This window comes from Sandarakinorhabdus glacialis (assembly GCF_014643455.1).
GTDB lineage: Bacteria > Pseudomonadota > Alphaproteobacteria > Sphingomonadales > Sphingomonadaceae > Sandarakinorhabdus > Sandarakinorhabdus glacialis.
On record NZ_BMJM01000003.1, the window covers coordinates 1 to 56,897 of the forward strand.

Annotated in this window: 51 protein-coding genes, 2 tRNA genes and 3 pseudogenes (1 of these 56 running past the window's edge); 16 read left to right on the top strand and 40 right to left on the bottom strand. The window is 65.6% G+C overall.

Annotation, left to right across the window (positions count from 1 at the left end):
* Window positions 1-158, top strand: a 158-nt coding sequence (locus tag IEW98_RS16895) for an IS1096 element passenger TnpR family protein (RefSeq protein ID WP_443096438.1), incomplete at its 5' end; no start/stop codon positions are given.
* A 37-nt stretch (window positions 159-195) separates the two neighbouring features.
* On the opposite strand, the pseudogene cydB reads toward IEW98_RS16895, so the two are convergent.
* The 10 genes and pseudogenes from cydB to IEW98_RS04940 all read right to left on the bottom strand — a co-directional run.
* A pseudogene (gene cydB / locus IEW98_RS04895) lies at window positions 196-618 on the bottom strand (cytochrome d ubiquinol oxidase subunit II); the annotation flags it as partial.
* Window positions 619-623: 5 nt separating this feature from the next.
* Window positions 624-2,075 (bottom strand): cytochrome ubiquinol oxidase subunit I, encoded by a 1,452-nt coding sequence (locus IEW98_RS04900; protein ID WP_188761829.1) that lies wholly within the window; start codon window positions 2,073-2,075, stop codon window positions 624-626.
* 126 nt (window positions 2,076-2,201) lie between these two features.
* Window positions 2,202-3,782, bottom strand: coding sequence for a phospholipase D family protein (locus IEW98_RS04905; RefSeq protein ID WP_207792512.1), 1,581 nt, complete (start codon window positions 3,780-3,782; stop codon window positions 2,202-2,204).
* A 10-nt stretch (window positions 3,783-3,792) separates the two neighbouring features.
* A complete protein-coding gene (locus tag IEW98_RS04910) occupies window positions 3,793-4,578 on the bottom strand; it encodes an endonuclease/exonuclease/phosphatase family protein (protein WP_308785497.1) in 786 nt (261 codons plus the stop codon).
* 60 nt (window positions 4,579-4,638) lie between these two features.
* Complete coding sequence (locus IEW98_RS04915; RefSeq protein WP_188761830.1) at window positions 4,639-6,132, bottom strand: SPOR domain-containing protein; 1,494 nt, start codon at window positions 6,130-6,132, stop codon at window positions 4,639-4,641.
* Window positions 6,114-7,349 (bottom strand): dihydroorotase, encoded by a 1,236-nt coding sequence (locus IEW98_RS04920; protein ID WP_188761831.1) that lies wholly within the window; start codon window positions 7,347-7,349, stop codon window positions 6,114-6,116. Before IEW98_RS04920 ends, IEW98_RS04915 begins: the two co-directional genes overlap by 19 nt.
* Before the next feature lie 131 nt (window positions 7,350-7,480).
* Window positions 7,481-8,443: pseudogene (locus IEW98_RS04925) on the bottom strand (aspartate carbamoyltransferase catalytic subunit); the annotation flags it as partial.
* Window positions 8,444-8,482: 39 nt separating this feature from the next.
* Window positions 8,483-9,730, bottom strand: coding sequence for an MgtC/SapB family protein (locus IEW98_RS04930; RefSeq protein ID WP_188761833.1), 1,248 nt, complete (start codon window positions 9,728-9,730; stop codon window positions 8,483-8,485).
* Between the two features lie 569 nt (window positions 9,731-10,299).
* Window positions 10,300-10,848 carry a PEPxxWA-CTERM sorting domain-containing protein gene (locus IEW98_RS04935; RefSeq protein ID WP_188761834.1) on the bottom strand — a complete coding sequence of 183 codons (549 nt, stop codon included), beginning with the start codon at window positions 10,846-10,848 and terminating at the stop codon, window positions 10,300-10,302.
* A 509-nt stretch (window positions 10,849-11,357) separates the two neighbouring features.
* A pseudogene (locus IEW98_RS04940) lies at window positions 11,358-11,557 on the bottom strand (IS630 family transposase); the annotation flags it as partial.
* A 606-nt stretch (window positions 11,558-12,163) separates the two neighbouring features.
* On the opposite strand from IEW98_RS04940, the gene IEW98_RS04945 reads away from it, so the two are divergent.
* Window positions 12,164-14,395 (top strand): autotransporter family protein, encoded by a 2,232-nt coding sequence (locus tag IEW98_RS04945; protein WP_188761835.1) that lies wholly within the window; start codon window positions 12,164-12,166, stop codon window positions 14,393-14,395.
* Between the two features lie 15 nt (window positions 14,396-14,410).
* On the top strand, window positions 14,411-14,599 hold the full coding sequence (locus IEW98_RS16900; protein WP_188761836.1) for a malonyl-CoA decarboxylase domain-containing protein: 189 nt from the start codon (window positions 14,411-14,413) through the stop codon (window positions 14,597-14,599).
* Window positions 14,600-14,773: 174 nt separating this feature from the next.
* Here the strand turns inward: IEW98_RS16900 and IEW98_RS04955 are convergent, their stop codons facing one another.
* The 9 genes from IEW98_RS04955 to IEW98_RS16905 form a co-directional block, all read right to left on the bottom strand.
* Window positions 14,774-15,196, bottom strand: a complete 423-nt coding sequence (locus IEW98_RS04955) for a hypothetical protein (RefSeq protein WP_188761837.1) — start codon at window positions 15,194-15,196, stop codon at window positions 14,774-14,776.
* 81 nt (window positions 15,197-15,277) lie between these two features.
* On the bottom strand, window positions 15,278-15,514 hold the full coding sequence (locus IEW98_RS04960) for a PC4/YdbC family ssDNA-binding protein (RefSeq protein WP_188761838.1): 237 nt from the start codon (window positions 15,512-15,514) through the stop codon (window positions 15,278-15,280).
* Window positions 15,511-15,789: a winged helix domain-containing protein gene (locus IEW98_RS04965; protein ID WP_188761839.1), complete on the bottom strand. Its 279-nt coding sequence runs from the start codon at window positions 15,787-15,789 to the stop codon at window positions 15,511-15,513. Before IEW98_RS04965 ends, IEW98_RS04960 begins: the two co-directional genes overlap by 4 nt.
* Window positions 15,786-16,001: a hypothetical protein gene (locus IEW98_RS04970; protein ID WP_188761840.1), complete on the bottom strand. Its 216-nt coding sequence runs from the start codon at window positions 15,999-16,001 to the stop codon at window positions 15,786-15,788. Before IEW98_RS04970 ends, IEW98_RS04965 begins: the two co-directional genes overlap by 4 nt.
* 2 nt (window positions 16,002-16,003) lie before the next feature.
* The gene (locus IEW98_RS04975) at window positions 16,004-16,186 is read right to left on the bottom strand and encodes a helix-turn-helix domain-containing protein (protein ID WP_188761841.1); all 183 of its coding nucleotides are present in this window, start codon (window positions 16,184-16,186) and stop codon (window positions 16,004-16,006) included.
* A 107-nt stretch (window positions 16,187-16,293) separates the two neighbouring features.
* Complete coding sequence (locus tag IEW98_RS04980) at window positions 16,294-16,998, bottom strand: hypothetical protein (RefSeq protein ID WP_188761842.1); 705 nt, start codon at window positions 16,996-16,998, stop codon at window positions 16,294-16,296.
* Window positions 16,937-18,121 (bottom strand): tyrosine-type recombinase/integrase, encoded by a 1,185-nt coding sequence (locus IEW98_RS04985; RefSeq protein WP_188761843.1) that lies wholly within the window; start codon window positions 18,119-18,121, stop codon window positions 16,937-16,939. The genes IEW98_RS04980 and IEW98_RS04985 overlap by 62 nt, the downstream gene beginning before the upstream one ends.
* Window positions 18,122-18,266: 145 nt before the next feature.
* Window positions 18,267-18,354: transfer RNA gene (locus IEW98_RS04990), tRNA-Ser, on the bottom strand.
* A gap of 96 nt (window positions 18,355-18,450) precedes the next feature.
* Window positions 18,451-20,646: a flagellin N-terminal helical domain-containing protein gene (locus IEW98_RS16905; RefSeq protein ID WP_188761844.1), complete on the bottom strand. Its 2,196-nt coding sequence runs from the start codon at window positions 20,644-20,646 to the stop codon at window positions 18,451-18,453.
* Window positions 20,647-20,750: 104 nt separating this feature from the next.
* On the opposite strand from IEW98_RS16905, the gene IEW98_RS05000 reads away from it, so the two are divergent.
* Both IEW98_RS05000 and IEW98_RS05005 read left to right on the top strand, forming a co-directional pair.
* Window positions 20,751-21,458 (top strand): RluA family pseudouridine synthase, encoded by a 708-nt coding sequence (locus IEW98_RS05000; RefSeq protein WP_371870751.1) that lies wholly within the window; start codon window positions 20,751-20,753, stop codon window positions 21,456-21,458.
* Between the two features lie 65 nt (window positions 21,459-21,523).
* A complete protein-coding gene (locus IEW98_RS05005) occupies window positions 21,524-23,248 on the top strand; it encodes an ATP-binding protein (RefSeq protein ID WP_188761845.1) in 1,725 nt (574 codons plus the stop codon).
* A gap of 79 nt (window positions 23,249-23,327) precedes the next feature.
* Here IEW98_RS05005 and IEW98_RS05010 read toward each other — a convergent pair whose 3' ends face one another.
* From IEW98_RS05010 to IEW98_RS05020, 3 genes are read right to left on the bottom strand one after another with little or no spacing between them, the layout of a single operon-like run.
* Window positions 23,328-24,152 (bottom strand): MurR/RpiR family transcriptional regulator, encoded by an 825-nt coding sequence (locus IEW98_RS05010; protein WP_188761846.1) that lies wholly within the window; start codon window positions 24,150-24,152, stop codon window positions 23,328-23,330.
* Window positions 24,153-24,196: 44 nt separating this feature from the next.
* Complete coding sequence (locus IEW98_RS05015; protein WP_188761847.1) at window positions 24,197-26,293, bottom strand: acylase; 2,097 nt, start codon at window positions 26,291-26,293, stop codon at window positions 24,197-24,199.
* The gene (locus tag IEW98_RS05020) at window positions 26,293-27,594 is read right to left on the bottom strand and encodes a Xaa-Pro dipeptidase (RefSeq protein WP_188761848.1); all 1,302 of its coding nucleotides are present in this window, start codon (window positions 27,592-27,594) and stop codon (window positions 26,293-26,295) included. Before IEW98_RS05020 ends, IEW98_RS05015 begins: the two co-directional genes overlap by 1 nt.
* Window positions 27,595-27,721: 127 nt before the next feature.
* Between IEW98_RS05020 and IEW98_RS05025 the strand changes: the two genes are divergently transcribed.
* Window positions 27,722-28,375, top strand: coding sequence for a response regulator transcription factor (locus IEW98_RS05025; RefSeq protein ID WP_188761849.1), 654 nt, complete (start codon window positions 27,722-27,724; stop codon window positions 28,373-28,375).
* A gap of 79 nt (window positions 28,376-28,454) precedes the next feature.
* Here the strand turns inward: IEW98_RS05025 and IEW98_RS05030 are convergent, their stop codons facing one another.
* From IEW98_RS05030 to otsB, 5 genes are all read right to left on the bottom strand, one after another.
* Entirely contained in the window at window positions 28,455-29,501 is a 1,047-nt protein-coding gene (locus IEW98_RS05030) for a glycosyltransferase family 4 protein (protein ID WP_188761850.1), read from the bottom strand.
* Window positions 29,501-30,406 (bottom strand): UDP-2,3-diacylglucosamine diphosphatase, encoded by a 906-nt coding sequence (locus tag IEW98_RS05035; protein WP_188761851.1) that lies wholly within the window; start codon window positions 30,404-30,406, stop codon window positions 29,501-29,503. Before IEW98_RS05035 ends, IEW98_RS05030 begins: the two co-directional genes overlap by 1 nt.
* Before the next feature lie 60 nt (window positions 30,407-30,466).
* On the bottom strand, window positions 30,467-31,855 hold the full coding sequence (locus IEW98_RS05040; RefSeq protein ID WP_188761852.1) for an alpha,alpha-trehalose-phosphate synthase (UDP-forming): 1,389 nt from the start codon (window positions 31,853-31,855) through the stop codon (window positions 30,467-30,469).
* A 25-nt stretch (window positions 31,856-31,880) separates the two neighbouring features.
* Window positions 31,881-33,650, bottom strand: coding sequence for a glycoside hydrolase family 15 protein (locus IEW98_RS05045; protein WP_243450585.1), 1,770 nt, complete (start codon window positions 33,648-33,650; stop codon window positions 31,881-31,883).
* Window positions 33,651-33,730: 80 nt separating this feature from the next.
* Window positions 33,731-34,552, bottom strand: coding sequence for a trehalose-phosphatase (gene otsB / locus IEW98_RS05050; protein ID WP_207792513.1), 822 nt, complete (start codon window positions 34,550-34,552; stop codon window positions 33,731-33,733).
* Between the two features lie 126 nt (window positions 34,553-34,678).
* Here otsB and IEW98_RS05055 point away from each other — a divergent pair, with 126 nt between their 5' ends.
* Window positions 34,679-35,812 carry a LysR family transcriptional regulator gene (locus IEW98_RS05055; RefSeq protein WP_188761854.1) on the top strand — a complete coding sequence of 378 codons (1,134 nt, stop codon included), beginning with the start codon at window positions 34,679-34,681 and terminating at the stop codon, window positions 35,810-35,812.
* Window positions 35,813-35,827: 15 nt separating this feature from the next.
* On the opposite strand, the gene IEW98_RS05060 is transcribed toward IEW98_RS05055, so the two are convergent.
* Complete coding sequence (locus IEW98_RS05060; protein ID WP_188761855.1) at window positions 35,828-36,232, bottom strand: host attachment family protein; 405 nt, start codon at window positions 36,230-36,232, stop codon at window positions 35,828-35,830.
* Between the two features lie 65 nt (window positions 36,233-36,297).
* Here IEW98_RS05060 and IEW98_RS05065 point away from each other — a divergent pair, with 65 nt between their 5' ends.
* Genes IEW98_RS05065 through IEW98_RS05075 form a run of 3 tightly spaced genes read left to right on the top strand, consistent with a single transcriptional unit; the run spans window position 36,298 to window position 38,425 of the window.
* Window positions 36,298-37,770: an FAD-binding oxidoreductase gene (locus IEW98_RS05065; RefSeq protein ID WP_243450560.1), complete on the top strand. Its 1,473-nt coding sequence runs from the start codon at window positions 36,298-36,300 to the stop codon at window positions 37,768-37,770.
* A gap of 10 nt (window positions 37,771-37,780) precedes the next feature.
* Complete coding sequence (locus tag IEW98_RS05070; RefSeq protein ID WP_188761856.1) at window positions 37,781-38,041, top strand: Lrp/AsnC family transcriptional regulator; 261 nt, start codon at window positions 37,781-37,783, stop codon at window positions 38,039-38,041.
* A 51-nt stretch (window positions 38,042-38,092) separates the two neighbouring features.
* A complete protein-coding gene (locus tag IEW98_RS05075) occupies window positions 38,093-38,425 on the top strand; it encodes a hypothetical protein (protein WP_188761857.1) in 333 nt (110 codons plus the stop codon).
* Between the two features lie 3 nt (window positions 38,426-38,428).
* Here IEW98_RS05075 and IEW98_RS05080 read toward each other — a convergent pair whose 3' ends face one another.
* The 5 genes from IEW98_RS05080 to IEW98_RS05100 are packed head-to-tail and all read right to left on the bottom strand — an operon-like array spanning window position 38,429 to window position 42,507.
* Window positions 38,429-39,790, bottom strand: coding sequence for a hypothetical protein (locus IEW98_RS05080; RefSeq protein WP_188761858.1), 1,362 nt, complete (start codon window positions 39,788-39,790; stop codon window positions 38,429-38,431).
* A complete protein-coding gene (locus IEW98_RS05085; RefSeq protein ID WP_188761859.1) occupies window positions 39,760-40,959 on the bottom strand; it encodes a caspase family protein in 1,200 nt (399 codons plus the stop codon). Before IEW98_RS05085 ends, IEW98_RS05080 begins: the two co-directional genes overlap by 31 nt.
* A complete protein-coding gene (locus IEW98_RS05090) occupies window positions 40,952-41,785 on the bottom strand; it encodes a M12 family metallopeptidase (protein WP_188761860.1) in 834 nt (277 codons plus the stop codon). Before IEW98_RS05090 ends, IEW98_RS05085 begins: the two co-directional genes overlap by 8 nt.
* Before the next feature lie 18 nt (window positions 41,786-41,803).
* The gene (locus IEW98_RS05095; protein ID WP_188761861.1) at window positions 41,804-42,241 is read right to left on the bottom strand and encodes a hypothetical protein; all 438 of its coding nucleotides are present in this window, start codon (window positions 42,239-42,241) and stop codon (window positions 41,804-41,806) included.
* Window positions 42,238-42,507 carry a hypothetical protein gene (locus IEW98_RS05100; RefSeq protein WP_188761862.1) on the bottom strand — a complete coding sequence of 90 codons (270 nt, stop codon included), beginning with the start codon at window positions 42,505-42,507 and terminating at the stop codon, window positions 42,238-42,240. Before IEW98_RS05100 ends, IEW98_RS05095 begins: the two co-directional genes overlap by 4 nt.
* 194 nt (window positions 42,508-42,701) lie before the next feature.
* On the opposite strand from IEW98_RS05100, the gene IEW98_RS05105 reads away from it, so the two are divergent.
* Together IEW98_RS05105 and IEW98_RS05110 are read left to right on the top strand one after the other, a co-directional pair.
* Window positions 42,702-44,534: a di-heme-cytochrome C peroxidase gene (locus IEW98_RS05105; RefSeq protein WP_188761863.1), complete on the top strand. Its 1,833-nt coding sequence runs from the start codon at window positions 42,702-42,704 to the stop codon at window positions 44,532-44,534.
* Window positions 44,534-45,775, top strand: coding sequence for a cytochrome P450 (locus IEW98_RS05110; protein WP_188761864.1), 1,242 nt, complete (start codon window positions 44,534-44,536; stop codon window positions 45,773-45,775). Before IEW98_RS05105 ends, IEW98_RS05110 begins: the two co-directional genes overlap by 1 nt.
* A 3-nt stretch (window positions 45,776-45,778) precedes the next feature.
* Here IEW98_RS05110 and IEW98_RS05115 read toward each other — a convergent pair whose 3' ends face one another.
* Entirely contained in the window at window positions 45,779-48,190 is a 2,412-nt protein-coding gene (locus IEW98_RS05115) for an FdhF/YdeP family oxidoreductase (RefSeq protein ID WP_188761865.1), read from the bottom strand.
* A 100-nt stretch (window positions 48,191-48,290) separates the two neighbouring features.
* Window positions 48,291-48,998 (bottom strand): cytochrome c oxidase assembly protein, encoded by a 708-nt coding sequence (locus IEW98_RS05120; protein WP_188761866.1) that lies wholly within the window; start codon window positions 48,996-48,998, stop codon window positions 48,291-48,293.
* 145 nt (window positions 48,999-49,143) lie between these two features.
* Here IEW98_RS05120 and fdhD point away from each other — a divergent pair, with 145 nt between their 5' ends.
* On the top strand, window positions 49,144-49,947 hold the full coding sequence (gene fdhD / locus IEW98_RS05125) for a formate dehydrogenase accessory sulfurtransferase FdhD (RefSeq protein WP_207792514.1): 804 nt from the start codon (window positions 49,144-49,146) through the stop codon (window positions 49,945-49,947).
* Between the two features lie 2 nt (window positions 49,948-49,949).
* Here fdhD and IEW98_RS05130 read toward each other — a convergent pair whose 3' ends face one another.
* Both IEW98_RS05130 and IEW98_RS05135 read right to left on the bottom strand, forming a co-directional pair.
* Window positions 49,950-50,744 carry a DODA-type extradiol aromatic ring-opening family dioxygenase gene (locus tag IEW98_RS05130; RefSeq protein ID WP_188761867.1) on the bottom strand — a complete coding sequence of 265 codons (795 nt, stop codon included), beginning with the start codon at window positions 50,742-50,744 and terminating at the stop codon, window positions 49,950-49,952.
* A 1-nt stretch (window position 50,745) separates the two neighbouring features.
* Window positions 50,746-51,141 (bottom strand): DoxX family protein, encoded by a 396-nt coding sequence (locus IEW98_RS05135; RefSeq protein WP_188761868.1) that lies wholly within the window; start codon window positions 51,139-51,141, stop codon window positions 50,746-50,748.
* Between the two features lie 136 nt (window positions 51,142-51,277).
* Between IEW98_RS05135 and IEW98_RS05140 the strand changes: the two genes are divergently transcribed.
* On the top strand, window positions 51,278-51,583 hold the full coding sequence (locus IEW98_RS05140) for a hypothetical protein (RefSeq protein ID WP_188761869.1): 306 nt from the start codon (window positions 51,278-51,280) through the stop codon (window positions 51,581-51,583).
* Between the two features lie 119 nt (window positions 51,584-51,702).
* A complete protein-coding gene (locus IEW98_RS05145) occupies window positions 51,703-52,257 on the top strand; it encodes a hypothetical protein (RefSeq protein WP_188761870.1) in 555 nt (184 codons plus the stop codon).
* A gap of 149 nt (window positions 52,258-52,406) precedes the next feature.
* Here IEW98_RS05145 and IEW98_RS05150 read toward each other — a convergent pair whose 3' ends face one another.
* Window positions 52,407-54,749: a TonB-dependent receptor gene (locus IEW98_RS05150; protein ID WP_188761871.1), complete on the bottom strand. Its 2,343-nt coding sequence runs from the start codon at window positions 54,747-54,749 to the stop codon at window positions 52,407-52,409.
* A 199-nt stretch (window positions 54,750-54,948) separates the two neighbouring features.
* Between IEW98_RS05150 and IEW98_RS05155 the strand changes: the two genes are divergently transcribed.
* On the top strand, window positions 54,949-56,184 hold the full coding sequence (locus IEW98_RS05155) for an acyl-CoA dehydrogenase family protein (protein WP_188761872.1): 1,236 nt from the start codon (window positions 54,949-54,951) through the stop codon (window positions 56,182-56,184).
* Between the two features lie 54 nt (window positions 56,185-56,238).
* On the opposite strand, the gene IEW98_RS05160 is transcribed toward IEW98_RS05155, so the two are convergent.
* Together IEW98_RS05160 and IEW98_RS05165 are read right to left on the bottom strand one after the other, a co-directional pair.
* Window positions 56,239-56,315 (bottom strand) — tRNA-Pro (locus IEW98_RS05160).
* Between the two features lie 50 nt (window positions 56,316-56,365).
* Window positions 56,366-56,897, bottom strand: partial view of an FAD-dependent oxidoreductase gene (locus IEW98_RS05165; RefSeq protein ID WP_243450561.1) — the 3' portion only. It continues 770 nt past the right edge of the window; 532 of the gene's 1,302 nt are visible here — the last part of the coding sequence; its start codon lies off the right edge, out of view; the stop codon is at window positions 56,366-56,368.

A 56,897-nucleotide genomic window follows, 5' to 3' on the forward strand; every position in this document is an offset into this window, starting at 1 on the left:
CCGAGTTCCTCGAAGCCGCCAACGACCCAACCCATGAGCAGCACGAAGACGTCCACCGCTGGATCGGAAAGCCGTTCGACCCGAACCTCATCGATACCGCCGCTACCGATCAAGCCCTCGAAGCCCTCGGACGTCGATGGAGCCGCCGAAAAGCCTGAACGGCGCCGCCCCATGCGGTTCTCACCGGATGCTTACGATACCCTGCAGGATTGCGCCCAGGATCACGCCTTGGGAGAACGCCGCCACGACCGAGCCGAACGCAAATGCCCGGTCCCATATCCAGGGCCGAGTCGTCCGCGCCCGATATTCAAAGGCAACGCCACGAAATACCTGGCCCAGCAGCATGATGATTATCGGCGTGTATACCGCCGGCATGATGATCGCATAGGCGAGCGGAAAGGCGGCGAACAAGCCGCCGCCGCCAAGCACCAGCCAAGTCTCATTTCAATCCCATACCGGCGCGATGGTGTTCATCGCGGTGTTGCGGTCTTCGCCTTTCTCGATCCACGGGAACAGGATGCCGATGCCGAGATCGAACCCGTCCATCACCACATAGCCGAATACGGCGATGGCAATTATGCCGGCCCATATCAGCGAAAGCGTGTCATTGGGTGCCATTGCCGCTACTCCGCCAGAATTGCATCGGGGTCGACCTGCGGCGCCGGGGTAATGCCCGCCGTACGGGTTATGCCGTCCGGGCCCTGCCCGCGCGTCGGCCCGGTTTCGCCGGGATGCGGCTCATGCCCCATCAGCTTGATGATGAACCAGGTGCCGGCCCCGAAAACTGCGAAATATACAACGATAAATGCCAACAGCGACGCCGCCACGGCCGGCGCAGCGAGCGGCGACGCGCTGTCCGCAGTTCGCAACAGGCCGAACACCGTGAACGGCTGCCGCCCAACCTCGGTCGTCACCCATCCCGCCAGGACGGCGACAAAACCCGCTGGTCCCATCACCAGTGCCAGTCGGTGCAGCCAGGGGCTGTCATGGAGCCTGCCGCGCCAGCGGGCCCATAAGCTCCAGCCGCCCATCGCCAGCATCAGGATCCCGATTCCCACCATGATCCGGAACGACCAGAACACGATCGGCACCGGCGCGCGATCTTCGGGCGCGACCTTGTCCAGTCCGTCGATCGGCGCCTTAATGTCGTTCTTGAGGATCAACGAGCCGACCAGCGGCACCTCGACCTTGTAGCGCATGACCTGCGCCTGATCATCGGGAATACCGAACAGGATCAATGGTGCGCCCCCGCCCGGCCCACCGGGATAGCTCCGGTAATGGCCTTCCATGGCAGCGATCTTGGCGGGCTGATATTCGAGCGTGTTTGCGCCGTGAGCGTGGCCGGCCAAGACCTGCAACGGCGCCACGATCGCCGCCATCCACATCGCCATCGAGAACATGATGCGCGTGCCCTCACGCGGTGCGTTGCCGGCGCGGCGGTCCTTGAGCAGGTGCCACGCCCCTGCCCCGCCAACGACCAGCGCCGTCGTCAGATATGTCGCGAGCAGGACATGGACGAGGCGATACGGCATCGACGGATTGAAGATGACTTCGATCCAGCTTGTCGTGAAGAATTGCCCGTCGGCATTAATGCCGTAGCCTTGCGGCGTGTGCATCCAGCTGTTCACCGCGATGATCCAGAACGCCGAGATTGCCGTGCCGAGTGCCACCATGCACGTTGCCGCAAAGTGTAGCTTCTTGCCGACCTTTTCGAGCCCGAACAGCATGACGCCCAGGAAGCCGGCTTCAAGAAAGAACGCTGTGAGCACTTCATAGGCCATCAGCGGACCGATGACGGGACCGGCCTTGTCCGAAAACACCGCCCAGTTGGTGCCGAACTGGTAAGCCATGACGATGCCCGAAACGACGCCCATGCCGAAGGTGATGGCAAAGATCTTCAGCCAATATTTGAACAGGTTGAGATAGACATCACGGCCGGATCGCAGCCACAAACCCTCAAGAACCATCAGGTAGCTGGCGAGCCCGATGGTGAACGCCGGGAAGATGAAATGGAACGATATCGTGAACGCAAACTGCATCCTCGCCAGTGTCAGTGCAGAAATGGTGTCGAACAATTACAGATACCCTGCCGCCCTGATCATTTCGGGTATAACAGGTATCTGGTAAATTTCGCGCGAAGCATTGTCGCGGTCGTCGGCGCGGATGCCCCTAGGAGCATCACCGGGCGGAACTGATCTCCCTCACAGCAGCCAACGGATCGGCAGCCGCGACAGGCCCGCAAGAATCAGGCGCTGCAACGGGCCAGTGCCTGGTTCATGGGCATGAATGACGGTGCCGGTGGCGGTCTGCTCGATCCAGATCAGCTGCCCGTCGCTCCCGAGCCGTACTTCATAGGCAATGTCCGGCAAGGTGCCGACGAACAGGTCCTGCAGCCAGGCAGCAAGTGCCGGGCTATCGATGACGAAACCAAGCTCGGTGTTCAGGCGCAGCGACCGCGGATCGAAGTTGAACGAACCGACGAACATACGGTCGCGATCGATGGTAAAGGCCTTGGCATGCAGTGCCGATCCGCTGACCCGAAAGGCTGCGCCGCGGCGCCTGAGGCCACCGCCGACGCTACCGCGGAAGCGCAGCCTCGCACGGGCGGCAGGATCGGCGCCCTTGAGCTCCCACAGCCTCACACCCGCCTTCAGCAGAGGTATCCGGCATGGTGCATAGCCAGCATGGACGACGGCGACGTCGTTGGCCTTCAGCGCATTGGTAAGGATGTCGACCTCTACGCCGCGCGCGGCCAGCGCGGCGAAGCTGTCGATACCGGCGGCCGTCGGCACGAAATAGGCCGAAATCAAGCCGAGTTCGCGCTCGGGGGCTGAGACGATGGATGCAAGCCGGGTTGCAAACAGTTCTTTTCGCCGGACATAATGGAGACCCTTGGCGGGGTCGTCGCTGACCATGGTGACCATGGCCCAGTCGAACGGGATCGAGCCGGACAACAGGCCTTCGAGGAAATTGTCCCGAACCGCATCGGCATAGTTCCTGGCGAAACCGGTCTTGCTGGCGCGCGCCACGGCCTTGGCGAAATTGCCGGCTGAACGGGCATCGGCGAGAGGCAGGATTCGCTCGGCGAGATAGGCGGAGTCGCACGCCCAGTAGCGGTCGAAATCGGCCGAGACGTCGGGGACGACGGCGCCGATTGCCAGCACGTCGAAGTCGTCGAACAGGTTGAGATCGCTGGAGGCGAGATATTCGTCGCCGATATTGCGGCCCCCGGCGATGGTCAAAAGATTGTCGGCGGTCAGGCTCTTGTTGTGCATTCGGCGGTTGAGTCGGTGGAAATCGAGCAGATAATTTAGTGTCTTGGGCCAGCGAATCACGAACGGATTGAACAGCCTCACTTCGATCAGGGGGTGGCTGTCGACCATTGCCATCATGGTATCGAGCCCGCCGGTGCCGTTGTCATCTAGCAGCAGGCGGACCCGCACGCCGCGGTCGGCGGCTTCGCGGATGGCCTGGATCAACAGTGTCCCTGCGACATCCGGGTGCCAGATATAATACTGGATATCGAGGCTGTATTCGGCGCCGCGGATGAGGAGCATCCGGGCGGCAAAAGCCTCGCGGGGGTCTTCGAGGGTGTAGATCCCGGTTTGCCCGGGGCGTTGCGCGGTAAGGAGCGCGAGCCGGCGCGCGAACATGGTTTCCGTAGTATTCGCAAGGGTTTGCGTGTGTGGTCGCGGATCGAGCAAGCGTGCCGGCTTGGCATAGTGGCGCAGCGTTACCCAGCCTCGCCTCGCCAGAAGCAGCATCACCGCAAGGACGGCCAACAGCGCCAGGCTAGTCAATGTTCAAGCCAAGCCTGACCCATATTGGCAGATGATCAGAGGCGACTACGGAGCGTACGCTGTGGTGGACGCCGGCACCCTCCAGGGCCAGGTCGCCGGAGACGAATATCCGGTCGAGCGCGGCGATGGGCATGCGCGCGTGGAAGCTGGGACCTGTCGGTATTACGCTGTAATTCCTCGAGAAATCGGCGATGGCGCCGGCCGAGACGCGCCATTCGTTGAGGTCGCCCATCAACAGGGTCGGTGGGTTGCCGGGCTGGGCGGCGACGTGGGCGATGATGGCGCGGGCCTGACGGCGGCGCCACAGGCCCGACAGGTCGAGGTGCATGCCGACGACCCTGAGCAGGGCGCCGTCCACTCGCAGGTCGGCGAGGACGGCGCCGCGGGGTTCGAGCGCGGGAATGCGCAGGACCGCATGGCGGACGACCTCGACCCGACTCGAGACCAGGATCGCGTTTCCGTGCCAACCTATTGATGCGGCCCGGGTTTCGAACTGCACCGGGTGCCAGTGATGCGCGGCCAGCAAGGGTAGCGGCAGCGCGCTGAGCCGCGAGCCGAAGCGGCGGTCGGCTTCCTGCAGGACGATGATATCGGCGCCGATCTCGTCGATCACCGCCAGCGTGCGGGTCGGCATCCGGCGCATGTCGGTGCCGATGGCTTTCTGGATGTTGTAGCTGGCGATTCCGACCGAAACGGCCCGGTTGGCGGGCAGCTGGGCGAAAGACGGTTTTTCGGGGTGTGCCAGCGGTCGGTTCCGGGTCGGTTGCAGGACAGTCACGGGACTGTCGACGGGTGGTTTACGCCCGAAAACGGGGATCGGGGGGTATGCCGCGGGAAATCAGCCTTCGGTGACGAAACACGCGCGGCCGGAAAAGGCGATCCGGGCGCACGCGTCGCGGGCTTTTTCGCGGCTGGCGAACGGCCCCATCTGGAGCCTGGTGACGGCGCCGTCGGAAGCGAAGATCGGCTTGTTGGCGGCGACGAGTTGCTTCTGCTTGACCTTGACCTCGTCCCACGCCGCTTCGGCAAGTGCCTTTTGCGAAAAAGCGCCTAGCTGGACGCGCCATTCAGGGGGCTCCTTGCGGATCGGCCGGGCGGCGGGTGGGGGCGCCGGCTTGGCGAGGACTGCGACTTCGGTGGGCCTGGCCACAGGCGGAGCGACCGGCTTCGGCGCGGGGGCCGGAGCTCGGGCGGCGGCCGGAGCTGGGGCGGCGGCGAGTTGTTGCGACACGGCGGCGGGGATGTCGACGGTGCGGACCGGCGGCGCAGCCGGGCGGAGCGAGACAGCGGGCGCGGGGCGCGCGGCTGGCGGGGGCGGCTGGACCACCATCGCGGTCTGGGCGGGCGGGGGCGCGGGGCGGATGGCGGCGGTCTGCACCGGCGCCGTCTGCACTGGAACTGTCTGCACTGGTGGCCGCGCGGCTGCCGGTGCCGGGACGGGCGCCGGGCGGATTGCGGCGGTCTGCACCGGGGCCGGCTTCACGGGTGGCCGCACGGCTGCCGGCGCGGGGACGGGTGCCGGGCGAACGGCGGCAGTCTGGACAGGTGCCGGCTGGACCGGAGCCGGCTGGGCTTGCGCGGCCGATACCGCGGGCTGGGCGGCGGCGGTCTGCACGGGGGCTGGCTTGAGGATCTGGTCGCGGTGAAAGCGGTCGGGCGCGGCTGCGAGGGCAACCGGCGGCGGGCCGCCGAACACCGAGGGCACGCCGTTGCCGGCGGCGAGGCTGGCGGCGGTGGCGGCCCCGTTGGCGCGCTCGATTGCCGACAAATTGGCGCTGAGGGTAACGAGCGCGCTGGTGCCTTCGGGCAGGCCCTGTGCCGCGGCGCGCGACAAATAGGCATAGGCGAGCGTCAGGTTGCGCGGGATGCTGTCGCCGTTCCAGTTGGCGACACCCAGGACATATTGGGCGCGCATCTCGTTCTTGTCGGCGGCGGCGCGGAGCCAGCGGATGGCCTCCTGCTTTTCGCCGGCCTGGAAGAGCAGGATGCCGAGGTTGGCTTGCGCTGGAAGATGGCCCTTCAAGGCGGCGCGGCGATACCAGTCGCGGGCGATGACGACGTCCTTGGGCACGGCGCGGCCGAGCTTGTACGCCTGGCCGATGTTGAACATCGCATCGGCATCGCCAGCGCTGGCGAACGGCGTCCACATCGCGACGGCGGCGGGATAGTCGCCGGTCCGCCACAGCTCGACGCCGGCGCGGACGCTCGGTTGCACGGGTGCCGGTGCTTCGGCGACGGGCGGCTTTTTCCGTGCCGCCAGCGCGGGGGCGGGCATTGCCAGCGGCGTCAACAGGCCGAGGACTGCGACAGCGGTTAATCCTGTGCGTGCCATACCAGCTCTCCCCCTTTTATAGTCATTTTTACGCGTCCGGCGACCGGCAGGCCATCGAACGGCGTGTTGCCGGCACCGATAAAGCGATCGCCGTCGATGCGCCACGGTGCATGTTCGTCGAAAAGCATAAGGTCGGCGGGTGACCCGAGGCTTAACGTGCCGCCGGCCAGACCGAAAAGTGCGGCGGGGGCGGCGGTCATGGTGTGCAGTGCCTGCGGCAGCGTCAGTGCGCCCGAGCGGACCAGCGACAGCGTCAACGCGAGCAGGGTCTCGGCACCGGCCATGCCGGGCTTTGCGTCGGCGAACGGCAGGCGTTTTTCTTCCTGGGTGCGTGGGTCGTGACCCGAGGCGATGACGGTGATGGTGCCGTCGGCGATGCCGGCTTCCACGGCGCGGCGGTCGTTGTCGCTGCGCAGCGGCGGCGACAGCCGGGCGAAGCTGCGGAAATCGGCGACCGATGTTTCGTTGAGCAGCCAGTGGGCGGGCGTAACGCCGGCGGTGATGGCGACTCCCCTGCCCTGCGCGGCGCGGACCAGGTCGATCGATTCGGCGGTGGTGATTTGGCGGATATGGAGGCGGGCGCCGGTGGCTTCGGCGAGGCGGATGTCGCGGGCGACGGCGAGGCTTTCGGCGAAGGCGGGCGCGGCGGCGAGGCCGAGGCGGCTGGCATAGTCGCCCTCGGTGGCGACAGCGCCGGCGGTGAGCGCGGTGTCCTCGGCGTGCGCGACGACGAGCATGCCGAAGGCGCGCGAATAGCTGAGCAGCCGGTGCATGACGGCGGTGCTGTCGATGGCGCGGCGGCCAGTCGCGGTGCCGACTGCGCCTGCCGCCTGGCAAAGGCCGATTTCGGCGAGCTCGTGGCCTTCAAGGCGCTGGGTCGCAGCGGCGAGCGGGTGGACCCAGACATCGGGTTTTCCCATGGCCTGCGAGAAGGCGATGAGGGCCGGGTCGTCGAGGGGGGGCGACTGGTCGGGCATGAGGACGACGCCGGTAATGCCGCCGGCGTGGCAGGCGCGGGCGTCGGCGCGGAAGACGCCGGCGTCGATGAGGCCGGGGGACAGGATGAGGCCGGTGGCGTCGATGATTTGGGCGTCTGCGGGGGGGGATTCTTGGCCGATGTGGGCGATGGTGCGGTCGCGGGTGATGACTGTTGCGATGGAGTCGAAACCCGAGGCTGGATCGATTACGCGGGCGTTGGTTATGGCGAGCGGGGTCATGGGCGGGCGGCCGGGTTGGGGTTTGCGACGACAGAGTCACCCACCCCCTGCCCCTCCCTTGAAAGGGAGGGGAGCAGAGAAGAACGACCCTCCCCCGACCCCTCCCTGGAAGCAGGGAGGGGGGAAGAGAAGTCTACGCCGCGGCGTTTGCGGGTGAGGACGTCGAGGCAGGCCATGCGGACGGCGACGCCCATTTCGACCTGCTCGGTGACCGCGGAGCGGACGATGTCGTCGGCGATGCTGCTTTCGATCTCGACGCCGCGATTCATCGGGCCGGGATGCATGACGAGGACGTCGGGGGCGGCGTTGCGGAGGCGGGCTTCGGTCAGGCCGAAAAAGCGGAAATACTCGCGGGTGGAAGGCACATAGGCGCCGTCCATGCGCTCGGTCTGCAGGCGGAGCATCATGACGACATCGGCACCGCGCAGGCCGGCGTCCATGTCGGTGAAGACCTCGACGCCGAGCTGCTCGACGTTGGCGGGGAGCAAAGTCGGTGGGGCGACGACGCGGACGCTGGCGCCCAGTGACGCGAGAATCTGGAAGTTCGAGCGCGCAACGCGACTGTGGAGAATGTCGCCGCAGATGGCGACGGTCAGCCCGGCGATGCGGCCCTTGCGGCGACGGATGGTAAGCGCATCGAGAAGCGCCTGGGTGGGGTGTTCGTGGCGGCCGTCGCCGGCATTGAGGACGGGGCAATCGACCTTTTCGGCGATGAGCTGGACGGCGCCCGACGAGCCGTGGCGGATGACGATGACGTCGGGGTGCATGGCATTGAGGGTCAGCGCCGTGTCGAGCAGCGTTTCACCCTTTTTGACCGACGACCCTGCGACGCCGAGGTTGACGACATCGGCGCCGAGGCGTTTGCCGGCGATCTCGAAGCTGAGCAGCGTGCGGGTGCTGTTTTCGAAAAAGGCGTTGATCTGGGTCAGGCCCGAGAGCCGGTGATCATGCTTTTCGGCGCTGCGGTTGCGCGTCACCCATTGTTCGGCCTCGTCCATGAGGAAGACCATTTCCCACGGCTTGAGCGAGGACAGGCCAAGGAGATGGGAGTGCGGGAACGGGTGCGCGCCGGCGGTGATGGCGGAGTGTTGCATGAAGTCGCGGTTTAGCGGGAATGCGCCGCAAAGGGCAAGTTATCGCGCCAGAAATGCGGCGACAGGCATGGTTGCGGCGCTGGCAAGCAACGGCAGGGCCGCCGGCCAACCAAGTTTCGGGCCGGCGGTGACGATCGTGATACCGGCCTTGACCAGCGTGTTGAGCAGGACAGGCAGCGCCAGGATCATGCCGGCGATGGCCGGATCGAGGCTGTTGGCCGGTAGTCCGCGCATGGTGACAATGGCAGCATCGACATCCATCGAACCGGTTATCGCGAGCGTCAGGGCGATGCCGGCGTTGCCATAGCGGATTTCCGCCCAGCGCACGATAAGCGCCAGGATGGCGACGAAAACCGCGAAACCCAGTGCGGGCAGCAGCGCAAACGGGTTTCGGGCAACAGCGACATTGGTGGCCGGCGGCGCGTCGCGCGCCGATCGCCAGCGCAGGGCAACGAACACCAGCGCGATGATGGCGGCCGGGGCAATGATGATCGCGAGACGGGGCAATGCGAAGGGCACCAGCACGGCAGCAAGCACGGCGACCCGGACGAACATGACCGCCGAGGCCACCGCGATTCCGGCCGACAGTGCGCGTGCGTGTTCAGGGGTGCCGCGGAGTTGCTGCGACAAGGCGGCGGTGACGGCAGTCGACGAATAGAGCCCGCCGATGGCGGCAGTGGCAAGGATGCCACTGGTGGCGCCGAACCGCCGGGAGGCCGCGTAGCCGGCGAACGACAGCCCGCAGACGATGACGACGACGAGCCACAGGTCGCGCGGGTTCCAGGCGTTGTAAGGCCCCATGTCGCGGTCGGGGAGAAGCGGCCAGATGGCGGCAGCGATAATGGCAAAGCGGGCGACGGCGTGGATATCGGTTTCGGTGAGGCCGCGCAGCCAGCGATGAAGCTGGTCTCGGCTGGAGAGCAGCAGGGTGACGACGGCGGCGGCGGCGAGTGCGGGAACGGGATTGCCGCTGCCGGCAAGGGCGCCCAGGCCGAGGGTGAGGAGCGCGGCGATTTCGGTGGTGGCGTCGGGCTGGATCGCGCGGCGATAGCCGATGACGAGAATGGCGACGGCACCGATCGCCAGCGCGGCGGCGACAAGCGGGTAAACGATCGCCATCAGCCCGGCGAGGCCGCCGAGCAGCCCGAGCAGGGCAAATGTTCGCAAGCCGGCGACGCGGCCGCCGCCGCGGATCCGGCGCTGGCGCCAGCCGCGTTCGACGCCGATCAGCAGGCCGACGGCGATGGCGGTGCCGAGACTGGTCCACAGGGCGGGGTCGAGGGTCATGTTGTTGTCATGCGCGGAATGGGGCGGGAGGGCAAATCCGGGGGTTGCGCGCGTCTCGCCCTCGAGTGGGAGAGGGAGATCAAGCTAATCCGGAGGATCGAGAGGCTTCCGAACCGTTTAGCTAACTAACTGTATATGAACGCTTGATATTTTGATAAATTGGCGTTCCCCACACTATTCCCCACGTCGCCGCGCCGCGTCGTGATTTTTTACGCTGAGCGCTTCGCGTGCGCGCGCGAGGTGTTGAAGACCTCTGAACGCCCGGCGCTGGCCAACGATCCCCTCTCGTTCGGGCCAGCACTTTACAGACGCCGAACGGTGACCGCACGAAAGCTCGAATATCAAAATAATATATTCCGCGGCATCCCGGCTGGCGCTACCGGCCGTACGTTCCCGCGCGCAGGAGGGCGCCGGTTATTCTGCGTTAGGATATCATCCGCACGATTGACGCGGTTTCCCCGACGACAGCCGCCAACGTTTTCGCCGCCCCGCCTCCGTCCGCGTCCGAACGGTCGCGCCTATATTGTACCGGCGCCACCATAACTTGGTGACGCCGGTCGATCACATGATCAAACCGCCGCGATGCTGCGGCGACGGCGGGCTACAGCGCCGACGAGGCCGAAACCCGCGATCAGCATCACCCACGACTCCGGCTCAGGGACGGAGTTCAGCGTGACGCTGTCCCAACCAACACTGTCTGCACCGCCGGTTACAAGAACACTGCGGCCGGTGCCTGAAAAGCTTACGCCGGTATTGAAAAAGGCACTCGGGCTGGCAGGCGGGTTGCCAATAGTCAGCGAGCCGAGCAACGTTCCGCTCCCGCCAAGGCCGCTGTAAACGGAGAAGGTGCCGGGGGCGAAGACGCCAGCGGCGAAGCTCAACGAACTGAAACCCGCGGCGTAATTGAGGATGCCGATGGCGCTGCTAGTATATGCGATGTTGGGAAATGACGTGGCGCCGAAGCCGCTAACGGTCGTGAAGCCCGACCAGGCAGCGCCGCCGTAGTTGACCGGGACTGCGACTTGGTCGCCAAGATCATCAAAGTTGAAAACGATCGTGGCGGCGTTGGCGGCGTTGGCGGCGCACAAGGCCACAGCCGCGAAAAGTAGTTTTTTCATCGTTTAATTTCCTACAAAAGTGGAATGCTGCGCAACACCGCGTATTGTCTAAAATAAAACGCCTTTGACCATGCAAGAACCATGCCATTTAGATTGCCTTAAAAAAGTATCTTTAAAATCAATATTATAGCGAAACAATATTTGGAGACATCTTAACTAAGTGTAAAGTCAGCCGTCAGTTTTTGCGCAGCTTCGTAATGTTTTAGGGTTAAAGTCTGAATTGTGGATGGGCGCGCGGAGCAATGGCATCGGTGTCCCCAGGCCACGCGTTGCAAGGTTTCGCATCCCGCCCCCTGCCCCCGTCTGGTAACTATATGTGGAGAGGATCCCGCCCCTATCCGCGCCTACAACAGGCGATGTCGGGGAGCGGTAACCGCTCCCGCCAGCGCTTTATTCCGCATGCGCTGGGGTGTAGCGGGATAGAATTCCAGCCCCACTTCATGCGAAAAGCTCCCCCGCAAATTGCAGGAGCTAGGTGTCCGCGCCGGTTAAACAAGCTCGGCTCGCGCCGGTATCACAATGCCTGTATTGCGCGGCCCGGCGACGAACGTTGTCGTTTTCCAGTGCCCATGGGGACACTGGCGTGAAACCGCTCACCACGTCGCCAACGGCCATGCCGGCGCGCCATGTTGGTACTGCCCCAAGTCTCGTAGATGAACACCAATCGGTCAGGATCAAGGTCGAGCTGGCCCTCGAACCTGGCCCAGCGCTGGCTCAGGATGTCCAGCTCATGACCCGGGAACTCGCAAGGTACTGGAATTGAACAAAATCATTGTGAATCGGGCTCTTAGATCACTTCCATAGCGCAGGCCCGTGCGGTTATGCTGCGCACCGGCGGTCGGGTTCCACATGTCAACTTCCAGAATCGGTCTCGCAATCTCCCGGAATCTCACAGAAACGCGATCTACCACCGTTTCCCGGGCGTTATGACAAAGCCTCTAAAACTCCTACCTCCAAGATACAATCTTGAGGGAGCGCACACGCAATTTGGGAATTCATTCTGTCAACACGACCTGAATTCAAAAGCGCCGCAACCCTTCCGGCGGTCCAAAACAAAAGGCGTTTCGAACCGGTTGCGCAATTATATCGACATTATTGTCACTATCTTTGGTAATATTATTCCGGGCAATAATTACCGTCCCCGGAATGTCCACAACCGTGTAACGCGTTTTCAACGACTAAGGACGAGTAATGTCTCGGATATCGATCCGGAACAAATATGATTTCACAACGCGGCGACGTTTTCAATCGGCATGCTGTTAAACATGGCAAGGCGTCGGGGTAAGCGCGCGCCGAATATATAGGGGGATATTCTATGCGGACATTGCGCCTTTCGTTGCTCTCTGCAATCGCCTTTGGGGCCTGCAGTCCGGCACTTGCCGAGCGGCAGACCGCGGTTGGCCCCGGCCTAATACCGCTCAACGCTACAGGTGGCCTTGGCGGCGTCGACATGTCGGGTTCGGCGACGACGGGGACGCTGGTGGTTGGCGTTGTCGGCGGAACGGCCACGGATATCTTCACGCTTAACAACCCTGCGCTTCCCGGCCGCGTCGCGATTTCGACGGCGGCGAGCAGCCAGGGCAATATTGTCTTCAACAGCAGCTCGACCGTCTATGGCAACATCGGCGTGACCCAGCCGGGCGGGCCGTTTCTGCTAGCAATCTCGGGTGCCGGCGATGGCTCCATAGTCAACTTCGTGGGGCCGGTCTTCGCCACGACGGTGAATGTCACCGGGACCGGAACGATGAATTTCAACAGTGGTTCGATCAATGTCGCCGCGACCAACTTTGCCGGCGACGGCACGATCAGCCTAGCCCCCAAGACCACCTTAATCGGCGCGATGACAACAACGGCAGGCGCCAAAACCGGTACCCTCGTCCTCGGCGAAGGCAGCACCCTCGACGGTGCAGTCGGCGGCGCCATCGGGTTGAAGGCGATCAACGTCGTTGGCGGTAGCAACCTTGCCGGCGTCGCAGCCAACATAACCGGCGCGGTCGATGCCTTTGCCTTTACACTCGGCACCAACACACTGAACATCGGCGGGGCCCTGACTATCGCCAATATCGGCACTTCCGGGGTCATCAACACCACTCTCGCCAGCACGTCGGTCTATGGCAAGATTCAGCCCGTCGGCGCCGCCAACTTGGGGCCGAGCCTGCTGGTCAACGTGACCGTGGCGCCCAGCGCTTATATTCCGGTCGGCAGCCAATTCAACATCGTCAACGCCACCAGCGGCACTAACGGCAGCGTCATCAACATCGCGGTCATGAACCCGAGCAATCCGCTGTATACCTTCAAGGCGGTTCCTCTCGGCGGCACCATCGGTGGACTGGTGCGGATCGAGGCAACCGGCACGCCGCTGCTGGTGCCGGTCGCGCCGCCGGTCGGGGTGCCGTTGCCCGTCACCCTGCCGACCGCCGCGGCGGTTGTCCCCGTGCTCGTCGCGGTCGTGCCGACGCCCGATCTGATCAACGTGCTTTCACCGATCAACGCCATTTCCGATGCGGCGACCGTGGTTGCTGCGATCAGTCAGCTGGCGCCGTCATCCACCGATGGCGCGGCAGCTCTGGTCACCTTCCATGGCACCCGGCAGTTGCAGAACCTGTCGCTGGCGCGTCTAGCCAACATCGCGTGCGACCTTGAAAGCCAAGCCGAACCGCGGCTCAAAGAGGTGGCGCCGATGTGCACGGGCTCGAAACGTCGCGGCGGCCTGTGGATGCAAGGCTATGGCTATTTCTCTAACCAGGACAGTCAGAGTGCCGTCGCCGGCTATGACGCCAGCATCGGCGGCGCGGTTCTAGCATGGGATGCCCCGATCGGCGAGTTCACCCATGCCGGTGCCGGCCTCGGCTATGCCCGCAGCACCATCCGATCGAACGAAAGCACGTCTCGGTCTGCAATCGACAGCTATCAGGTCAGCATATATCTTGGCCATGAACCCGGCCCGTGGTTCATCAATGGCGCGCTTTCGATGGCCGCCAATGATTATTCAGGCACGCGCGACATCGTGTTCCCCGGCGTCTCGCGGAAGGCGACGCACAACTACAACGGCCAGAGCTATGCCGCGATTGCGACCACCGGCTTGAACCTGCGGTCGGGCGACTTCGCCGCCACCCCGCTAGCCTCGATCCAATACAGCCGCGTCGATCTTGACGGCTATGCCGAAACCGGCGCTGGCGACATTGATCTTTTGGTCACATCGCGCAGCTATGAGTTCGTTGAATCGACGCTGGGCCTAAAGCTGTCGAAGAATGCCCAATACAGCGGTGGCGTCTTCATTCCCGAGGTTCATGCCAAATGGCTGCACCAATTCAAGAACCCCGAGCTGGCGCAGGTCGCCGCCTTCGATGTTGCCGGATCGCAATCCTTCGTTGTCCCGGGCCTCGTGGTTTCGGACAACACGCTGAATGTCGGTGCCGGCGTCACCCTCGCATCGTGCGGGTGCACCACGCACGCCTGGTCAGTCGAAGCCGGCTATGATTACTATCGGGCAGGTTCGGGCAGCACGGCGCATCAGGCGAACCTGAGGTTGTCGACGCGGTTCTAGGGCTCCCGGCGGCCGGTGCGCGCGTTCCCTCTTTATCAGGGGTTGCGGCGCGTCGGCCTGCCGAGCGAGTCAGGCAGACGCGGGTCCCTTCACATCTTTCGCCGAAGCTATGGCTTCTTCAACCCGGCATTCCCCGACGAGCCGCTGATCTTCGTCGAAGTCCTGCTAACCGACGAGCCGAGACTTGCGGCTCGGTGCGGATGAGTACGGCCGCGCTTGTACGTCGTAAGGCAGGTCGCATTATATGGCCGGGTGGTGATGAACTCACGGCCCGGCTCGCCCCCGGGCAGCGCACACAAGACGCCTCGACCCTTCGTCTGGCGCGCCGATCCAGACGAAATTCTCGCCGCCGTCAGGGACGATTACCAAACGATGTAATCAATCCGCTAGCTGCCGGGGGATCGACATAAAGTCCTTCGTCGCCTGCGTTTCCCGCGTCGGTAACCAGGTCAACCGCCATTCGCTCGCCCGCCGTCCGTCCGCCGTCTTGACGTTGAACGCTCCCGCCCGCGTCTTGACGATGAAACCTGCTACCTCCAGCTCGCCGAACGCGCGGCGCGCGGCCCTCCGGTCGGAGATGGCAAGCTGCAATGTGGCTTCGCGCTCGCCCAGGCCGATCTCGCCGTTGTTATGGCCGTTGTAGCGCCTTGCCAATTCGACCAGCAGCGCGCGCGCTATCGGCCGCAATGCGCCATAGGCGGGACTATTCAGCAGCCAATGGTGGAGCATGACGTAGCGGGGGATTTCTTCATTGCGCCCGGTGGCGTTCGCCCGCCGTCCAGGCCTTCGAATTTTCGACATTGCTTTCCTTCCCGGCGACGCGCGCCAGCCGAAAGGGGGCGACTAGGATTCCCGGCCGCCCCCGCGCTTATGCGACGACCTCTAAAGGCCGCTTGGCGGCCCGCTAGGCGAGTTGCAGGCGAGATAGGCCGCGATGGCCCCGCCAAGCTCTGCAATGCGCTCCAGCGGAATCGTGACGCCTTGGCGCGTCGGTTTAAGCGTATCGCCATCCCGCCACCACTTGCGCCAGTTGCCGAACGTGCGGCCCTCGTGGGTCGTCACCTCCAGCCGCCACACGTCGCCCCGGTGCGCGACTTCGAACAGCACCGCGCCGCTCATAGTTTCGGCCCGATAATGGTGACAGGGGAGTGCAGGACGTAGCGGCCATGCCAGCCGCCCTCGTGGGTTTCGCGCATGGTCTCGATGACCAGTCCATAGTCCCGGCGGAGGTTGTGGACATAGGCCCCCAGCCGATAGGCCCACGATGCGACCTCCAGCGCCGTGACGCCCGCCGTGCCGCACCGAATTAGCGCCTCGAGCGACTTGGCGACTTGGCCGTTGACGGTCATCGGCCCCCGCGGCCCGATGGCCGTGATGACAGGTTGCGCCCTCATGCGTCGCCGCCCATGCCGACAAGCTCAATCACGCTGTTAGCAACGGCTGGTGAGAGCCGGCACCGCGCGCCAATGATGCGCGCCGCATATTCGGTTGAGCCGATCCGGGGATCGGGGTAAGCGGGAACTGCCTTGCTGGTGAAGCGGGCGACGTTTGGAGTGGGAGCCGTTGGCGCGGCTTCCACCCTTTCCGGCAATAGCTTGGCCATCATACTCATGCCTCCCCACTCAATGTCGGAAGGCTATCGGCCCAGGCTTTCGCGTCGCTCTTGGCAATGCGGCTGGACCGGCCAATTTTTGTGATCCGGATTTGGCCAGCTTTTGCTGCTCGATAGAGTGACGTGCGTCCGAGCGCATAGATGCGCAGAAACTCCGCGATACTGTAGAATCCGTCCATGGTGTTTTCTCCGGGACCAGCGTGATTGCTGGTGCATCCCGGGATTCCAGTTAAGCCCTCTACGGCCCATGCGAAGATGGTTATTCGGCCGTCCGTTTTGACATGATTTAAGTTGGTGGAGTTTCATCACTACCCAGCGCGGGGCGATAGTTGAGAAGCCCAAGCGGACGCGGCGATAGCTCGTCCATTTCAGCAGCCAACAACTCCCGCCTTACCTCTGCAATCGTGTACGTTGGGGAGATGCTTCCGGCTCGCTCATGCAATGACTCAATGGCGAGCTTTGCTAGGTCGCGTTCTAGGGCAATAGCGCCATCGGCAGGGAACCGCGGTATCAACGCCTCGAGTGTGCGCAGATATGTCGAATAGGGGTACTCGATACGTGCAAGTCGATAAGCCTGTACGAGGACCCAATCTTCTCGCTGCTTGCTCAATTTTGCCATGAGGCGCCGATGGGTCGATATTTCGCTTTGTCCCGGTGCAATAGCAGTACAGGCCTTTGCGATGGAGTAGTTTGAAACGAGCGTAAAAGGATCGCGGCCATCTAACCAAGTGCGCGCGTCAGCCTCTAAATGCGACCACATGAGCCTTATGTCCTTCTCGCGTGGCCGACCAGTTTTTGCCTTTGCCGCGCGCTTCGCCGCACCGAGAACTTCCGTCTTTCCGTAGATCCCACACAGCCGTGCAAGCTCCTCGTCCAATGTAGGGCGTTGAATCCCCGCTTGTGCATTGGCTATTTTTTCAGCGTAGTGCTCATGCCGCCACGACCTTGAGCGCCACGCCGCGCCCACCGTCGCAATAGTCTGCCCAGGCATTCATCATCACCCGTCGCCGATCCAGCAAAGTGCCGCGCCGATAGGCGGCGTCCGACTTGTTGCCGATGGCATGGGCTAAAGCCGCTTCCGATAATTCGTTAGGGAAGCCTGCAACCTCGCCGCACCAGTCTTTGAAGCTGGAGCGAAAGCCGTGCGGCTTGGCGGTCTCGCCCATGACGCGCAGCACCTTACCCATGGTGGCATCGCTCAATGGCTTGCCGCTTTTTAGGCCGGGGAAAACCAGCGCGGCGTCATCGGTGCGGAGCGCCAGCGCCCGCTTGAAAACCGCCACGGCGGCTGGTGACAATGGGATAACGTGCGGCTTGTTGCGCTTCATGCGCTCTGCCGGGATCGACCAAAGGCCGGCGTCTAGGTCCAGCTCGTCCCATACCGCGCCCCGAACCTCACCGCCGCGCGCCGCCGTCAGGATCATGGTTTCGAGCGCCAGCCGCCCGATGCTTTCACCGTCGCGGAGCCGTGCAATGAATGGCGCGACATCGGCGAAAGGCATCGCTTCGAAATGGCCGCGCTCCGCCGTCACCCTTGGCAGTCCCTTGGACAGCGCCCGCAATGGCGCTTCCGATTCCCGGTGGCCCTTCACATAGGCCCAATCCAGCACCGCGCCGATGCGCTGGCGCACCCGCCGCGCGGTCTCATTCTTGTCGATCCAGATAGGCAACAGCACATCGAGGATTTCGCGCCGATCGATTTTGTTTACCGGCAAGTCGCCGATGACGGGATAGGCGTAGGTCTCCAGCGTCCTTATCCATTGCGTGCTGTGCTTCCCCTCACTCCACGCCCGCTTTTGCGCCTTGTGGACAGTCGCCGCGGCAACGCGGAACGTCGGCACGCCATCGGCCTTCTTGCGCTCTGCTACGGGGTCCAGGCCCGCCTCAAACTGCCCCCGCACCACGTCGCGCGCCTTGCGGGCGTCTGCCAGCGATAGCTTGTCGAGGCTGCCCAGCCCGAAATCGCGGCGCTTGCCGGCCTTTTGCATCCGGACCAGCCACGACGCGGAGCCTGATTCGCCGACCTCGAGATACAATCCGCCGCCATCGGCATGACGCCCCGGCACCTTGCGGAGCTTTGGAATTGCAATTGCCTGTAGGATTGAGTTGGACACGCGGTTTCTTCCCCCCAGCTTTCCCCACACTGTCACCCGGATTGTGACGAACAGCAAGGCACTGACGGGAACATGGGACCGGCCACCCCCCTACGCAATGGGCGGATTTTGGAACGTCGGCGAGTGTCGGGGAAGGGGTAACCGGAGGATCGAGAGGGATTCGAACCCTCGAGGGGCGATTAACCCCTACACACTTTCCAGGCGTGCGCCTTCGACCACTCGGCCACCGATCCATCCGGACGGGCGCGATAGCCTGCGCGCGGCGGGATGGCAAGCGAAGGGCGGCGCCGTTGCCGGAACCGCCCCCTGCCCGCTCGCCGTGTCGAGACTTACCGCAGCAGCTGAAGGACCTGTTGTTGCGACTGGTTGGCCTGCGCCAGCATCGCCTGTGCCGCCTGGCTGAGGACTTGCGACTTGGCGAGGTTGGTGGTTTCGGCCGAGAAATCGGCATCGACGATGCGCGATCGCGACGAAACGAGGTTGACGCTGTTCGACGAGAGGTTGTTGACCGTCGCCTCGAGCCGGTTCTGGACGGCACCGAGGTTGGCGCGATCGAGGTTGATGGTGTTCAGCGCCTGGTCGATCGCGTCGAGGGCGGCGACGGCGCCTTCCTGGGTGCCGAGATCGATGTCGGCGACCTTCAGCCCGCCGTCGTCGGAGCCGTATTTGTTTTGCTCGAAGCCCAGTTTGGCGAAGTTGGAGGCGGTGCCGAAGCCGAGCGTGCCGGCCTCGATGTTGATGCCTTTCGACGATGCCAGCGAGACCGTCGCATAGGCGGTCTGGACGGTGTCGGCGGTAAAGACGGCCGGGTCGGCAAGGCCCTGGACGGTATAGGCGGTGTTGGTGCCGCGGACGGTGACGCTGCCGAGGCCGAAGTTGGCGGCGGCGGCTTCGTCGCTGTCGAAGGCGACGGCGATGTTGCGGCCGTCGGCGGCGGTGAGCGAAAGACCGCCCTTGCCGCTGTCGGAGGCGACCACACCGGTCAGGCCGCTGAACTTGTTGATTTCACGCGCGACGTTTTCGCGCGTGGCCTGGGCGGTGTCGGTGCTGTCGAGAGTGATGTCGATCTGGACGCCGTTGATCGCCAGCGTGGCGGTCGCGGTCGCAGCGATGACCGTCGTCGGTGCGGCACCGTCGAGGGTGAGGCTGTTGGCCTTTGCCGTGACGAAGGTCTCGGCGCTCGAGGCGTTGATCGCCGCCGCGATGGCGATGGCGGAGGCGGCTTTCTTGCTCGACAGGGCGCTGTCGTCGGAGAAGGTGTCGTCGGCGGCGGTGGCACCGCGGATCGCGATGTTGTTGATCCGCAGGTCGCCGGTGTTGAGGGTCATGGCCCCGGCAGCATTGGCGGCGATGGCGCGGCTGTCAGTGGTGACTCCCGAAATGCCGCGTTCATAGGTGCCGACCTGGAGGCCGGAGCGCGCGATGCGGCCGGCACTGGTCGAGCTGATCTCGATCGGGTTGCCGTTGTTCGAGACGAGGTTGAAGCTGCCCGATTGCGCGCCGGTCTTGAGGCCGGTGGCGGCCTGGGTCAGGGCGCCGGTATCGAAGCTGACGATAACGTTGCGGCCGTCGGCGGCTTCGAGGCGGATGCCGGCGAGGTCGTCGCCGGTATCGATGGCGCGGACGCCGGTCTGCCCGGAGATGGCGTTGATGGCATCCGAGAGCAGGGTGCGGTTGGCGGCGGCGCTGGTGGTGGTGGTGACCGAGACGGTGGCCTTGCCGTTGATGGTGACGGTGCCGGTAAGCGCGGCGGCGGTCATCGCCGAGCCGGTCATCACGGTCTTGCCGACGACGGCGGAAACGCCGGTCTGGGCGCTGGCACGGTTGATGGCGGCGACCTTCGATAGCGCCGAGGCGGCCTTTTCACCCGAGGACAGATTGTCGTCGTCGGAGGACGAGGCGCCTATGTTGAAATTGTTGATGAGCAGGTCGGAGGCGATGAGCGACTGGTTGGCCGACAGGTTGGTGCTGGTGGCTTCGAAGGCACCGCTGGCCGACAGCGCGGCGGTGGCGCCGGTGCCGAGATCGGCAGCGCGCGACGAGCCGATGTCGAACTTGACGGTTTCGCCGGCGCGGCTGCCGGTTTGCAGCAGGACGTTCTTGGCCGAGCCGTCGAGCAGCTTGATGCCGTTGAAGTTGGTGCGCGCGCCGATCGAGTCGATTTCGCCGGTGAGCTGCTTGACTTCGGCCTGGAGGTTTTTGCGATCGTCGTTGGTGACGGTGCCGGTGCTGGCCTGGACGGCGAGTTCGCGCATCCGCTGCAGCATGTTGGTGACTTCGCCCATGGCGCTTTCGGCGGTCTGCGCCATGCTCATGCCGTCGTTGGCGTTGCGGATGGCGACGGCGAGGCCGCGGACATCGGCGGTCATCCGCTGGGAGATGGCGAGGCCGGCGGCGTCGTCCTTGGCGGAATTGATGCGCTGGCCGGTCGACAGGCGCTCCATTGCCATGGCAAGGCCCATCTGCGAGGTGCGCTGGCCGGCTTGGGCCGTCAGTGCCGAAATATTGGTATTGATCACCGTCATGTCTGATACTCCCGGTTCGGTTCCCCGGCTGCCGTAAATCACGGGGCGCCGTGAGCCAGATATCGGCGGGGCGGCGGATTGCTTTACTTTTGCGCTATTGAAGGATGACTGCGATTTCGGACGAGACCTTTCCCCTGCTGCTGCACGGCATGCCGTTCGCGATCCTGCACCGGGATACGCATGTGGTGATCATCGACAAGCCGGCGGGCATGGCGGTGCACCCGGGGCCGAAGACGCCGGACAGCCTGGAGGATTATTTGCCCGACCTGGCGTTCGGCAACCAGCGGTTGCCGGTGATGGCGCACCGGCTCGACCGGGATACGTCGGGGTGTTTGATCATCTCCCGGCATCCGAAATCGATCAAGCGGGTGTCGACGCTGTTCGAGGCGGGCAAGGTCAAGAAGCTGTACTGGGCGGTGCTCGATGGGCTGCCGGAGGAGGATAGCGGGACGGTGGATGCGCCGTTGTTGAAGATCTCGAGCGCCGAGGAAGGCTGGCGGATGATCATCGACAAGCGGGGCAAGCGCGCGGTGACACATTGGGAGGTCATCGACCGGGCGGCGAAGCTGGTGGCGTTTCGGCCGGAGACGGGGCGGACGCACCAGCTGCGGGTTCATGCGGCGGCGCTGGGGTTCCCGATTTTGGGCGATCCTGTCTATGGCAAGGGCCAGGGGCCGATGCGGTTGCACGCGCGGGGGATCACCCTGCCGTATGACGAGGCGGCGCCGCTGGTGATTACGGCGGCATTGCCCAAGGATTGGCCGTCGCAGGCGCTGTTCTCGCCGGCGAACGGGACGGCGTTGCCGATCTGACCGCCGAAAGTTTCCGAGTGTGGCTCAAAGGCACTTGTCTTGGGTGGCATAAGGCGCGAGTCTGAATGGCCGTTCATGTTGGGGCGAACGCGGACTGGAAGACAGGGGGCTTTGTGCAACAGGCACTGGTGATCGGGCGGGTGTCGGACGTGGCATCGGGCGGGGCTGTGGTCCGGCTGGATGCGGCGGTACTCGAGCGGCTGCGCAGCGATACCGACAGTGCGCTGGCGTTGGCGGGTGCGGTCGGCGGCCAGGTCAAGATCCGGTCGGGGGCGACATGGTTGCTGGGGACGATCCAGGCGACGCGGAGCGATGCCGGCGGCGAAGTGCTGGCCGAGATCGACCTGATCGGCGAGAGTAAAGCGGCAGCGGACGGCACTTTAGTCGATTTCCGGCGCGGCATAACGGGATACCCGCGCAGCGGCGACGCAGTGTGGGCTGTGGGGCATGACGATTTGGCGGCGCTGTTTGGGGCGAGCAACCAGCCGCACATCGATGTGGGAACCGTCTATCCGACGCCGGATATTCGCGCGACGCTGCTGATCGACCAGATGCTCGGCAAGCATTTTGCCGTGGTGGGTTCGACCGGATCGGGCAAGTCGACAGCGACGGCGCTGATCCTGCACCGGATTATCGAAATGGCGCCGCACGGGCATATCCTGGTGCTCGATCCGCACGGCGAATACGCCAGCGCGTTTGCCAGCAACGGCAGCAATTTCAGCGTCGACAACCTCGATTTGCCGTACTGGTTGATGAACTTCGAGGAGCATTGCGAGGTCTTCATCACCAGCGACGGGGTGGAGCGCGAGCTCGACAAGGCGATCCTGGCGCGGAGCCTGATCGAGGCGCGGGCGAAAAGCATGATCGCCGACCGGTTTCCGAGCATGACCGTCGACAGCCCGGTGCCATACATGCTCGGCGACCTGCTGGGGGCGCTGATCGGGCATATGGGCAAGCTCGAGCATGGCAGCGAAGTGGCGCGCTATGTCCGGCTGAAGAACCGCATCGAGGAGATTTTGCGCGATTCGCGCTACAGCTTCATGTTCAAGCGCGAGTTGAGCAGCGACAGCATGAAGGGCTTCCTCGGGCGCATCCTGCGGATGCCCGGCGACGGCAAGCCGATCTCGGTGGTCGATCTTTCGGGGGTGCCGACCGATATCGTTGCCGTGGTGGTGGCGCTGTTGTCGCGCATCGTTGCCGATTACGCGATGTGGGCGCGCAGCGAGCGGCAGCGGCCGATCCTGCTGGTTTGCGAGGAAGCGCACCGATATCTGCCCTCGGAGCGCGTGGCGACCGGGTCGGCAGTGCGCAAGGTGCTCGAGCGGATTGCCAAGGAGGGGCGCAAATACGGGGTGTCGCTGGCATTGATCACGCAGCGGCCTTCGGATCTGGCGGAAGGGGCGCTGTCGCAGTGCGGGACGATCATCGCGATGCGGCTCAATAACGAGCGCGACCAGTCTTGCGTGCGGAATGCGATGCCGGAAGGTGGGCGGGGGTTCCTGGATTCGATACCGGCGCTGCGGCGGGGTGAGTGTTTGATCTGCGGCGAGGGCGTGACGGTGCCGATGCGGGTGCTGATCGATGCGCCCGAGGCGCACAAGCGGCCGCATTCGGGGGATCCTTCGTTTGCGGCTTTGTGGTCGCAGGCCGGCGGGGAAGATGCGATGCTGGATCGGGTGATCTATCGGTGGCGGACACAGTCGGAGCGGCCGCAGGAGAATGTCGTGGTGGTGGCGCCGGAGACGTTTTCGCGGTTGCTGTTGCGGCCTGTGGCTAGTGGGGAAGATTAGGGGTTTTCGGCGCAGGGGACCACCCCCACCCGCTCGCTGAAGAGCGAGTCGCCTCCCCCCTTGAGGGGGAGGACAAGAGTTAGCGTTGGAAGCCGATGAAGTCCTGGTAATTGCTCGATAGTTGTTCGAGACGGGCGTGGACTTTTTCGGCGCCGATGTGGCGGACGACGTCGTCGACGAGGAGGTTGAGCAGCGAGGCGAGCGCAGTGTTCATGTCCCAGAAGTGCCCGAGGCTGACTTCGGCGGCGAGGATGTGGGGGGTGAGGTCGCGGGCCCAGGGGCAATAGGGGTCGGTGACGACGATGACGTCGAGGCCCTGGACGCGGCCGCGTTCGGCGAGCAGGCGGAAGTGGCGGGAATAGCGGCGCAGGTCGACGAGGACGAGGGCATCACCGGAACTGCATTCTAGCAGCTCGGCGTAGAGTCCGGTGCGCCGGTCGAGCTCGCTGACGCCGGGGCGGACATAGCCGAGGTGGTGCGCGAAGCCGGCGGCGAGGCCTTGTTCGGTCTGGAAACCGGCGACATGGACGGTGCGGGCTGTTGCCAGGAGGTTGGTGATCGCTGCCCATTCTGGCGTTTCGGCGAGGCGGTAGACGTTGGCGATGGCGGCGGTTTCGGCCTTTAGGCGGGCGTCGGGACCCGAGGCCGTGTCGGTGAGCGGGCGCAGCCAGGGGGCGTCGTTGTCGCGAAGGTCATCTTTCAGCGCCGACAGCCGTGCGTAGCCGATGGTCTTGAGGAAGCGGCCGACGGTCATTGCCGAGACGCCAACGCGCTGCCCGATCGAGCTGGCGGTCTCGAAGGGGACCGACGCCATGTTGTCGAGCAGCCAGCCAGCGATCATGCGTTCGGAGACGGTGAAGTCGTCGTAGCGGGCGCGGAGCTGCTCGGTGATCTTGTCGGTCATGATAGCGCGTTAACATGGACGGCGCGCGCTAACACGACAAGAGTTCAGGGGCGGTCGGTTGGCCCGGTGTCGGAGCGCAGGTCGGCGGGGTCGAAGTGGACAGGCTTCCATTGCTCGCGGACGAAGAACGGGGACTGGTCGGCATAATGCGGCGAGAGCGTGCGGGTGGTGGCGGCGCCGAACTGGTGGATGCTGCGCGACACGACCGGGCCGCCGCGTGGCCATTCGACCAGCATGATGAAGCCGTCGCCGTTGTTGGCGACGCGGCGGCCGTCGGGCGCGGTTTCGCCGATGATGGCGCGGACCGCGTCGGGGCCGCCGTAAACCGGCAGGTCGAGGTCGCCGCGGCGCAGGCGCTGGAAATCGCCGAGCGGAACGTCGAGGGCGCCGAAATCGCGGGTCATGGTGTCGACGGCTTCGCGGAGCGCCGTCGCGGGGTCGGCGAGCGGGATGTCGAGATAGGCGGTGCGCGCGGCGGGGGCGAAGGCGATGGTGACGAAAGTGTCAGCGGCGCCCTTGCCGTCGAGGGTCCAGTCCCAGCCGGCGAGGAGCTTTTGCGCGGCGGCGAGATCGGGGGATTTGCCGGTGTCGACGGCCATCAGCTGGCGGTACCATTTTCCGGCCCAGCCGGTTTTGTCATAGCCCTTGTCGAACTTGATGCGGAGCAGGTCGGCGCGCGAGATGGGTTTGTCGCCCATTGCGGCGAATAGCGACTGGTAGCGTAGCGCGCGATTGGTGACGAAGGTCTCGACCCCGAGTTCGGGGGCGAAATCCGCCGGCGATTGGGCGTCGGCGGGGGCGGTGCTGAGGAACGGATGATTGTTGCTGTTAGCGACCCAGCCCGAGGCGGGATCGATGGTGGCGGGATAGGCCGAGAACGGCAGGTAGGATTTCCAGAGGGTTTTGGAGGTGTCGCCGGGGAGGACGCCTTTCCAGTCGAAACCGGGCGCGCGAACCGGGAAGCGGGCGTTGTAGAACATGCCGATATGACCTTGCGCGTCGGCGTAGATAAAATTGGTGCCGCTGATCGCCTGCATCGCCATGACATTGCGCCATTCGGTGCAATCGCGCGCCTTGGTCAGGCGGTAATATTGCTCGACCTGGCGGACGTCGTCGAGCCCGGCGTAGCGGATGGCGAAGGCACCTAGATCGTTCTTGATGACCGGACCATGGACCGAGCGGTAGAGGGTGCGTGGGATCGGCAGCGTCAATGGCCCGAACTTGACGCGGAGCCAGACGCGGCGGGTTTCGAGCGGGCGCCATTGGCCGTCGAAGCGGTAGTTCTTGCCGCTGGCGTCGAGGACGAGCTTGTAGGTGTCGATCAGGTCGGGACGGTTGACGGTGTTGGTCCAGCCGAGAGTCTTGTTGTGGCCGAGCAGCGGATAGGGAGCGCCCGGGAACAGTGCGCCGGCAAAATCCCAGCCTTCCTCCGAATGGACGACGACTTCCCACCAGCTGACGCCGCCGGTCCAGGGTTGGTGCGAATTGACGATGAGGCGGGTGGCGCCGTCGTTCGAGCGGCGGCCGGCGATGGCGAAGCCGTTCGAGCCGCGCTCGTCGGCGGGGCCGGCATCGCGCGGCGGCAGCCTGCCTTCGACAAGGGCGGCAAGCGGCTTGTCGAGGCCGAAGAAGAACGGCGAGCGCAGCATGAAGCCGGCGACGATGTCCTTGCCGTTGATCGGGAACAGCGCGCGCAGGCGGAGCTCGCCGGGGTGCTTGGCGGCGTATTCGTTGAGGCCCTGGGCATAGGCTTCGACAAGGGCGCGGGTGGCGGGTGACAACAGGCCGTAGTGGCGGGCCGCGGTTTCGTTGGCGCCGAGGAAGGCCGAGGCGAAATCGGCCTTGGCGCCGGATTCGCCGTGAATGGCGCCGCCGCGGCCACGGACGGCGGCGACGACATCCTCGATGTTGCTGAAATCATCCTCGGCATGGGCGATGGCGAGGCCATAGGCGACATCGGCGTCGGTCTTGCCGAAGATATGGGGCACGCCGAATTCGTCGCGGACGATGCTGACGTCGCGCTCCGGAGCCGGATCGCGGGCCGAGCCGTGCGCGGTGAGGTTGTCCCAGCTGGCCAGGCCGACGAAGATCGCGGCGAAGACGCCGAGGACGATCAGCAGCGGCGACAACCAGCGCGGCATCAGCGCGTGCCCCCGGCGATGCTCCGGGCGTCCTTATGGACGACGCCGCCCTTGATGACGACCGCGACGGTCTGCAGCGCGGCGATGTTGGTGAGTGGGTCGCCGGCGACGGCGATGATGTCGGCGTAGCGGCCCGGCGCGATGGCGCCGACGTCTGCCGTGCGGCCCAGGGCTTCGCCGGCGTTGACGGTGGCGGCCTGGATGGCCTGCATCGGGGTCATGCCCCATTCGGTCATCTTGGCGAATTGCAGTGCGTTGGTGCCGTGCGGATAGACGCCGGCATCGCTGCCGAACACGTGGCGGACACCGGCCTTGACCGAGCGCTGGAAGGTCTGGCGCTGCTTGAGGCCGATCTGGCGTTCCTTTTCGAGGCTTTCGGCAAAGACGCCGTTTTTCGCGCCTTCGGCGAGGATGTAGTCGTCGTCGTAGATGTCCATCGAAAACCAGGCGCCGTTTTTCTTGGCGAGTGCGAAGCTTTCGTCGTCGGCGAGGCTGGCGTGCTCGATGGTGTCGGCCCCTGCCCTCAAAGCTGCGTTGATGCCGGCGGTGCCGTGCGCATGGACGGCGACCTTGAGCCCAAGCATATGGGCTTCGGCGACGAGCGCGTCCATTTCGGCCTGGCTGTATTGCTGGGCGCCGACGGTGGTGGTTTTCGAGAAAACTCCGCCGGTCCCGCAGAATTTTATGACCTCGGCACCCATCTTGCGCAGCTGGCGGACCTTGGCGCGGATGGCGTCGGGGCCATCGGCAACGCCTGGCGTGTCGACATGGATCTCGGGCTGGAATTCGGTGGCGTCGCAGTGGCCGCCGGTGGCGCCGATCGCGTAGGTGGCGGGGACTATGCGCGGGCCGGGGACGTAGCCGCCCTCGATGGCCTGCTTGAGGCCGATGTCGTCGAGACCGCCCGAGCCGAGGTTGCGGACGGTGGTGAAGCCGGCGTCGAGGGTGCGTTTGGCGAACGCGGTGCTGATGACGCTGCTGAAACTGCGCGCGTATTCGAGGCCGCGATAGCCGCCGATGGTGGGGTCGCCCGAGAGATGGACGTGCATGTCGATGAGGCCGGGGAGCAGGGTGAGGCCGGGGAGATCGATGCGGCGCGCGCCGGCGGGGATGGCGGTGCTGGCGGCGGGGCCGGCGGCGGTGATGCGGCCGTCGACGGCGATGACGACCGGGTCGGCGATGACCCGGCCGGCGACGACATCGATCATGCGAGCGCCGGTGATGGCGATGGTTTCGGCGGTTGCAGGGATGGCGGAGCAGAGGGCCAGTGCGGCGATGGACGGTCTGAAGATCTTGCGCATGGAGCCCCCGGTTTGACGGCTGCACGCTAGGCGAGCGATGCCGGCGCTGCAACCATAGTGCAATAAACCTGCATCCGCAGCGGCGGCCGTGTCGTAGCTGTCCCTAACTTTGGGGAGTGGACTTGCGATGGGTTATATTGCTGCAAATGCTGAAGATAATACGACCGGACTGCGCCTGTTGATCGGCGATACGTCGCCGTTGGTGGCGGCCGGGCTGGCGGCGATGCTGACCGCGCGCGGTCATGTCGTGGTGGCGAACGTCGGCAATGGCGCGGATGCGGCGGCAGCGATCGCCGGTGGCGACATCGACGTGGCGCTGCTCGACCTGGGGCTGTCTGATCCGACGCCGATGGCGATCATGGGATCGATGCGCGGCAGGCGGGCGGTGCGCGTCGTGGTGATGGCGCAGGACGGCGAGCACGCGGGGCTGGTCGATGCGATCGAAGCCGGTGTCGATGGCATCGTGCTCAAGTCGCAGGGACCGGCAACGCTCGATATGTGCCTGGCGACGGTGGCGGCGGGCGGGCCGTGGCATGACCGGCGGGCGCTGGCGGCGGCGTTCGAGCGGCGGCGGTCGGCGGGGGCGGCGTTGCAGCTGACGCGGCGCGAGCGGGATGTGGCCAGGTTGGTGGCGACGGGGCAGCGGAATAGGATCATTGCCGGGGCGCTGGGGATTTCGGAGGGGACGGTGAAGATGCACCTGCATAACGTCTATGCGAAGATGGGGGTGGAGAGTCGGACGCAGTTGGCGATGGATGCGCGGGTAAAAGCGCTGGATTAGGGTTGGTTTGGGGTTGGTTTGAGCGGCAGAGTCACCCACCCCCGACCCCTCCCTTGAAGAAGGGAGGGGGGAGAAAAGACTAGGCGGCCAGGGGGATGTCGACTTCGGCGAGGGCGGAGAGGAACTGGTCGCAGGAGCGGTCCCAGCTGTAGGTGGCGCCGTGATGGGCGGCGGCGGTGCGGTCGGCGGTGAGGGCTTTCGCCATGGCGGCGGACAGGTTTTCGTCGACGCCGCCGATGCATTGGCCGGGGCGGAAGCCGTCAGCGTCGGGGCCGAGGATGTCGAGGGGGCCGGGGACGGGGTAGCCGGCGACGGGGGTGCCGCTGGCCAGGGCTTCGATGATCACGAGGCCGAAGGTGTCGGTGCGGCTGGGGAAGACGGCGATGTCGGCGGCGGCGTAGGTCGAGGCGAGTGCTTCGCCGTGGAGGCTGCCGAGGAAATGCGCCTCGGGATAGCGGGCGCGGAGGTCGTCGAGGGCGGGGCCGTCGCCGACGAGGACCTTGCTGCCGGGCCAGTCGGCAGCGAGGAAGGCCTCGATGTTCTTTTCGGGGGCGACGCGGCCGACGTGGAGGGCGATCGGTTTCGGAAGTTCGGCGAATAGCGGGTGCGGGGCGCGGTCGGGGGTGAACAGCTTGAGGTCGACGCCCCGGGTCCAGGGGCGGGTGCGGTGGAGGCCGTGTTCGGCGAGTTCGGCGGCGAGGCGCGGCGTCGCGACGAGGATATGCTGGGCGGGGCGGTGGAAGCGTTCGAGCAGGCGCCAGAACAATGACGGCGAAAGCCCGGTACGCGCGGCGGCATAATCCGGAAAGCGCGTGTGGAAGCTGGTGGTGAAGGGCACGCCGCGGCGGATGCACCAGCCGCGGGCGAGCCAGCCAAGCGGGCCCTCGGTGGCGATGTGGACGGCGTCGGGGTCGAAGCCCGCGATGACGTTGGCGATGGTGCGGCGGGTGGTGAGCGCGAGGCGGATCTCGGGGTAGCTCGGCATGGCGACCGAGCGGAAGCGATCGGGCGTGATGGTCTGAATGCGGTGGCCGCGCGCGGTGGCGAGGTCGACGATGGTCGAGAGGGTGCGGACAACGCCGTTGACCTGCGGGCTCCACGCGTCGGAGACGAGGGTGATGCGCATCAGGCGGGGCTTGCGATGAGTGCGGGCTGGGCGAGCTTGCGGAGCGCGGCGGTGCGGGCGGCCCAGTCGATGATCTCCATGCGACCGTCGGCGTGCTCGACGAGCGCCGTGCAGCTTTCGACCCAGTCGCCGTCGTTCATGTAGATGATGCCGCCGATCTCGCGGATTTCGGCGGAGTGGATATGGCCGCAGATGACGCCGTCGACGCCGCGTTCGCGGGCGGCATGGGCGACGACTTCCTCGAAGCGCGAGATGAAGGCGACGGCGTTCTTGACACGGTGTTTTATATAGGCCGACAGCGACCAGTACGGCAGGCCGAACTGGCGGCGGCAGGCGTTGAACCAGACGTTCATGCGCAGCAGCACGGAATATCCCATGTCGCCGGCGAAGGCGAGCCAGCGGGCATAGAGGACGACGCCGTCGAACTCGTCGCCGTGGAGGACGAGGAGGCGCTTGCCGTCGGCGGTGACGTGGATCGCCTCGGGCATGATCTCGACGCCGCCGAATGCGAGGCCGGTGTAATCGCGCAGGGCCTCGTCGTGGTTGCCGGGGATATAGACGACGCGGGTGCCCTTGTTCGCCAGCTTGAGGATGCGGCGGATGACGTCATTGTGGCGGGCGGGCCAGTACCAGCCGCGCTTGAGGCGCCAGCCGTCGATGATGTCTCCGACCAGGTAGAGCGTCTCGGGCTTGATCGAGTGGAGAAAGTCGTGGAGCAGCTCGGCGTTGCAGCCGGCGGTGCCGAGGTGGGTGTCGCTGATCCAGACGGTGCGGAACTTGAGCTTGCCGCGCGGGGTCAGGTCGTCGTCATCCTCCCAGTGGCGTTTGCCGGCGTGCGGCGGCGGTAGCGGTCGATCGGCTTCGAATACGGGTTCGTCGAATGCGACCAGTGGTAGACTTGCCATGGACTTGCCCTCCGCCTGCGTATGGCCAGCCCTCTACATGTTGTGCGTGACAATATAGCGTCAGTCGATCCGCTCCGGCACCGCTTCGAGCGCCTCGACGAAATCGGTGCGCCATTTGACGACATCGTCGTTGACCACGCCGTCGATCATCGCCTCCCAGCGGCGCTTGCGTTCGGGAAGCGGCATGTCGAGGCCCTGCTTGATGGCGTCGGCGATTTCCTCCTGGCTATAGGGGTTGATGAGCAGCGCGTCGGTCAGTTGCAGCGAGGCGCCGGCGAAGCGCGACAGGATGAGGACGCCGGGGTTGGCGGGGTCCTGCGCCGCGACATATTCCTTGGCGACGAGATTCATGCCGTCGCGCAAAGGCGTGACGAGGCCGATGCGCGCGGTGCGGTAGATGGCGGCGAGCTCGTGGCGGGGGTAGCCGCGGTTGACGTAACGGATCGGCACCCAGTCGAATTCGGCATAGGCGCCGTTGATGCGACCCGACAACGTGTCGAGTTTCGAGCGGATTTCCTGGTACGAGCCGATGTCGCCGCGGGTCGGCGGGGCGACCTGGAGGAGGAACACTTCCTCGCTGCGTTCGGGGTTGTCGGCGAGGAAGCGTTCATAGCCGAGGAAGCGTTCCTCGAGGCCCTTGGAATAGTCGAGCCGGTCGACGCCGACGATCATCTGGCGGCCGTTGATGCTTTCGGCCATGCGCTTGCGGATGACGAGCGCCTCGGGGCTGTCGGCAGCTTCCATGAAGGATTGCGCGTCGATGCCGATCGGGAAGGCGCCGGTCGCAATGGTCTTGCCGAAGGCGGTGATGGAGCCCCCCTCCCCTTCGACGGCGTCGGTTTCGCGAAGCAGATGGTCGCGGAATGATTCGCGCCACTCGGTCGTCTGGAAGCCGACGAGGTCATAGTCGAACAGGGTTTCGACGAGCGCTTCGTGGCGCGGCAGGGTGGCGAGCAGGCGTGACGGCGGCCAGGGAATGTGGAGGAAGAAGCCGATGCGGTTGGTGACGCCCCGCTTGCGAAGTTCGCCCGCAAGCGGAATCAGGTGGTAGTCATGGACCCAGATGATGTCGTCGGGCTCGATGATCGGCACGAGGGTGTCGGCGAAGCGCTGATTGACGCGGGCGTAGCCGGCATCGAAGTTGCGGTCGTATTCCGTCAGGTCGATGCGGTAGTGAAACAGCGGCCACAGCGTCTTGTTGGCATAGCCGTTGTAATATTCCTCGACGTCCTGTTCCTCGAGGTCGATCGTCGCCGTGGTGATGCCGCCGGTGCGCTGCATGTCGATATGGCCGGTGAATTCGAGGGTGCGCTCGCCGCTCCAGCCGAACCAGATGCCGCCATATTCGCGCAGGGCTTCGGCAAGGGCGACCGACAGCCCGCCCTGCCCGCCGGCGGGCTGGTTGGTGGGAGCGGTGACGCGGTTGGAGACGACGATGAGCCGGCTCACAATTCGATACTCCATCGGACAACAATCATCGCACGGCGCTCCAGGGTTTGGACAGGAGGACGGCGCAGTTGATGAGGCCGGTGAGCGAATAGGTTTGCGGGAAATTGCCCCACGGCGCGCCGGTCTCGAAATCGGAGTCTTCCGAGAGAAGGCCGGAGTGGGTGAGCCGGGTCAGTGCGGTTTCGAACAGCGCGCGGGCCTCGTCGGAGCGGCCCACGAGGTGGAGCGCCTCGATCAGCCAGAAGGTGCAGAAGTTGAAGGCGGTCTCCGGGGCACCGAAATCATCGGGCTCGCCGTAGCGGAGCATGGCGTTGCCGCGGCGCAGCGTGCGTTCGACGGCGGCGAAGGTGGCGAGAAAGCGCGGGTCGTCGGGGGCGAGGAAGCGCAGCTCGACCATCTGGAGCAGGCTGGCGTCGATGTCCGAGCCACCGAGCGAGGCGGCGTAATGCCCGAGGTCGGCGTTCCAGGCGCGAGTTTCGATTTCCTCGCGGATGACGGCGGCGCGGGCGCGCCAGTGATCGGCGCTGTCGGGCAGGCCGAGGCGCTGGGCGGCGTAGCAAAGCCGGTCGCAGGCGGCCCAGCACATGAGGACCGAATAGGTGTGGACGCTGGCGCGCGTGCGGAATTCCCACAGGCCGGCATCGGGCTGGTTGCGCATCGCAAAGGCGCGGTCGCCGACTTTTTCGAGGGCGTGGAAGTCGGCGATGTCGGCGGGGCGGAGCAGCCGGTCGTCGTAGAAAGCCTGGACGTTCGACAGGACGATCTGGCCATAGACGTCGTGCTGGAGGTGCTCGGCGGCCTGGTTGCCGATGCGGACGGGGCCCATGCCGCGATAGCCCGGCAGGCCGGGGGCGAAGCGTTCGGGCAAGGATGCTTCGAGGCCGACGCCGTAGAGCGGCTGGACATGGCCGCCGCCCGTCGCGTCGACGATGTTCCGCAAATAGCCGAGGTAGTTTTCGAGGACGTCGAGTGCGCCGAGCCGGTTCAAGGCCTGGACGGTGTAATAGGCGTCGCGCAGCCAGCAGTAGCGATAGTCCCAGGTGCGGACGGTGTTCGGTGCCTCCGGGATCGAGGTGGTCAGCGCAGCGACGATGGCGCCGGTTTCCTCATGGGTGCAGAGGCGCAGCGCGATGGCGGCGCGGATGACGACCGATTGCCATTCGACGGGAGTGGCAAGGCCGCGCGCCCAGTCCTGCCATTCGGCGAGGGTTTCGTCGTGCATCGAGCGCGCCTGCGCCTGGATGTCGCCGGTGAAGGGCTCGTCGGGGCCGAGGAAGAAGGCCAGCGATTTTTCGAGGCGGAACCAGCGTTCGTCATGGACATGGCCGACCGGCGCATCGGTCGTCAGGCGCATCGGCTGGCCGTCGACAAGGTAGCGGATATGGTTCGATCCCGAGGTGCGCTGCGGGGCCTGCTTCGTCCAGTTTACCGTCGGGCGCAGGCGGACGCGGATGCGCGGCGCGCCGGACAATGGTCGGATGATGCGGCAGAAGGCGGTCGGGCGATAAGTGCGGCCGTGGCGGTGATAGCGCGGCGCGAAATCGGTGATCTCGACCTGGGCGCCCGAAGTGTCGGTGAGGACGGTGCGCAGGATGGCGGTGTTGCGGCGATAGGATTGTTCGGCGACGGCAAAATTCTCGATGTCGATGGCCCAGAGGCCGAAGGCGTCGGGGCTGTCGGGGTCGGTGCCGCCGAGCAGCGCCGAGAAAAACGGTTCGCCATCGACGCGCGGCAGGCAGCCCCAGACGAAGCGGCCCTCGCGGTCGACGAGGGCGGTGACGGCGCAATTGCCGATCGGCGCGAGATCGAGATTGCCCCAAGGTTGGGGGGAACTTTCGGGGGCCCTTTCGGGCGCGGCGGCGGGGGTGCTGGAGGTCAAGCGGCGGGCTCCAATGCGGTGAGCCAGGCTTGGACCGCGTCGACGTTGGCGAGGCGGTAGCGGGCGGCGGTGGGGCGCGGTTGGCCGACGAGGATGCCGAAGCCGCCGTGCACGGCCGCCGCCTCGAAGGCGACTTCGTCGGTCAGGTCGTCGCCGACGAAGATCGGCCGCGCGCCGGCAAACGGTGCTTCGGCCATGAAGGCGGTGAGCGCGCTAGCCTTGTCGGGGCCTTTTTCGCGAATTTCGAGGACCATGCTGCCGGCCTGGAGCAAAAGGTCGTGGCGACCGGCAATGGCGCCGATAGCGTCCTCGGCGAAGGTCCGCAGTTCCGGCGCGCCGCGATAGTGGAGCGCGATGCTGAGCCCCTTGTCCTCCATCTGCAGGCGCGGGCGGGAAGTGACCAGTGCCTCGACCTCGGGGCGGGCGGCGGCCATTCCGGTGGTCGGCGCGGTGCGGGTCCAGACGCCCTTGGCATCGCGGCGTTCGAGGCCATGGATGCCGGCAACAGCGATGCCGTCGATCGATAACAGGCTGTTGATGACGGCGACGCTGCGGCCGCTGACGATCGCCATGCGGCCGCTGAGTGCGGTACGGGCCCGCATCACGCAGCGGCGCATCTGGATACCGACGACGACCTGGTCGGGACGCGGGCGGATGACCGTCAGGGTGCCGTCGAAATCGAGGAACAGCGCATCGCCGGCGACGTCGATCGGCGGCGGCACGGCAAGTTCGCGGACTGGCGGCGGGGCTGGCTCGGGTGCCTGGGCGCTGGGGAGCATGGTGACCGGAGAGCCGGCAAGGTCTTGTTCGGGTTGCAAAGTAATTCCGCCGTCGATGCCACGTGCGAGCCAGCACGCCCCTGCGTAACGACTGAATGCTGCGCCGGGTCCATAGGCACCTCCGTTGCCGCGACGAAACGAAGGCGCTGTGGGACGGGACGACGTGTGCGGACCGCCGCCGCCAGCCCGAAGGTGGCGTTTGACCATTACCGCCACCGGCACGACACCGTCCGCCGAGCGTCTGGGGGGCGCCAATTGATCGAATCGCGGCGGCTGCGGCAGTTTCTTGCGGTGTACGAGCTTGGCAGCATCGGCCAGGCCGCCGAACGCTTGCTGCTGACCCAGCCGGCGCTGTCGAAAAGTCTGCGCGGGCTCGAGGACGAACTCGGCGTGCGGCTGTTCGACCGGACGCCGCAGGGGGTATTGCCGACCGGCTATGGCGAATTGCTGGCGGGGCATGCGCGGATCATCGAGGCGCAGTTGCGGCAGGCCGAGGCCGCCATCGGCGCGATGCGCGGCAAGGCGCAGGGCCATGTGGTGGCGGGGATTGCGCCGAGCGTGGCGGCCAAGCTGATGCCGCTGGCGACGATCGCGCTGCGGCAACGGCATCCAGGGATCGAGCTATCGGTGATCGAGGGACTGGCCGAGGATTTGCTGCCGCAACTGCGCGATGGTCAGGTGGATGTCGCGATCGGGGCGTGGGCGACGGAGACTCGGGTGCCCGGTGCAGGATTCACGGCGGAAATGATCGTCGTCGACGCGCTCGAGGCCTTCGTGCGCGAAAGTCACCCGCTGGTCGACGCGGCGCGGCCGATCGCGCTGGAGACCCTGCTCGATTGCCAATGGGCGCTGCCGCCGGAGTCGCAGGCCTGGCGCCAGATCTTCGACGGGCTGTTCACCGAGCGCGGGCTGGTGCCGCCGCGGCCGAGCGTGGTGAGCACGTCGGCGGGGTATCTGAAGTCCTTGATGCTGCAGGGGGATTACCTGAGCTTCCTGCCGTCGCAGCTAATCACGCCGGAAACCGATGGATTGGTGCCGTTGCCGATCGATGCGCCGCGGATGCACCCGGATATCAGCATGATCTTTCAGGACGGGCGCTGGAGAAGGCGCCGGTGGCCGCGCTGGTCGAGGTGCTGCGCGAGGTTGGGCGGGAGCTTGCGGCGGCGCGCGGGGGGTAAGGTCCGAGGGCGCGCGGCAGGAGCCGATGTCTTCGTCATGCCGAACTTGTTTCAGCACCCATCGTGCGCCTGGAAAATCGGGCCCGGCGGCGGGGTGGATGCTGAAACGCGTTCAGCATGACCGACTCCTTGTTGTTTACGCTTTCGCCAGTGCCGCAGTGATGTCGGCGACGCTGTGGCCGGTCAGGTCCTTTGAGATTTCGCCGACGAGCTTGGCTTCGAGGGCCTTGTGCCAGTGCTTGCGCAGTTCGCCGAGGGTGCGCGGAGCGGCGATAACGATAAGGGCGTCGAACTTGTTGTCGAGCGCCTGGGCGTTGAGCATGGCGGCGGTGGCGGCGGCGAAACTGTCTTCCTCGGACTGGGATTCGTCGGGGTTAGCTGCGCTGCTCAGGTGGCGACTGCCGGCGCTGTAGTTCTCGCCGCTGGGGGTTTCGGTTTCGACCGCGGTCAGGCTCGGCTCGGCCTCGGTGCCGGTGTTGCGATAAAGGTTGAGTTTCTCGCCATCGGCGACGGCGATGAGGGCAGCGTGAGCGATGAGCATGGTAAGTTCCTGTGCTTGAATAGGCCCGTGATGAACGCCGGGGGTTGGGATGCGTTGCGCCGGTGGTGGACATCGCCGGCCGGAGGGTGGTCAATGGCGGCATGCAGAGCGACTCGATATTGGTGCGCGAAAGCCGGTCGGAAGCAGCCGGCACGGCGGGGGTGATTGCGGCGCTGGCGGCGCGGTTCGGTGATCGGATGACGACGGCGGCTGCGGTGCGCGAGGCGCATGGGCGCGGCGAGGGACTGCGTGATTTGTTTGCACCCAGCGCGGTGGTGTGGCCGGGGTCGAGTGCCGAAGTCGGGGAGATACTGGCGCTGTGCAATGCGGCGCTGGTGCCCGTGATACCGTTCGGGACGGGGACGTCGCTCGAGGGGCAGTTGCAGGCGCTGAATGGCGGGATCTCGGTCGACTTGTCGCGGATGGACCGGGTGATCGAGGTCAATGCCGGCGACATGGATTGCCGGGTCGAGGCGGGGGTGACGCGCGAGGCTTTGAACCATGCGATTCGGGATGCGGGGCTGTTCTTTCCGCTCGATCCGGGGGCGAATGCGTCGCTCGGCGGCATGGCGTCAACGCGGGCGAGCGGGACGAATGCCGTGCGCTATGGAACGATGCGCGAGGTGACTTTGGGACTGACGGTGGTGACGCCGCAGGGGAGGGTCATCCGTACGGGTGGCCGGGCGCGGAAATCGGCGGCGGGATATGATCTGACGCGGCTGTATATCGGCAGCGAGGGGACGCTGGGGATCATCACCGAGCTGCAGTTGCGGCTGTTCGGGATACCCGAGACGATCTCGGCGGCGAGCGTGCAGTTCGCGAGCCTGGGCGCCGCGGTCGAGGCGGTGATGGCGGTGATGCAGATGGGCATTTCGGTAGCGCGGATCGAGCTGCTCGATGCGGTGCAAATGCGGGCGTGCATCGCCTGGTCGAAGCTGTCGGGTTATGCCGAGGCGCCGACGTTGTTCATCGAGTTTCACGGCAGCCCGGCGGCGGTGGCGGAGCAGATCGAACAGGTGCGCGGGGTGACCGATGCGTTCGGCGGCAGCGCGTTTGCCTTTGCCCATGCTACCGAGGATCGCAACCGGATGTGGCGGGCGCGGCACGATGCGTACCATGCGGCGCGCGGGCTGGCGCCGGGCAAGGACAGTTTCACAACCGATGCCTGCGTGCCGATTTCGCGGCTGGCCGAGTGTATCGCCGAGAGCCATGCCGAGGCGGAGTCGCTGGGGCTGACGGCGCCGATCGTCGGGCATGTCGGGGACGGCAATTTTCACATGCTGGTGCTGTTCGACCCGGCGGACGCGGATGAGCGGCGGCGAGCGGACCGGTTGGCGACGAGCGTTTCGGAGCGCGCCATCCGGATGGGCGGGACGTGTACGGGCGAGCATGGCATCGGGGTGCATAAACTCGAAGCAATGGTGTTGGAGCATGGCGCGGGCGCGGTGGCGGTGATGCAGGCGGTGAAGGCGGCGCTCGATCCGAATGGCATCATGAACCCGGGCAAGACGGTTCCCAGCACGGTGTTTCCGCTTTAAAAGGTACGCCATGCAGACCTTTTTCATCTTCGTTTCGTGCCGGCGCGGGCAGACCTATACGGTCGGGCGCGCGATCCTGAAGGAAGTGCCGGGGGTGAAGGAGGTCTCGTCGATCAGCGGCAAATGGGACTTGCTGGTGCAATTGGCGGTCGACGAGGCGCGCGATGTCGGCGAGCTCATCAACGAACGGCTGGCGGCGATCGAGGGCATTCGCAAGACGAAGACGCTGGTGGCTTATTATGTTTATAATCCGGAAGATGTTTTCTTTTGATGCGGGGCGCGGCATCAGGCTGAAATCGTGATTGCGGATCGGGGAAATGCGATGACGATGATGATTTTTGCGGCGATCCTGCTGGGCGCCGGTGCGGCCGGGGCGCAGACTTCGGCTCCTCAGGCAGGGACGGTTGGACCTTCCAGAATACCTGGCGAGACGCGCGAGCAGAAGCTGGCGGCGATCGACAATCTGCTGAAGGACATGGACGTCAACCAGGACGACGTGATCACCGAGATGGAGTGGACCAGTGCGGGTGGCCGCGCGGCGGGGTTCGAGGCGCTCGACGGCAATCGCGACGACCGGCTGACGCGGCAGGAAATTCGCAGCAACGCGCGCAAGTTGAAGGCGTTCGAGGATATCGAGGCGGCGGCGCCGTTCTGACGATTATTCGGCGGGAACGTCGAAGGTTGTCAGCGTGCGGCTGCGTACGAGCATGCGCATCAGGGTATCGAGGCGCTCGCGCGCGGCGATGAACTGCGGCAGGTCGGCGCGAGCGATGGCGAAATCGACTTCGCTGTTGGCGCTGACGTCGATGTAGAGGCGGACGCGCTCGAGCATGTAGCTTAAGCCCGAGCGGAACCACGGACAGCGGCCGCCGATCGCGGTCTGCAGCAGCGCCAGCGCGTCCTCGTGCTGGCCCAGCCGGGCGAGGAGTTCGGCGCGCAGGATCGGGATATCGGGGAGCGCGGGCGACAGGCGGCCGAGCGAGGTCAGCCACGCGTCGAGGCCAGAGAGTTCGTTGGCGCGGAGCAGCACATAGGCGCCGGTGACAGCGCGCAGGACCGAGCCGCCGGGGCTGAGCATGGCGCGTTCGCCCTGGTTGACCATGTCCTCGGAGACCGTCCACATTTCAGTGAGGACGCCGTTTTCGACAAAGGACAACAGGGTGTTGGCCTCCTCGGTGACGGTCGAGCGGAAGCGGACGAAGGACCCGGCGGGACCGGACGCGAGGTTGGCGGCGATGTCCTTGGTGCCGGGCGTGTCGTCGACGCAGGCGGTGCATTCGTCGAACGGGACGACCGAATAACGGACGCAGGCGCCGATCGGCTGGGCGACGAGCTGGTCGCAATCGGCGATGCGGGCGATTTGGGTGGGCTGGTCTTGGGAGAGGATGAAGGTCTCGCCGAGGCCGGCTTCGAGTGCGGGGTGACGCGAGCCGGGGACAGCATCCCAGGCGGCGAACCAGTTGCCTTGCCAGAGACGGACGGTCTCGGTCGTGGGAGCTGGGGCGGCAGGCGGCGGCGGGGTCGGTGCGTCCGCCATGACGCTCTCGGCGGCGACGAAACCCCGGGTCATGCGGTTGTAGATCTGTTTGGCAGCGATGCGGACGGCTTCGCGGATCAGCTGTTGGCCGTGAGGAATGCGTGCCGGAGCGGATGCGCTAGCTGGTGCCAGAGCGGATGCGCTAGCTGGTTCTGGAGCGGCTGCGCCGACCGGGGCGGGAGCGAGCGCTCGCGGCGGGGCGGGCGCGCGCCCCGCCGGTGTCCGTGATATCGTGTCCGCGCCGGCGGTGACGGTGACGGTCTCGCCGCAACTGCGCTCGCGGCCATCGGGTGTCACCACCGAGACGAAATAGAGCCCCGGCGGCACGCCGATCGGCGAGCCCGAGACGCCGACGCCGATAATCTCGCCGTCGGGGGTGCGGACCTTGACCGGCAGCGGGCCGAGGCTTCGCTCGGCGGCCGGGCCATCGCAAGTGATGGTGCCGAACTCGCTCACGGCACGCTTGCCAGATCGAAGGTCCATGGCATCGGCATCTGGATCGAGAAATAGGTGACCTCGGAACTGGCCTGCGCAAAGCGGTTCGACGATGGCTGCACCGTCATGCGGTACTGCCCGGCGGTGATCGGGATCGACAATTGCATCTCCCCGATGCCCGGCACCGGCGTGACCTTGTTGGTGTTGATCTCGGTCATCGAGACGCCGCCGACATGGCCCTTGTAGTCGGCGGGTTCGAGCCAGACCTTGAGTGTCATTTCCGGAGCGTCGCGGCGGAAGCAGAGCACCGGGTTGGAGACCAGCCCGGTCAGCTCGACACGCGCGTCGAACAGCGCATCGGCGACTTCGATGCCGGCCTTCAATGACGAGGCGTTGACTGGCCAGACGCTGCCCTTGATGCCGGCGACGCTCTGTTTGCCGAACGAGCCGTTTTCGAGCGCCCACAGCAGCGCCAGCCCGAAATAGGTCGGTTTGCCGGCTTCACCCGCCGCGACGCCGCCGGTGGTGGTGGCGAAGAAGATGGGCGCCTTGCGATCGTCGTAGATGTTGAGATCGGCGGTGAAGATGGCCGGCGGATCGATCGGGTCGATGCCGTCGAGCGCCTCGGGCTTGTCGCGACAGGCATCGACGAAGAAAAATTGCTCGCGGCCGATATCGGGGCGCTTGGCCGACGGCGCCATGCCGTTGCGGATGTTGCTGAGGCGAAAGCTGCGCGACATCTCGGCGAACGGCTGTTCGAGGAAATCCTGGGCGAGCAGGATCGATTCCTCGAGCGAACGCCGTACGCCGTGGCCGCTGAACAGAAACAGCGCCTGGTTTTCGGCCTGGGTCGCCACGTCGATGCGCCAGTTGAGGAGGGCGAGCTCGATATTCCTGATGGTCGGAGCAACCAGCCCCGGAGCGGCGAGCGCGGGGTCGACGGCGATCTCCTCGGGCGATGGTGCCACCAGCAGGCGGATGGTCGCCAGCGGGCGCATCAGCCGCTTGTCGGTGTCGAGCCTTTGCAGTTTCGCCGACAGCGCCATCGCCGTCAGCGCCGAGGATTTGAGCTGGCGCAGCGCCAGCAGGCCAGTGCCGGGCGGGTCGTCGGCGGCCGGCAGGAAAGTGTAGTCGCTGACGCCGATCAGCACGGCGTGGAGGCCGGGATTGCCCAGCAGTGCGGCGCGGCGGTCGAGGATCAGGGCGGGATCAGCCACTCAGGCTGGCCTTGGGCACGCCGGCGTAAAGCGCCTCGACCGCAGCGATATCGCCGGCGCTGAGCGCGTCGCGCTGGCCCATGACGACGCCGGGGGGCACGGGCTTCAAGGGAATGATGGTGCGGCTGCCCGGCGTGACCGCAAAGGCGTTGGCGGGGTAATGCATGATCGAGCCATAATCGTAGAAGCCGACGTCGATGGTCTTGACGATCTGCTGTTCGAAATTGTGCTCGGTGCCGGGGCGGGCGTTGTCGGTGTCGATCCTGACCCATTTGTCGCGGTCGATGCGGCATTGCTCGTGCCACAGGCCGACGGCGTGGCCGATCTCGTGGATGATGTTGCCGGTGGTGCAATTGTCCATGAGAATGATGTCCTGGACGCCGCCCTGCCGGCCGACCTGCGAGGCGCAACCGCGCGGATCGGTCTTGAAGCGCAGCCAGTCGGGCTGGTTGGTGCGCGGCACGAAGCGGATGCCGGTGCGGGCGTTCCAATGGTCGATGGCGGCGGTGACGCGGGCGGGATTGGGAAGACCAGCGGCGATTTCGTACGGGACGATGCGGTTTTTCCAGCGATATTGCTCACCCTTGATGCCGGCGCCTTCGAGGTGGACGTCGCTCGATTCGAGCAATTTCGGCATGGATTTCAGGTTCTTCGCGAACGCGGCGGTGCTTTTTTCGATCTCGTCGGTGGTGCCGAGGATGATGCAGCCTTCGAAGACCGCGAGGCCATCGACATTGGCGTAGCGGACCTGTTTCCAGGCGCTGCCATGCGGTTTGATCCAGGTGGTGCGGATGTCGTCGCTTTCCATGAAACCTTCGCTGCACATGATGTGTTGCCCCCTGCCCTATTTGATTTCACGGGCCGCAGAACCGGCGGCGATGCCTGCCGTAACGGCGGCGCTGACGATGCTCGCGGCCGGCGGCGGTTCGTCGAAGCTGTAGGTCGGCTGGGCGCTCTCGCCGGGAATGGTTTCACCGACGCCAAGCGACTTGCGCCGGCCATCGAGGAAATAATCGGCGCCAAAGTTTTTCGACAGGCCGACAAGGACGACGAGCACAGGGAAATAGCTGAAAAAGCCGATGGCGAGGCCGAGGCCATAGGCGCCGAACAGGCGTTCGGAGGCTGCACCGAACAGGCTGGTCACCGCAGCGCCGCCGACCGCGCCGAGGATGGTGGTGATATCGGTGAACGAGGCTTCGGATTTTCGATAGCGATTGACGAAATACAGGAACCAGCCGATCACCAGCCCGAAGCCGAGCGCGCCTGTTTCGGGCATCGTCATCGCACTGTTCCCCTTGTCGGAATCGCGGCCCGCAGCGCGGCGTGTGCGGCGGCGCCCAGCCCGAAGCCGGCGTAAAACGGCGACAAGGGGAGACTGATCCGCAGTGCCAATACGGGCACCGGCATCAGCCAGATCAGGCCGATGCCGAACAGGCCGAGCGCCGATAATATCGTTACCGGCCAGCGCAGGAACAGCGCCGACCAGCCGGCAACTGCGCCGATTGCGAACACGGAAAGCCCCAGCCCGACCATATCAGTCCCCGCCACAGTCAAGGAAGTCGCAACTATTGTTGCTGATATCCCAATTGCTCGCCCGTATTGTGACATTACATCAAATTTGGCGGCAAAGCCACGCCGGCTGCACACCGCCGGCTCTTGCGTAAAGTGCGCCGGTGTGAAACCATTTGGATAATCAAAAAAGTTCCTCGGATCGCAGACTTGTCTTGAGGGGACTGGGGACCATGCGTTTCGTATTTCTGTCGCTTGCCGGCATCGCCGCCGCGGCCGGGCTGGCTTCGGGCTGCGTACCCGAGACCGGCGCCGGCGCCACCAGTCCGCGCAGCCAGGGCTGGACCGAAAAGGATCGCTATGGCTGGTATCGGGGCACGCAGGGGTCGCGCCTGATGCCGTTGGCGTGGTTCGCGGCGCTCAAGCAGCCGGGCGGCGCGGGGCTTTTGTCTGACGAGAAATATCTGACCGGGTTCGGATATATCCCGGCGGCGGCGAGCGATCCGATCCGGATGCCGATCGGCTTCGTCATCGACAGGCAGCGCGACGACAGCTTCAAGGTGACCAATTTGCGCTGGTATGCCGGGCAGAAGGGCGACAGCCCGCAGGCGGCCGAGCCGTGGCTGGGTCTGAACTGCGCCGCCTGCCACACCACCGAGATCGCCTATGACGGCAAGCCGATGCGGATCGACGGCGGGCCCGGGCTAGGCGATTACCAGTCGCTGGTCGAGGCGATCGACAAGAGCCTGATCGAGACGCGGCGCGATCCGGCGCGGTTCGATCGCTTTGCGGCGCGGGTGCTTGAGGGCAAGGACAATGCGGGCAACCGGACGCAATTGCAGGGGGCGCTCGACGGGTTGATCGACTGGCAGGCGCGCACCGAGGCGCTCAACGGTACGCCGCTGCGCTCGGGCTATGCGCGGGTCGATGCGTTCGGGCATATCTATAACAAGATCGTGATGTTTGCCGGCGCGCCCGACCCGATCGTCAACCCCGCCGATGCGCCGGTCAGCTATCCATTCCTGTGGAACATCCACAAGCAGCGCCAGGTCCAGTGGAACGGCGGGGCGCAGAACGGCCGGTTGAGCCTGGGGGGCAACAAGACGCTCGAATATGGCGCGATGGGGCGCAATGCCGGCGAAGTCATCGGGGTGTTCGGCGAGGTGATGGTGCAGCCGGTCGGCGGGATCGGCAGCCAGTTGAAGGGCTTTCCATCGAGCTTCAACGCCGCCAATCTCGACTCGCTCGAGGTCGTGCTGGCGCGGCTGGAGCCGCCGAAATGGCCAGCGGCGTTTCCCCGGATCGACACGGCGAAGGCGTCTGTCGGCCAAGTGCTTTTCGCGCGAGATTGTGCCGGCTGCCACAAGACGCCCGACAAGCAGGTTGCCGGGCAGCCGACCGAGACGATGCACCGTTTCGGCGCCACCGCTGCGAACAATCTGACCGACATCTGGATGGCCTGCAACGCCTTCACCTATGACGGGCGCAGCGGCGGGTTGAAGGGGACAAAGGAGGGGTATTTCAGTGGCACGCCGCTGCCGGGGGTGGCGCCGGTCGGGACGATGCTGGCGACGACGGTGAAGGGTGCGCTGGTCGGCAAGAAGGGCCAGATCCTGAAAACCGCGGGCAACAGCTTCTTCGGGGTCGATCGCCCGCCCGAAGTGTTTGCCTTCGATACGACGGGCATGACGGCGCGGCAGGCGCGCGACATGCGGCGGCAATTGTGCAGCACGACCGATCACGCGCTGCTGGCGTACAAGGCGCGGCCGCTGGATGGCATCTGGGCGACGGCGCCGTATCTCCACAATGGCTCGGTGCCGACACTGTACGACCTGTTGTTGCCGGCTGCGCAGCGACCGAAGAGCTTTGCGCTGGGGACGCGCAGCTATGACCCCGGCAAGGTCGGTTATGCGGCGGCGGCGCCCGACAACCGGTTCATCTTTGCCACCGTGGACGGTGGTGGCCGCCCGATCGACGGCAACAGCAACGCCGGGCATGATTATGGTGCCAGCCGGATCAGCGACGCCGATCGCTGGGCGCTGGTCGAATATATGAAGACGCTTTGATGGGCGATTACCTGTCGCGCATCGAGGCTGTGCCGGCGGTGCAGCGCTGGGGGCTGGTGCGCGACTGGATTTTCACCGAGCCGCTGCCGTTCTTTGCCGAGATACGGCGCGAGCGCCCGGTGCTAGTGCTGCCCGAGCTGACGCTGGCGTTCCGGCACGCCGATTGCATGACGATCCTGCGGCGTCACCACAGTTTCGGGGTCGATTTGTACAAACCCAAGCAGGGCGATTATTTCATGGCGCAGGACGATACGGCGGTCCATTGGCGCGAGAAATCGATCATGAAATCGGTGCTCGACCGCGAGGATATTCCGGCTATTCGCGCTTGGGTGGGACAGGCCACCAAGGCGGCGCTCGATGCCGGCGGCGGCGAGATCGAGGCGGTGCGGGCGATTACGCGCGGCATCCCGGCGGGGCTGGTCCAGCGCTGGTTCGGATTCACCGATGCCGACCCCGACAGGCTGATCGAATGGTCGTACTGGAACCAGCAGGACGCCTTCTGGAACCAGCCGTTCGATGCGGGCTTTACCCGCGATCCGGACGGGATCGTCGCCAATCGCAAGCGCGCCAGCCTCATGCTGGGGCTGTACCTGGCGCGGCTGATCGCGCGGCGGACGGTAGCGGTCAAGCTGGGCAGCGATGCGACCGACCCGGTGACGCGGCTGCTCAAGCTGGCGTTTTCGGATGCGTGCCGGTTCGATGTGAAGAACGTGCTGTTCAACATCGGCGGGCTGCTGATCGGGGCGACCGAGACGACATCGCACACCGTTACCAATGCGCTCGAATATCTGCTCGGCAATCCCGACCTGCTGGCAAGCGCCAGGGCGGCGGCCACCCTGCCCGACCCGGCATTGTTCGATGGCCATGTCGACGAGGCGCTGCGGTTTCGGCCGGCGTTTCCGTATTATTTCCGCACCTGCCATGTGCCGACGGTGCTGGCGCCGGAGACGCCGCACGCAGTGGCGGTCGCGCCGGGGACGAATGTGCTGGCGGTGAGCCACAGCGCGATGTTCGACGCCGCGGGGTTCCCCGATCCGGAGGCGTTCATGCCGGGGCGCGACCAGTCGGACAGCTTTACCTATGGACAGGGCATCCATGCCTGCCTCGGCATCGCTGTCGCCAAGGTTATGGTACCCGAGATCGTGCGACAGTTAGTGCTGCGCGAAGGGCTGACGGCGGTGTCGCCGCCCGACTATCGCGGCGGGCGGGTGCCGGAGGCGTGGCAGCTGCGGTATCGGTGAACGCTATTCCGGACGGGTCCTGACCGTCGTCGAGCGCAGGACCTCAACGGGGATGGCCTTGTAGGCCGGGGTGTGCGCGTGAAGGTCATGGTGGCCGAGCGGCACCAGCGGCGTCGCTTCGGGAAAATAGGCACCGCAGCAGCCGCGCGGGATGTCGTAGGGGACGATCTGCAGCCCGCGGACAATGCGTTCATGGCCATCGTCCATGGCCGTCCTGAGGTCGACGAGTTCGCCGGCGGCAAAGCCCTGCGCCGCGATGTCGGCGGCATTCATGAAAACGACCATGCGGGTGCCGGTGACGCCGCGGAAGCGGTCGCTATAGCCGTAGATGCTGGTGTTGAACTGGTCGTTGCTGCGAAAAGTGGTCAGCTGGAGGACGCCGGCCTTGCGGTAGTTTTCGGCGGTGCCGCCGAACATCTGGGTCGGCACGATGAAGTTGGCCTTGCCGCTGCGGGTGTTCCATTTGCGCTCGCGCGCGGCGACCGGGCGTTCGATGCCGCCGGGGTGGAACATGTTTTCATTCAGCTTGTGGAACGTCGCCGGCCAGGTGGCTTCGATGGCGTGGCGGATCGTCGAATAGTTCCCGACCCATTCGGTCCATGGCACCTTGGCATTCTCGGGCAAGGCCGCCAGCGCGATGCCGGCGATGATCGCGGGTTCGGACATCAGCTCGGGCGATGCCGGGGCGACACGGCCTTTCGAGCCGTGGAACTGGGCGAGGCTGCTTTCCATCGAGACGGCCTGGGGACCGCTGGCCTGCTTGTCGACCTCGATGCGGCCGAGGCATGGCAACAAATACGCGACCTCGCCGTGGACGATGTGGCTGCGGTTGAGCTTGGTCGCGATCGCCACGGTCAGGCGCAGCTTGCTCCAGGCTGCCTCGACGCGGGGAATGTCGGGCGCGGCGCGGGTGAAGTTGCCGCCGAGCGCGACGAAGGCCTTGACCCGGCCGTCGATCATCGCCTCGCAGCCAGTGACGGTGGTATAGCCTTCATGGCAGGGCGGTTCGAAGCCGTACATCTCCTTCAGGCGGTCGAGCGGCACCAGCTCGGGCTTTTCGGTGATGCCGACGGTGCGCTGCCCCTGGACGTTGGAATGGCCGCGGACGGGGCAGATGCCAGCGCCGGTCTTGCCGATGTTGCCGCGCAGCAGCAGCAGATTGACGAGCATCTGGACGGTCTGGGTGCCGGCAACATGCTGGGTGATGCCCATGCCGTAGATGCCCATGACCTTGCCGGCGCCGGCGTACTGGACGGCGACCGCCTCGAGATCGGCGCGGCCGAGCTGCGAGACCTGCGCGATTTCGGCCCAGTCGGCGGCGCGGCAGTAATCGGCGAATTCGGCGAACCCATGCGTGTGTTCGGCGATGAAATCATGGTCGAGGACGCGGCGCGACGTGGCGGCGGCAGCGGCGGCCTTGATGGCGAAGCCCGCGTCATTGTCGGTCTGCGCGAGCAGAGCCTTGCGGTCGGTCGAGCCGGCGGCGCCCGCTTCGACGGCGGCGTCGTCCATCGACACCAGCGCCTTGCAGATGCCGGTCAGCGCGGCGATGTCGCCGCCGACGGCGACCTGGAGGATCTTGTCGGAAATCTGCGTCTCCGAGAAGGTCAGCATTTCCCTGGGCGATTGCGGATTGGTGAAACGCTGGAGCCCACGTTCCTTCAACGGATTGATGCTGATGATGGCGGCACCGCGTTTCTTGGCATCCTGAAACTGGTGGAGCATGCGCGGCGAATTCGTCGCCACATTGTGCCCCAGATAGAGCATCAGGTCGACGCTTTCGAAGTCCTGGAGGGTCACCGTGCCGACCGAGACGCCGATGCTTTCGGGCAAGGCGACGCTGGTTGATTCGTGGCACATGTTCGAGCTGTCGGGCAGGTTATTGGTGCCGTAGATCCGCGCCAGCAGCTGGAACATGTAGCTCGCCTCCAGGCTGGCGCGGCCGCTGGCGTAGAAGATCGCCTGGTCGGGATCATCCTGCAACGCCCGGAGTTCCTCGCCGATTTCGTTGAACGCCTGCTGCCACGACACCGGGCGATATTTGTCGGTCGCGGAATCCCAGCGCATCGGCATGGTCAGACGGCCGGCGACCTCGAGATCATGGTCACGCCAGCCGGCCAGTTCGGCGAGCGTGTGGGTTTCGAAGAATTTCTGGTCGACGCGCTTGCGGGTGATTTCCCATGCCGTCGCCTTGGCGCCGTTTTCGCAATATTCGAACGGCTGTGGCTCGGCGGGTTTGCCCCAGGCGCACGAGACGCACATATAGCCGTCGGGCTTGTTCTGGTCGGCGAGCGTGACGATGGCGTCGGGGACATGTTCTTCTGCCAGGATGCGGGCCACGGAGCGCAGCGAGCCATAGCCGCCGGCTGGACCCTTGTACGGTGCAATCCTGGGAAACCTACGCGGACCACTCATCGAACTCTCCGGGCTGACACCATGTGAAACGCGCCAGTTGAAAACCGGCATCCCCCGAAGCTGAGAAATTTGGACGCGACCCGCCTCGACTTCGGTTCTTTCAGGGGGCCGAGAGCCGCCAGCCACGGCGTGCAAGGGCGGCACCGGCGACAAAATACGGCAACATGCCGGGCACCCACATCAACAACCCAGCAAGCTGCTGGTCGGCGAGCGGCCCGATGCCCCAGGCCGCCGTCGACGACATGTGCGCGGTGTAAAGCGGTGCCGGCGCAAAAGCCAGCAAGGCACCGAGAAGGCCCATCTGCCCGATCGAGGCGACGACGAGGACGGCGGCGCCGGAGAATTCGGACGGCGAGAAGATGGCGCGCCAGAAGGCGAACGCGGACACCAGCATGCTGGCCTGCATGACCCAGTACAGCGAAGCATGGCCGAGCGCGGCGGCGTAAAGCGCGGGTGAGTGCCACGCCCAGAATACCACGGCGGCAAACAGGAATGCCGGCCAGGCCGGAGCGCGGACGGTGCGCGGAAAGGTCAGGGCAAGCAGCGGCGCAACAATGGTCGTCAGCGCCAGTTGATGCACGACATGAGCCGAAAACAGCGCGCCGGTCAGGGCGTTCATCGGCGAGACGAACAGGAATGCGAGCACGCCGGTCGCTGACGCCAGCATTCCCCTGCGCTCCGGATCGGTACCGATGCGGCGGTCGCCGATGAACCAGGCCAGCGCGAGTGCCGCAATGAATACCGGATCGAGGTTCCAATGCGAGAACCAGTCGAAAGGCGTGGGGGGTGGGCCGCCAGGAACTCGCATCGCCGATAACGCCTCCTTCGCTGCCGCAATCGACGCTTGATTGGTCGATGTCTGCAACATGAACGAAAAGCGCGCTGAAGTGTTCCTTGCGGTGGCTTGTTCGAGCCATGGCTCTTATGCCCGTGGTCGGCAGTGGAGCAGGCGCGTGAAGATACCAGCAGCAAGTATCATGGTTTCGAGCCGCGCCTGCCGGCCGGATGGCCAGCAGGTGACCGAGCGCTGCCTGCCCGAGGAATGCGCCGTTGCCATCATCCATGACGGCACGACTTATGCCGTGTTGATGGCATCGCCGACCGATCTCGAGGATCTTGCGATCGGCTTCAGCCTGACCGAAGGCGCGATCGCGAACATGGCCGCAGTGGCCGAATTCGAAATGGTCGGCCAGGCGGATGGCATCGAGCTGCGGCTGTGGCTGCGGGCCGGCGAGGGCGGGGCGGCGGGTGACCGGCGGCGGGCGATCGTCGGCGGCAGCGGGTGCGGGCTGTGCGGGGTCGAAAGCCTCGCAGCGGCGATACACCAGGTGGCGAAGGTGACGGCCGGGTTGCGGTTTTCGCACGGCGAGATTGCCGCGGCGGCGGCGTCGCTATCGGGACGACAGCGGCTGGGCGACGCGACGCGCGCCGTCCACGCGGCAGGGTTCTGGACGCGATCCGAAGGCTTGGTGGCCATTCGCGAGGACGTTGGCCGGCACAATGCCCTCGACAAGCTGGTCGGCGCCATGGCGCGGATGGGTCGCGACGGCAGCGGCGGCATCGTGGTGCTGACCAGCCGGGTGTCGGTCGAGATGGTGCAAAAGACGGCGCGGTTCGGCGCCTCGGTGCTGGTCGCGATCTCGGCGCCGACGGCGCTGGCGGTGCGAACGGCGGACGCGGCCGGAATCGCGCTGGCGGCGGTGGCCCGCGTGGACGGCTTCGAGATTTTCTGCGGTGCGGAGCGCATCGCCCAATAAGCCTAGTCGAAGCGGAACCCCGAGATGGCGGTCTGCAGCACCAGTTCGCCATAAACATGCTCGCCGGGGGCTTCGGATGCGCCGGCTGCGACCATCAGCGGCAGCAAATGTTCCTCGCGGGGATGCGAGAAGCGTCCGCCGGGGGCGATCGCCCAGCCTTGCAGGGCTTCGGCGCGCCCGGGGCCGGGCTGGGCGATGGCAGCGGTCAGCCAAAGGTCGAATTCCTCCGACGGCGCGGTGGCGCGGGGGTCGCCATAGCCGCGCATGTTGTGGAAGCTCATCCCCGAGCCGAGGATGAGGACGCCGTCGCTGCGCAGCGCCGCGAGCGCCCTGCCCGCGGCGACATGGAGCGCGGGATCGAGGTCGCGGTCGACCGACATCTCGATGAGCGGAATGTCGGCGTCGGGGAACGCCACCTTGAGCGGGATGAAGACGCCGTGATCGAGGCCGCGGGCGGGATCGACTGTGGCGGTCAGGCTGGCCGCGCGGAGCAGGTCGGCGGCGCGGGCGGCGAGTGCGGGGGCGCCGGGGACGTCGTAGCGCAGGTCGTAGGTGTAAGGCGGGAAGCCGCCATAATCATAGATCGGCGGCGGCCTGGCGGCGCCGGTGAAGGCGAAGCCGCGCGTCTCCCAATGGCCGGAGACGACGATTATCGCGGTCGGGCGTTCCGGCAGCGTGGCGGGCAAGTCCTTGAGGAAACGCTCCATGCCGGTCCAGTTGCCGGCAGGATCGGGCATGAAGAAACACGGCCCGCCGCCGTGCGGGATGAAGAAGCTCGGCTGGACGGGTGTCGCCATGTCAGGCGCGCCGCTTGCGCAGGGCGTCGAGGCTCCACGGGCCGGGACCGGCGAACACGAGATAGAAAAAGACGAGGCAGAACGTGATCGCGGTCTCGCCCTGGTTGACCGCGGGCCAGAAGCTGCGCGGGAAATGCGCGATGAAATAGGCGAAGGCCATCTGCCCGGCGCAGACGAACGCGGCGCTGCGGGTGAACAGGCCGATGGCGATCAGCGTGCCGCCGATGATCTCGATCCAGGCGGCAGCGAACAGCATCAGCGGCAGCGGATCGAGAGCGCCGGGCTGCGCCGCCGGGAACTGGAAGATTTTCATCAGCCCGTGCTGGAGGAACAGCAGCGCCGTGACGATGCGAAGGACCGACAGGATCCGCGGCGACCAGTCGGCGAGATACGACATCTTGGTTCTCCAGAGCAGGTTCGCCTTGTCGCAGACCGCGTGCAGGATGCAATGCCCGGTACCGGTTGCAGGAACCGGGGCGCGCCTGACGGCTTAGGAGGGTATGTCCTTGCGGACCGATAATGAAGGCGAACCGATGACCGAAGCGACCTGGAACGATGATGCGATGACGCCGGATATCGACTGGCGGATGAGCGCGGCGCTGGAAAATGTGCCGCGCGGGGATCTCGATGTTGCGGAGGTCACCAGCCTGGCGGGGGCGGTGCGGGCATGGCAAAAGCTCGATCCCGAGCACCAGTCGGCTGCCACTTTGACTCCGGAACACGCCATCCGCATCGAGGGCGTGTCGACCGAGAGCTTCGCCGGCGAGGCAATCGGCGTACTGGCTGGGTTGCTGCAGCCCGGGCACGACGATGACGAGACCGGGCCGATTGCGGCCTGAAGCATGACCGCTCACCGTCCGGCGGTTTCTGCTAAGGGCGTCCGATGTTGACCTCATCGATCCCTGTTATCCGTTCCGTGGCGCGCATTTGCGCCGAGCCCAAGTGCCGGCGACGCGCCATGCTGACGACACCCGACCTGTTCGCGACCATCGTTCCCAACCAGGGCGGCGGAACGCGCAAGGAAGCGGCATATGACTGCCCGGCGTGCGCCCGGCAGAACGACGTGCCGGCGGCCTTGTTGCCCAAGGGGCTGGTACCGCTGCTGCCGCTGCGCGAGGCGTGGCTGGCGGCACGGGCGGTTGAGGTTGTAGCTGTGCCGGAGCCGGTGGCTGCGCCTTTGGTGGCAGCGGAGCCCGCGCTTGCGGCGAAGGTGGAACCTGTGGCGGTAGCTGCTGTGCCGGCTTTGGAAGTCCCTGTCTGGGCGACCGGGAAATCGGGGCGATCGTTGCTGGATGAGGGGTTGTCGGCAGTGCGGGCGGGGACGGCCTCGATGGTTGGACTTCGGCGCAGGGATGGCCAGTTTGTGGCTGAGGCGATCGCTGTGGAGGCGGTTGAGGACCTGCTGGACTCACTTGACGAGATGGATTGCGAATTGCTCATTATCGACGGCGGGCTTGGGGCCGGGAAGACGATTTTCCATCCAAGGGCCGGTGCCACGAGTTTCGTTCGCTAGGTTCCTCGCTCCTAAAACGCGATCGTCATGCTAAACTTGTTTCAGCATCCATCGCGCCGCCGGGCAAAAAATTTCATGTTGCGAAATGGATGCTGAAACAAGTTCAGCATGACGAAGAGCTGTAGGGCTGGGCTACAGCTGCCGTGAATTCAAATAGTAAAGCCCAGCGTCGCGCCGATCACCCGCGGGTCGCTGGGCGTCCCGAGGATCAGACCGGAGTTGCCGGCCTGAGTCGTCAGGTTCTGGATATAGTTGGAATTGAACAGGTTGCGGGCGAACACCGTCACGCTCCAGCCTTGCGCAGCGCGGAAACCGATGGAGGCGTTGGTGATGTTGTAGCCGTCGATGAGAGTGAAGCGCGAAAGCGTCGGATCGCCGTAATAGCTGCTGCGCCAGCTCGTGTCGGCGTGGACGAAGACTTCGCCGGGGCGGCTGGCGAGGGTCAGCGGCAGGGCGTAATCGCCGCCGATTGTCGTCGCCGAGCGCGGCAGGCCGGACAGCCGGCCGCCGGTCAGGTTGCACGCCGTCGTCGCCGATCCCTGCAGTTCCAGCGGGCATGGTCCCTGCGGATATTCGGCGTATTCGCCATCGGCATAAGCGACCGAGGCGCGCAATTGCAGGCCGGCGACCGGCACCGCGACGGCGTCGATCTCGAAGCCCTTTACCGTCACCTTGGGAATGTTCGAAAGGTAGCCGCGCAGCGCGACGGTCTGCGTGGAATCGACCAAAGTTGCCTGAAAATCGCGGACTTCAGTGTAGTAGCCGGCGAGGTTGAACCGTAGCCGCTGATCCCAGAAATCGGCTTTCAGGCCGGCCTCGTAGGTCGTGTTGCGTTCGGGCGCGACGACGGCGGTCGCCAGCGCCGGCTGGTTCTGGGCGTTGAGCGGCAGGCCCGACATGTTGATGCCGCCCGATTTGAAGCCGCGCGCAAAGCTGGCGTAAGCGAGCACGCCGCCCCCAAGCTCATACGATGCATTGGCGCGGCCCGACAGGCTGCCGTCATCGCTGCGTGCCGCATAGGTCTGCGGGCGGAGGATCGACAGCTTGGCGCTGACCAGCGCCGGCACAATCGTCTGCAGGCCGCCGAAAACGAAGGTCGAATAATCGCCTTGCTTGCTCTCGATCGTATAGCGCAGCCCGCCGGTCAGCGTCAGCCGGTCGATGGGCTTCCAGTTGACCTCGGCAAAGGTCGCATAGCTGTCGGTGGCGAAGCGGGTACGGCCGTCCTGGCCATAGCCGTCGAGCAGGTTTGAAGGAAATTGCGGTGCCGGGCCGAGCAGCCAATAGGCCGCGGTGGGGCCGTAGATCGAGACCGGTCGGCCGGTGATGACCTGCCGGAAATAGTAGAGCCCGGCGACATAGCCGACCGGGCCGTCGCCGTTCGACGCGAGCCGGAGTTCCTGGCTGATCTGGTCCTGCCGCGAGGGGATGCCTTGGGTCAGCTGGATAGGCAGCCCAGTATAGTCGCGGTCGTTGGCGGCGTTCCAGTTCCAGAACCGCCATGCCGTGACCGAGGTCATCGTCGCGTAATCGAGGTCCCAGTCGGTGACGAGCGAGACGCCGCCCTCGTTTGTATCGACCGCCAGCGACGCGTCGATGTCGGTCAGCCGGTCATCGGGATTGGTGCTCGGCGGGGCGTAGCCGAGGCCGGCAGCGAGCGCCGGGAACTGTCGCGCCGCCGGCCGCAGCGACGTGCCGGTGCGCAGATAGACCTGGGTGCAGCATTCGCTCTTGAAATTGTTCCAGTCGCCCGTCAGCCGGAGGGTCAGCGCATCGGTCGCTTTCCACAGCAATTGCCCGCGCACCGCCTGGTTGTTCAGCGTGTTCTGGTCCTTGTCCAACGCGACATTGTGGAGGACGCCATCGCGCCGCGTCGCCAGCCGGGACAGGCGGAATGCCAGCTTGTCGGCGATGATCGGCCCCGAGATCGCCGCCTTGGCCTGGAAGAAGTCATGCTCGCCGTACGACGCCTCGCCCTGCGCCTGCCAGTCGAAACTTGGCGCACGGCTGACGATGCTGATCGCGCCGGCAGTGGTGTTCTTGCCGAACAGGGTGCCCTGCGGCCCGCGCAAGACCTCGATCCGCTCGATGTCGACGAAATCGAAAGCGGCGGTGGCCGGCCGGGCGTGATAGACTTGGTCGACATAAAAGCCGACGCCGGGTTCGAGCCCGTCATTGGCCTGGCTGACGGCGACGACGACGCTGCCAAGCCCGCGGATGGTGAAAGCCGTGTTGCGCGGGTTCGCCGAGCTGTAGTTGAGGCTGGGAACGAGCAGGCTGAGCTGGCCGGTGTTGACGGTATAGCTGCGATCGATGAGCTCGCCGCCGACGACCGACAGCGCGCCGGGGATGGCCTGGGCATTCTCGGTGCGGCGACGCGCGCTGACGAGGATTTCAGGCAGGCGCGAGACGCCGTCATCCGCCTCCTCGGCACCGGCACTGCTCGTCGTCGCCAGCGCCACCAGCAACGCCGCCCCCAGGATCGTCTTCACGCTTTTACCCCGTCAATGTATTTGACCGGATATAGCGGGTTCGATCGTGACGCCAGCCCTGCCGCAACTGAAGGCAAAATGGTCGGGCAGCGCAGCGCGTCACGCCCCAGATCGAAAAGCAACTGGCGTTATGCATGTTGTGACGCGGTTCGGGTCTGCTCTATCCCGGTCGTTGCAAAAGCGTTGGGGAGCCGAGACAATGGCGATCGATTTCGAGATTCCAGCCGAAGCCAAGGCCGTGCGCGAGCGGGTGCGCCAATGGGTCCACGACGAATGTTTCCCCGCCGAAAAACGCCTGGCGGACGGCGGCGACTACAAGACTATCCTCGCCGAACTGCGCACCAAGGCGCGCGCGCAAGGGCTATGGTGCCCGTTCATCCCGGTCGAGCATGGCGGCATGGGGCTGCGGCCGCTGGCCAATGCGCTGGTGCAGATGGAGCTGGGCGAAAGCTATCTCGGGGCGCTGTCGCTGAACACCCAGGCGCCCGACGACGCGACGATCCTGACGCTGCTGACGTACGGGACCGATTACCAGAAGGAAAAATACCTCAAGCCGCTGCTCAACGGTGAGAAGCGCATCTGCTATTCGATGACCGAAAAGGCCGCCGGCGCCGACGCCACCGGCATGCAGACCACCGCGGTCAAGGACGGCAACGAGAATTACATCCTCAACGGTGAAAAATGGTTCTCGAGCGGCGCCAGCGTCGCCGACATCGTCATGATCATGGCGAAGACCAACCCCGAGGCGCCGCGCCACCAGCAATTCTCGACCTTCATCGTCGAGCTGCCCAACCCCGGCTACCGCATCGTCCGCAATATCAAGACCATGGCGCCCGAAAGCGACCTGTATCACGCGCTCGGCGGCGGCCATGCCGAGGTCGAGATCAAGGACCTGGTGGTATCGGCCGACAATCTGCTCGGCGGCGAAGGCAATGGCTTCGGCATGGGCCAGCACCGGCTGGCGTATGGCCGCCTGCGCCACGGCATGCACAATGTCGCGATGGCGCAACGCGCGCTCGACATGGCGGCCAAGCACATCACCAGCCGCGAGACCTTCGGCAAGCTTTTGTCGGAGCGCCAGGCGGTGCAGTTCATGATGGCCGAGTGCGCGACCCAGCTTTATATCTCGCGGCTGATGCTGCTCCACATCGCCTACAAGGCCGAGAACGGCCTCGACCTGCGGCAGGAAAACTCGATCGCCAAGGTCTATCTGGCGCACATGGTCCATCATGTCGTCGACACGGCGATCCAGCTCCACGGCGCGCTCGGCTATTCGATGGATACGCCATTGGCGCGCTGGTACACCCAGATCCGCTCGCAGCGCCTCGTCGATGGCGCCGATGAAGTGCATCGCTGGACGGTCGGCCGGAATGTCATCAAGGCGTATCAGCGCGATGGCACGACGGCGGCGGCAGTTGGTGGGGATTTGCTCTAGGTCGATTGGGGATGGAATGGGTGGGTCCGGAACCCTGACCCCCTGACATCCGCTTGGTCGGGGCGAGAGGATTCGAACCTCCGGCCTCTGCCTCCCGAAGGCAGCGCTCTACCGGGCTGAGCTACGCCCCGACTCCGTGGAAACGGGCCTATAACGCCGGCCGCAAATCAGTGCAAGCCAGCTAGCTACTCAGCCCGAGCATCTGTGAAACGCTGATGAACTTCTCGCGCGGTGCCCCCGGCCGGGCGCGCGAAACTTCGGCGGCGTCGATTGCCTGCCAATGCGAAAAGCCCGTCGGCTTGACCCCGCGCGAGGCGAGCAGCGCATCGAGCGTTGCCGCCGCGTCGCCGCCCTTGCCCTGCGGCACGTCGGCGGCGATGGCGTCGACCACCGAGAAGCCGTCGGGCCGGTTGGTGCCGATCGTCCCCGAAGGACCGCGCCGCGCCCAGCCACTGGCGTACAATCCCGGGAAAATGCGCCCCTGCGGATCGCCGGCGAAGCGCCCGAGCCCGGTGTCGTAGGGCACGCCCTCGATCGTGGCGGTGCGATAGCCGATGCAGGCGACGACCAGCCCGCACGGGATGGCGTGCAGCTCGCCGGTGCCGACGGCTTTCCCATCCTCAAGGCGCGTCGTCTCGACGATCAGGCGTTCCGCCTTGCCGTTGCCCTCCACCGCGACCGGCCGCCGGTAGAATTCGAAATGGATCGTCACC

Bases quoted from the DNA above. Each gene is read 5' to 3' on its own strand.
- IEW98_RS05030 (WP_188761850.1), bottom strand. From the start codon at position 29,501: ATGCGCATCACCCTCGTCTCCGACGCGTGGAGCCCGCAGGTCAACGGC.
- IEW98_RS05025 (WP_188761849.1), top strand. From the start codon at position 27,722: ATGGGTTATATTGCTGCAAATGCTGAAGATAATACGACCGGACTGCGC.
- IEW98_RS05015 (WP_188761847.1), bottom strand. From the start codon at position 26,293: ATGCCGCGCTGGTTGTCGCCGCTGCTGATCGTCCTCGGCGTCTTCGCC.
- IEW98_RS04945 (WP_188761835.1), top strand. From the start codon at position 12,164: ATGCGGACATTGCGCCTTTCGTTGCTCTCTGCAATCGCCTTTGGGGCC.
- IEW98_RS05095 (WP_188761861.1), bottom strand. From the start codon at position 42,241: ATGACGATGCCCGAAACAGGCGCGCTCGGCTTCGGGCTGGTGATCGGC.
- IEW98_RS04970 (WP_188761840.1), bottom strand. From the start codon at position 16,001: ATGATGGCCAAGCTATTGCCGGAAAGGGTGGAAGCCGCGCCAACGGCT.
- IEW98_RS05090 (WP_188761860.1), bottom strand. From the start codon at position 41,785: ATGTGCAGCGAAGGTTTCATGGAAAGCGACGACATCCGCACCACCTGG.
- IEW98_RS05075 (WP_188761857.1), top strand. From the start codon at position 38,093: ATGACGATGATGATTTTTGCGGCGATCCTGCTGGGCGCCGGTGCGGCC.
- IEW98_RS04965 (WP_188761839.1), bottom strand. From the start codon at position 15,789: ATGAGGGCGCAACCTGTCATCACGGCCATCGGGCCGCGGGGGCCGATG.
- IEW98_RS05035 (WP_188761851.1), bottom strand. From the start codon at position 30,406: ATGGCAAGTCTACCACTGGTCGCATTCGACGAACCCGTATTCGAAGCC.
- IEW98_RS16905 (WP_188761844.1), bottom strand. From the start codon at position 20,646: ATGACGGTGATCAATACCAATATTTCGGCACTGACGGCCCAAGCCGGC.
- IEW98_RS05020 (WP_188761848.1), bottom strand. From the start codon at position 27,594: ATGCGCAAGATCTTCAGACCGTCCATCGCCGCACTGGCCCTCTGCTCC.
- IEW98_RS05000 (WP_371870751.1), top strand. From the start codon at position 20,751: ATGACTGCGATTTCGGACGAGACCTTTCCCCTGCTGCTGCACGGCATG.
- IEW98_RS04930 (WP_188761833.1), bottom strand. From the start codon at position 9,730: ATGACCCTCGACCCCGCCCTGTGGACCAGTCTCGGCACCGCCATCGCC.
- IEW98_RS04980 (WP_188761842.1), bottom strand. From the start codon at position 16,998: ATGCCTGGGCAGACTATTGCGACGGTGGGCGCGGCGTGGCGCTCAAGG.
- IEW98_RS05105 (WP_188761863.1), top strand. From the start codon at position 42,702: ATGCGTTTCGTATTTCTGTCGCTTGCCGGCATCGCCGCCGCGGCCGGG.
- IEW98_RS05115 (WP_188761865.1), bottom strand. From the start codon at position 48,190: ATGAGTGGTCCGCGTAGGTTTCCCAGGATTGCACCGTACAAGGGTCCA.
- IEW98_RS04975 (WP_188761841.1), bottom strand. From the start codon at position 16,186: ATGGACGGATTCTACAGTATCGCGGAGTTTCTGCGCATCTATGCGCTC.
- IEW98_RS05110 (WP_188761864.1), top strand. From the start codon at position 44,534: ATGGGCGATTACCTGTCGCGCATCGAGGCTGTGCCGGCGGTGCAGCGC.
- IEW98_RS05130 (WP_188761867.1), bottom strand. From the start codon at position 50,744: ATGGCGACACCCGTCCAGCCGAGCTTCTTCATCCCGCACGGCGGCGGG.
- IEW98_RS05145 (WP_188761870.1), top strand. From the start codon at position 51,703: ATGCTGACGACACCCGACCTGTTCGCGACCATCGTTCCCAACCAGGGC.
- IEW98_RS05060 (WP_188761855.1), bottom strand. From the start codon at position 36,232: ATGCTCATCGCTCACGCTGCCCTCATCGCCGTCGCCGATGGCGAGAAA.
- IEW98_RS04920 (WP_188761831.1), bottom strand. From the start codon at position 7,349: ATGACCCCGCTCGCCATAACCAACGCCCGCGTAATCGATCCAGCCTCG.
- IEW98_RS05010 (WP_188761846.1), bottom strand. From the start codon at position 24,152: ATGACCGACAAGATCACCGAGCAGCTCCGCGCCCGCTACGACGACTTC.
- IEW98_RS04960 (WP_188761838.1), bottom strand. From the start codon at position 15,514: ATGAGCGGCGCGGTGCTGTTCGAAGTCGCGCACCGGGGCGACGTGTGG.
- IEW98_RS05140 (WP_188761869.1), top strand. From the start codon at position 51,278: ATGACCGAAGCGACCTGGAACGATGATGCGATGACGCCGGATATCGAC.
- IEW98_RS05080 (WP_188761858.1), bottom strand. From the start codon at position 39,790: ATGGACCTTCGATCTGGCAAGCGTGCCGTGAGCGAGTTCGGCACCATC.
- IEW98_RS04915 (WP_188761830.1), bottom strand. From the start codon at position 6,132: ATGGCACGCACAGGATTAACCGCTGTCGCAGTCCTCGGCCTGTTGACG.
- IEW98_RS04955 (WP_188761837.1), bottom strand. From the start codon at position 15,196: ATGTCGAAAATTCGAAGGCCTGGACGGCGGGCGAACGCCACCGGGCGC.
- IEW98_RS05155 (WP_188761872.1), top strand. From the start codon at position 54,949: ATGGCGATCGATTTCGAGATTCCAGCCGAAGCCAAGGCCGTGCGCGAG.
- IEW98_RS05005 (WP_188761845.1), top strand. From the start codon at position 21,524: ATGGCCGTTCATGTTGGGGCGAACGCGGACTGGAAGACAGGGGGCTTT.
- IEW98_RS05070 (WP_188761856.1), top strand. From the start codon at position 37,781: ATGCAGACCTTTTTCATCTTCGTTTCGTGCCGGCGCGGGCAGACCTAT.
- IEW98_RS05135 (WP_188761868.1), bottom strand. From the start codon at position 51,141: ATGTCGTATCTCGCCGACTGGTCGCCGCGGATCCTGTCGGTCCTTCGC.
- IEW98_RS04935 (WP_188761834.1), bottom strand. From the start codon at position 10,848: ATGAAAAAACTACTTTTCGCGGCTGTGGCCTTGTGCGCCGCCAACGCC.
- IEW98_RS05120 (WP_188761866.1), bottom strand. From the start codon at position 48,998: ATGCGAGTTCCTGGCGGCCCACCCCCCACGCCTTTCGACTGGTTCTCG.